We start from the raw sequence: 51,766 nt of genomic DNA, 5'->3' as shown, positions 1-51,766 counted from the left end.
CCCCCCCGCCGTTTGCTCAATACGGCGATCATATTTGTCTTTACAAGTCGAACACCTCTTTTGATGAGAAGCCACAAAATCACTTCCCTCTTGCCATTTGGTTCATTTTTTTGTATGATCAATCTTGTTAAATCGTAATGATTACTATTTTCAAGGAGGAGGCTGGACAGATGAACAAAATTCCTGTCACGGTAGTAAGCGGTTATTTAGGAGCTGGAAAAACAACCTTGCTTCATCATATCTTGCACAATCGCGAAGGAAAAAAAATCGCCGTCATTGTCAACGATATGAGCGAAATCAATATTGATGCCGAGCTGATTCGGCAAAACGGCTTTTTCCGCACCGAGGAAAAGCTGGTGCAAATCCAAAACGGCTGTATTTGCTGCACTTTGAGAGAGGATTTAATCAAAGCCGTCGACCAGCTCGTTGAAAATGGGGGGATCGACTATATTGTCATTGAATCTTCCGGAATTAGTGAACCGATTCCCGTCGCTCAAACCTTTACCTATTTAGACGAAGAGCTGGGAATCGACTTGTCGAAAAAATGCCGTTTAGACACGATGGTGACGGTGGTCGATGCCAATCGTTTTTGGGCGGACTTTTCCTCAGGCGAAACCTTGCTTGACCGTCAACAGGCCGTCGCTGAAACGGACAGCCGGGAAATCGCGGATTTGCTCATTGAACAAATCGAATTCGCCAATGTCATCATTGTCAATAAAATCGATCTTGTCTCGCCAGAGGAAGCGCAAAAATTACAAACCGTGCTTCACAAGCTCAATCCAGAAGCCGTCATCATCCCGGCAACCTTCGGCCAAGTGCCGCTTGATTCCATTTTAAACACTCACTTATTTGATTTTGAAAAAGCGAGCCAATCAGCCGGTTGGATCAAAGAGCTGAATGAAGAGCACACCCCCGAGACCGAGCAATACGGCATCTCTTCTTTTGTGTATCGAAGAAGGCGGCCGTTTCATCCGGAACGGTTGATGAATTGGTTTGAAAACTGGCCAACAGAGGTCGTTCGCGCGAAAGGCTTTCTTTGGCTTGCACCTTGGAATGACGTATGCGTTCTCCTATCCCAAGCGGGAACATCCGTCTCCATCCAAGCAGCAGGACGATGGATCGCCTCCTATCCAGAGGAAGATAGACAACTGTTCTTGCAAGAAGAGGGGACATGGCGGGAAAAATGGGATGAGACCTACGGCGATCGCATGACCGAACTCGTGTTCATCGGTATTGACATGAATGCGGATGACATCGCACGCTCGTTGGATCAATGTTTGCTGACCGATGACGAGATGAAGGAAGATTGGACTTTGTTTCCGAATCCGTTCCCTTCATTCGTTCCTTCCGATGACTTCGCGCCGCCTGCTGCTTTAGATATTTCGTAATAACGCAAAACTTGGCGGAAACCGTTTGCGTTTTTGCCGCAATCGATGAGACAGAACCGGGTCGCCAAACTCCCGTAAAAATCACCTAGCAGGCTGGTCATTGAATCGTGGATAGTCCTTGACAATGTCATCGCTGTTGTATCGGTCCTGCTTTCCGCTCATTCTCCGATTGGTTAAGCGATTCAGCTGTTTTTCACCAGCCTTCTAGGGGCAAAGAGCAGTTTTTTGGCGAAATACCGCTGATGGGCTGGCAACGGCAGTATTTGCCGTCTTGATCAATGACAATTGATCATTTTCAAATCGTAATCATTACGATAAAATAACACACACACATCTGTCAGTATAAGAAAGGAGTTCCCTATGAGAACAACGTCCATCCTTTTGTCTCTCCTTTTGACGCTGAGCGCTTGGCTGTACGGCTGTCAATCGAATCCGGAGACAAACGAAGCGCAACCATCGAAAGACCGACTGACGATTTACACGACGGTGTATCCGCTCGAAGACTTTGCGAAAAAGATCGGCGGCGACGCGGTAATCGTAAAAAGCGTATATCCGCCGGGGGCGGAAGCTCATACGTTCGAACCGACGACGAAAACGGTGCAGCAAATTGCCGAGGCGGACGCTTTCATTTACATCGGCCAAGGAATGGAACCGTTCGCCGAAAAGCTGAAAGAAACGTTGCAACATGAGCATGTCCGATTTTTCGTGGCCACCGAAGGCATTGAATGGCTTGAAGCCAACGATGAACACGAACATGAGCATGACGAAGCGCACAAAGACGAACAAAGCGAAAACGATCAGGCAGACCATAACCACGGACACAGCGAAGGCGATGAGGCAGACCATGGCCACGGACACGGTGACCGAGACCCCCACGTGTGGCTTGATCCGATCCGCTCGATCGTGATCGCCGAGAACATTCGCGATCTGCTGACGGAACTGAAGCCGGAAAAAAAAGCGCAGTTTCAGAAAAACTTCGAAACCGTAAAAACAAAGCTCGAGCGTCTTGACGCCCAGTTCCGATCGGTCATCGAAAAAGCGCCGAAAAAAGAAATTCTTGTCTCCCACCAAGCGTATGGATATTGGGAAGACCGCTACGGCATCAAGCAGCTGAGCGTTTCCGGGCTGTCGCCAAGCAACGAACCGTCGCAAAAAGCGCTGGCGCAGCTGATCGAAACGGCGAAACAACATCAGATCCGCTATATGATTTTTGAGCAAAACGTTCATCCGAAAACAGCGGAAGTGATTCAAAACGAACTCGGCGCCCAACCGCTCCGTCTTCATAACTTAGAATCGCTGACCACTGAAGATCGAAAAGCGGGGAGCGATTATTTTTCCATCATGGAGGAAAATATTCGCACATTGCAAACAGCGCTTCAATAACCACATCCCGAGGGCGTCTCAACCAGCGATGAGACGCCTTTTTTTGTCGCCGCATGGCCTCGCGCTTGCCCCAACAGTCCGGTGAAAAACCGCTAATTCCCTTCAGCAATGAGGGCAGGACCGATGCAACAAGGTTTTTCTCGTTGAAAAATGAGATGGCAAAGCCTTATCCACGAGTAAATCACCACCCCTCCAAGCCAGCGCGGTTAAGAACGAACGCTTGACGCCCCGCTCAACATCACGCCTATTTCAAGCCCCAAGCTAGCGCATTAAGAACGTCCCGCTTTTTGCACCTTTGACCGGCGAGAACTTCCTTCTTCTTGCTCTTTTCTCTTGCGGCAACAGAAAAGCCGACATTCGGAATAACTTACGAAACATTGGCAAACCATAAAGAAAAAAAAGAAAGGAATGGCTGAACGTGGATGATTTGGTGATTGCCCGCAGCTTATTCGGGACGACGATGGCTTTTCATATCATTTTTGCCACGCTAGGCGTCGGAATTCCGCTGTTGATTTTATTGGCGGAGCTTCTGTACCAGAAGACGAAAGACCGCGATTACGCCGTCATGGCGAAACGGTGGACGAAAGGATTGGCGGTTTTGCTTGGGGTCGCCATTCCGTCCGGCACTATCGCCGGGGTGCAGCTGTCGCTCTTATGGCCGGGGTTTATGGAAGTGATCGGAAAGGTGATGTCGCTTCCGTTTCAAATTGAGATTTACGCCTTTTTTATTGAAGCGCTGTTCATGTCGATTTATGTGTACGCCGCTGACCGCATCTCTCCATGGATGCGGATTGTCAGCGTCTGTTTTGTCGCTCTCGGCGCCAGCGCTTCTGCCATTTTGATTACGAATGTCCATGCGTTTGAAGGCACACCGGCGGGATTTCGGATCGAAAACGGTGAAATCGTCGATGTCGACCCGTGGGCGGCCTTTTTCAACCCAAGCTTTTTCGTCACGGCCGGACACGTCGTTTTGTCCGCTTATATGACCGGGGCGTTCGTGTTGGCTTCCATCGCCGCTTATCAGTTATTGCGCGCCCGACAGGACAAACGAGTGCGCCGGTTTCACCAAAAGGCGCTCAAGCTCTCGTTGACCATCGGCGGCGTCTTCTCGCTGCTGACCGCGATCAACGGCCATGAATCCGCCCAGCTTCTGCATGAATACCAGCCGGAAAAACTGGCCGCCGCTGAAGGGCTGTTTGACACCCAATCCCATGCCCCGCTGGCCATCGGCGGATGGACCGATCCGAAAACGCAATCGGTCAAATGGGCGATCGAAATTCCATGGGCGCTCAGCTTTTTAGCCGGCAACCGTTTCGACACGGTCGTCAAAGGGCTGAACGACTTTCCAAAAGAATGGTGGCCGCCGCTGTTTGTCCATACGCTGTTCAACGCCATGGTAGGGATCGGCATGTTTCTTTTGGTTTTATCCATCGCGGCTTGGATTTGGCAAAAGCGGCGAGCTTCTCTCGATTTTCCGCGCTCGTTTCTCTACAGTTTCGTCGCCGCTGGGCCGCTGGCAGTAATCGGCATTGAATGCGGCTGGATTTTCGCCTGCACCGGAAGACAGCCATGGGTCATTTACCGGATGATGAAAACAGAAGACGCCGTCACGCAAACGGAAAATTTAGCGCTCCTGTTCGCGTTGTTCGTGGCCATTTACGTTTTGTTGAGCATCGCTGTCGTGCTCGTGCTTCGCTACTATTTCCGCCGCCATCCGGTGGCGGATGACCTGCGACCATCGCCTGGCGAGGACACGTTGTCCGTCTAGAAGGCTGGTGAAAAACGGCTGAGCCCCTTCATCAATGGGAGAATGTGCCGAAAGAAGGACCGATACAACAAGGTTTTTCTCATTGTAAAGGCATATCCACGATGACATCACCAGCCTCCTAGAAGGCTGGTGAAAAAACGCTGTTTGCCTTGATCGATGATGGAACGCTTGAACATAGAAGCTGATGCAACCGGTTTTTCTATTTGAGAAACGATTGCGAGAAGCGGTTGCGTGAGTAAATCACCGCCCCCCTAGAAAGGAGAACGTTGATGACAAACGAGTTGATCGCTGTTTCAGTGCTGTGGGGATTTATTTTCATCTATGCGGTCATGGCGACGATGGATTTTGGCGCCGGGTTTTGGTCGATGATCTACATCCATCGCGCCAGAGCGAACGCCACGAAAATTGCCAACCGCTATTTATCGCCCACTTGGGAGGTGACCAATGTCTTTATCGTCGCGATTGTCGTCGCCTTGTTCAGCTTTTTTCCCGGCGCCGCTTTTCTGCTTGGGACGGTGCTGCTTGTCCCCGGCAGCATCATTTTGATCTTGCTCGCCATCCGCAGCGCTTTCTTGGTCTTTGCCCACGTGGCGAAAGAATATGAAAAAGCGCTCACTTATATTTCCGGCCTCACCGGCATTATCATCCCGGCTCTGCTTATCAGCGTGCTGCCGATCACGCATGGAACGTTCATCGAGGTCGATGCGGGCGTTCCGACGCTCGATTTGAAACGCTTTTTTACGAGCGCCCATGCCTATTCCTTTATGGGCTTTGCGATTTCGAGCACGCTGTTTCTCTCCTCTCTTTTATTGGCGGATTATTCGCTTGAAGCCGGAGATCGGGAAGCCTACCGCCTGTATCGGCGCAACGCTTGGATCACGGGGCCGATTTCGCTGCTGATGGCCGGAGGCATCATGTTGACGATGCGCAACGAAGCGGCATGGCTGTATGACAACATGATGGAGTATTGGCCTTGGCTCGCCGGCTCGGTAGCGATGTTCGCCGCCGCGGGCATGGCGTTGCTGCTGCCGTCGGCGAAGCATCCGGGCGTGCAGGGGCGGCCGCGGTTGGCGGTCATTGCGATTGTTATTCAGTATTTTCTCGCCAGTTACGCCTATGGAAAAGCCCATCTGCCCTATATGGTGTATCCAGATGTGACGATCGAGTCGGCCTTTACCCATCCCGACACGTTCCGGGCGCTGTTTGTCTCCTACATCGTCGGTTTCCTGATTTTGTTTCCGGGCTTTGTCTATTTCTGGCGGCTGTTTATGCACGACAAACGCTATGTGCGGCCAAAATAAACAGACAGAAAAATTCCATGGGCAGCACGATTTTCCATTCACCTAGGGATGAAAATCCGCGCCAGTTCGGCATTTTCACGGAAAGATCCATGGGCAATGGTTTGCCCTCCACCCGGGGATGAAAATCACCGCTCGCCGGCGTGGGATTTTCACAGAAAACGCGCGGCCAAAATAAATGGGAAAAGGCGCTCCACACAGCTAGAGGCGCCTTTCCCCAGACCGCCGCGCGACGGGAACCCCGCCAGGCCGTCTTCTCTCGCTATTGCAACGAGCGGACGTAGGCGGCGATCGCCGCGATTTCCCCCGGCGTCAACGTCGACACTTCTTTCGTCCGATGGCGGCGGATCGCTTCCTCGATCGTTTTCGCGCTGCCGTCATGCAAATACGGAGCGGTCGCCCAGACGCCGCGCAGCGTCGGCGTATCCCACTGCTTCGGCGTCCGCGGGTTTGTGAACCGGGCGCGGGCGTCGCCTTGGGAGGCGCGGTCCTTCGGGTTGGCCGTACCGATATCATGCAAATAGGCGGTATTGGCAGTCGTCAATTTGCCGTCCGGCCCGACCGCTTTGCCGCTGTCGGTGAAATATTCGCCCCCATGGCAGCGTAAGCAATTCCCTTTCCCGTTAAAGAGCCGCTCCCCTTCCTGCGCTTCCTCCGTCAAACGGCCGTCCGCCTTTCGATACGGGCTTTTCGGCACCGGGAAGGAGCGGGGGTCATTCAAGTAGGCGAGCATGGCGTCAAACATATGCTGGACGTTCGGCGGCAGCGGCTTGGACGGGTCGATCGCCATCATGCCGCCCATCTCGCCTTGCACCGTATGAATATAGTCGGTAAAATCGTCGCGCGAGCCGTCCCACATAAACAGCCCCGTTTTCGTCGCCAAAATGTTGCTCGGCACGTTGCGCGGCCCTTTCGCGGTCATAAGCGTCAAGCCGTTGATGTCGCCGTCGCTATGGCACGACGCGCAGCTCATCCAGTTATTCCCCGTTATATTGATGGCGAATTCGTCGCTGTTTGCGCTGTAAAAGATCGTTTTCCCTTCGCGCACGAGCGGAGAGAGCGAATCTTTGGCAATGAGGCGGATCGGGCCGTCTTCCTGCTTCGCTTTCGCATACGGGCTTTTCCCGCCGGTGTTGATCACCGCGACATCATGGCTCATGGCGTTGTGGACGTACAAGACGTTTCCCGCGGGCGAAATCGCCACCCCGCGCGGATTGTTGCCGTGGATGCGGCGCAAAATTTGCGTCGCCTTGCCGCCGCGGCGCAAGTCGAAGACGACGAGATCCTCGCTGCCGGACATGATCGCGTACGCTTTGCCGCCGTCCGGCGAAAACGCCACATCGTACGGATTGGAGACGATGATCGTCTCGTTATGGACATCGGTGACATTGATGGCGGCAAACAGCTCTTTCCGCTCGTTCGTCAACTCAACGTCGTTCGTCACATCAATGACCGAAATGGCTGGAAACACCGTTTCCTCAAATTGAATCGGCGTGTCGACGTTCGTCAATAAATGCGGAACGTACGCCTTCTTCCCGTCCGGCGCGATGACGATTTGCTCGAGTGTGTTCGGGAGGCCTTGGCTTTTTTTCCGGTCGACTTGATCCGGCGACGGGGCGAGGGCGATTTCCTTGATGACCTTCCGTTTTTTCGCGTCAATCACGGTGATTTTCGCGGCCAAATATTGTGTCACGTACAGCTTCCTTCCGTCCGCTGTCAGCGCCAGTGCCCGCGGACGGTCCCCTGCTCGGATGTCTTTGATTCGCTTCCCGTTCTCGGCGTCAAACACCGAGACCGTGCCTGAGCGGTAGTTGGCTACGTAGACTTCCGTCCCGTCGGGGCTCGTGACGATGCCGAACGGCTCGATGCCCGTTTTCCAACGATCGATGACTTTCCGCTTGGCAAGCGACACCACGTCCACTTCATCATCATACATGCAGGAAACGTACAGCGTCCGGCCATCCGGGCTGAGTGCGAGCTGGCGCGGTTCGCGGCCGACGGGAATCTCCGCCTCCTTTTTCTTCGTTTTCGTATTGACGATCGTTACCGTATCAACGTCAATGTTGGCGGTATAGACATAGCGTCCGTCGCTGCTGATGGCGATATTGTCGCCGTGCGCCGGGGCGTGCCTTGTCGTTTTCGGCTTTTCTTGCCACGCTTTCTCAGCTTGGCAGCCGGCCAACAAGACGGCCACCGCCACGGCGAACCACCATGTGCGCATTTCCATTCCCCCGTCTTTTTACGAAAATGATAACCATCCTCAATTTTACAAAGAAAAGCGGCGAATCTCAATCCCATCCGCCGCTTTTCATTCCTGTTAATTGCTGTCGGAGCCGGTTTTGATTTTGACCGTCCGCAGCACCGGCGCGATGCCGTATTTGCCGCCGGCTGACTGCACTTGCGGCACATGATCGCGGTCGGTGTTGCCCAATGTTTTTCCTTTGATGTACACATCCCCCGTATCCCAAAACTCGCTCGCCTGCATCCCTTCTGCAAGCGTCGGCCCGTCGACGATCCGGTCGTAAAAGTCGACGTAGCGGGAGATGATCGTTTCGCGTTCCAATGCTTTCGCCGTCTCACCGGCTTGGTCGTTGTTCAAGTTTTGCAGCGCGACGCGGAACACGCCCGACAACGCGCCGGCGAGCCATGGGGTGTACTCGTCCTCTTTTTCGCCGGTATGGTACACATGCCATGTTTTATCCCAAAAATGGCGGTCCATCGCTTCGTAAACACGGCGCGCCGCATCGCGGTATGCTTCGTTTTTTGTCGCCAAAAACGCCGCCGTCAGCCCGCGGATGGCGCCAAGCTGAGCAAGCAGCGTCGGCTCCTCTTGATCCGGCCCTTGGCCGATCGTATAGCCGTTAGCCACCAACCCGTCTTTTCGCATCAACTGTTTCAAAATAAAGTCCGCTTGCCGGCGGATCATCTGAAGCGCCCGCTTTCCTTCCGGCGTGCCGAGCCCTTTGGCGCTCTCGCCGCTCGCATAGCCGACCGGCATCCCATCAATGGCGCGCTCAAAAATGCGGAGCGCTTCCATCGTATAACCAGCGTGGAACGTATCGACCCGCTTTCCTTGCGCATGGCCGTCATGTTCGGTCACAAACGCGCCCGCTTGTTCGTTGAAATGCATGGCATCGATGTTGCGAAAGACTTGCAGCAGCACGTCGCGGTTGACGGAATACGGATCGTCGGCCGTGCGGTCGTTGGCTCGATCGGCATCGACATTTTCCTTCGCCGCTTTCGGGAACGGGCTTCCATCAAACACGGCCAAAAACGCCGGATTTTGGTTTTGGTTTTCCGGGCGCTGATCCGTCATGCCGAAAAACTCCGCCGCCGGCCAAAGCATCAGCCATTGATCGGCAAGCAAGCTGCGGGGATCTTTGACGACCAGCTTCGCCGCATCCGGCGCTCGCTCGCTTCCCCCTTCGGCCACTTCCACGGCGTGCGGCAAATAGACCAATCCGCCGCTTGGATTGTAGCGGCTGCCCGCTGCATTCGTCAACATTTGTCGCTTCGCATCATAAAACAAATGATCGCGGATAAAAGCGAGCTTGTTCCATATTTGTTCCGTCAAAATCATCCCTTGCAGCCCGTCGGCGGAGCTGACACCAAGAGCGACGTTCCCGCTTCGATCATCATTTGGCGTTTTCGCTTCCACTTCTTCGTCGCTGTCTTTTTGGTGGAAATTGCCCAAAAAGTCACCAGCCCAAAGCGCCTGCTTCAAAAAGACGCCGCCGTAAGCTGCCGGCGTGAGCACTTTCTCCATTTTTCCGCGATCCCAACGAAGCGATTGAAAATCGACTTGATAGACAGGAACGTATGTGCCGTCATCATTTTCCGCGTACACGTCCGTGTCGACCTTCTGCGCATAATGCGGGTCGCCGCCGGCATATTCAATGAACGTCGGAAACATGTTGCGGAAAATTTCCTCGCGCGGATAGCCGACGCTGTCAGCAAGTTCATAAAAACGGTCGGCAAGCGCCTGATCGGCAGGCTTTTGCTGTTGTTCCGCGCGCTTTTTGGCGATCGGACCGTGAATGAGATGAAGTCCGAGCCCGGACTTTTCCACGACTTCGTACATCGCCTCTTCCGAATACTCGTACGACTCGATGCCGGCCGTATAGTCAAATTTCGTCGGCTTGTCAAGTTTCCTAGCATCGAGCGTATCCAAGTCCAGTCCGAGCCCTTCCGCCAGCGGTTCGCCGGAAAGCTCAAACTCCGAGTAGGCAAACATATTGCCGGCCGTATCAAACCGATCGTCCGCTACCGGCACGTGCAGACGCGGCGCTTCCGCTGAACGTTTGTCCTCTTTTTCCCCGACGCCGGAACAGCCGGACGCCAACAGCAGCGACACCGCCGCCGAGGTCGCCATCACTTTCCAAGGCATGCGTTTCATCGTTCGTTCCCCCAAACATCATTGATGATCGTTTAGCAGATCCCAGCACGGTTGCTGTTGCGAAAGAAAAACCGCCGTTCCCGCCATGCCGGTCTGCCGCGATGGATCTGGATGGTCTTCCCCTTTTCCGTACCGCTTGAAAACCATGGCTGAACACCGTCGCTTTTTGCGGGAGACGCTAATGATTGAATCACGCAGACCGCTTTCCAGCCTAGTTTCTCAAACGGAAATCGCTTCTTCCCCTCCTCATCGGTCAGAGAGAAGGATCTTTTTTCAAGGCGGCTGATGATGTAATCGCGCAAACGGCTTTACCATGTCATTTCTCAATTCGAAAAACCTTGTTGCATCGGTCCTGCTTTCCGCTCATTCTCTCATTGGTTAAGGGAATGGGCGGCTTTTCACCAGCCTTCAAGATCGTCCAAAGAAAAGGGGGGCTTTATTAAATAACGATTTTCATTCTCATCAATGTCCATTATACGTCGTCATCTCGTCGCATTCAAGCGGAAATCCATTCGATGCGCCGACCCCCTGTCCATAAAAAGCAGCATTCCAGCTCGCATGGGCAAAATCCAGCCGCTTTTTGACATACAGCTGGAGCCGTTTCTTTGCAGCGGCGAATCGCTTCCTCTTCTTCCTGCCATAACAGCACGCGGACGCGGTCGCGGTAAATGATGTACACTCGTTCCTCAGCTTCAGCAGCCATTCCGATCGGCCGGTACACCGCTTCCTCGGCCGCGCCAAAAAACTGCAGCAAATGATCGGTCACTTTCGCCAACACAAGCCCGTAGTGCAGCGGGGTTGGAAACGCCGACAACGACAGGAGCGGGCGATACATCTCGATCAGCTTGAGCAACTCTAGCGGCGATCGCAAGGAAGGGGCGGTTTCGCAATACGCCTTGACGACGCAGCGGAGAAAACGGTGAACAGCGCCAATCCCAGCGCTTGGCAACTCCTGATGTCCCGTTGGCATCGCTGCCACCTCCTCGTATCTTTTATCACCGGCAAAAAGCAGCTTATCCACCTTCGACGCATTAGTGTAAATATGGCGCAGTACGTATTCACTGTGAAAAGCAGCTTATCCATCTTTGCCTCCGTTCGCAGAAAGGGCTTCTCATCGTTGACCGAAGGAACAGAAAACGACACCTGATGCGATGCAGCCACGTCGTTTGCCAGCGATTCAGCCGCTCCTACAAGGGCGGTAAAAAAGGCTGTTTCGTTGCCCAATGAGAGCAGATGAAAAAAGAACTTGTGTTTTCAAGTGTGCCGATGCTTCGATCACCCTTTTTCCCGCTTGCCCGGAAAAAACATTTATCGGTGCGCTTCCAACTGTTGAATGACTGAGTGAATCGAGCTCCATGACCGTCTGGCAAAATAAATGGGCTTGTCTTTGCTTTTCGCTTTTTCTTTCACTTTTTTCGCCAAATTGTGGTTCACGTAATCGATCATCACTAAAATGGCATCAACGTGCTCAGGAATGTCCTGTCTTACCATATTCACTTTTCGACCGCTAATATGAATGATCTCGCGAAATCCAGAATCGGCCAATTTATCGGAAATGTTGCCCAAATGATCAGCTCCAACGACAAGCAACGACGCCATAAACGCCATTCTCCTTTCCCAATCGTTTTGTTTTTATTTTAATTGAGAATGATTATCTATGTCAATAAAAACCTTCGTTTTAGCCAACGATTGCATTCATAAATTCGCCGGGAAGCGCCATACTATGGATGCAGGCGATTTCATGACAACAAGGGGGATGACTGATGGCGAAGGATGTTCTTTGTGAAGTGCGCAACTGCCACTATTGGGCGGAAGGAAATCGCTGCAGCGCTGAGGCCATTTATGTCGTCAGCCATACGGGAAAGATGGCATCGGATTCATCGGAAACAGACTGCAAAACCTTCATTCCTGCGGATGAAGCGTAACGTCCAACCCATCGAGCGCTGCCTGTTTCAGCGGGCAGCGCTTACCTCATGTAAGGGGGATTGACGATGAATAAGCGCCTAAGCCTCATTCAAGCGTTTCGATCGGAAATGAAGCGGGCTGCCCGCGGAACCACTTTGCTCCACATCAACTCGTTCACTAATTTATGGGAATATGAAATCGGGGCATTTGATGGGTTGCCGCCGGATATCGAACGGCTTGTCGCCGACCGCGCCGCCGAGCTCGGGCTGATGGACGAGTAGGCCTGAATCCTTGCACCATCGGTTCTTCTTTTTCACCCGTTCGCTCATGGATGAGGACAACCCCTGTTGTTCACCCACTTTCTAGAAGTCCGGTGAAAAACCGCGGTCACACACCAATCGATGGCATTTTCATTCAGAAGAGAAAACTGGTTCTGCAGGGTTTTTCTAATTGAGAAATGAGTGGCATCAGTCGTTTTCGCACGAAATCACCAGCCTCCTAGAAAAAAAGCCGGCGCCCGCTACGGATGGGACGCTGGCTTTTCCTCGGCCGGAATGAGCGTTTTCAGTTCACGGCGCAGCAATTTTTGCGCGGCGTTGCGCGGCAGCCGGTTGACGAAGTAAATGCGGGCCGGCACTTTGTATTTTGCCAACCGCGCGCGACAGAACGCGCGCAGCGCTTCTTCATCCGCTGCGGCGCCCGGTTTGAGGCGGACGAAGGCACACGGCACTTGCCCCCATGTTTCATCCTCGATACCGGTCACCCCCGCTTCCTCAACGTCCGGATGCGAAAGCAGGACGGCCTCGATTTCAGCCGGGTAGACGTTTTCTCCTCCGGAAATGATCAAATCGGAACGGCGGTCGAGAACGTACAAAAATCCCTCTTCATCCAAGTAACCGATATCGCCAGTGTACAGCCAGCCGTCGCGAATCGCGGCCGCTGTTGCCTCAGGGCGGCGCCAGTAACCTTTCGTCACGTTCGGCCCTTTGACGACAATTTCCCCCGCTTCGTACGGAGCGGCCGTCTTTCCGTCGTTCTCGATGCGAAGCTGAGCGGGAAAGAGCGGCTTGCCGGCCGAACCGAGCTTCGTCAAGCTGTATTCCGGGGCAAGAGTTACTATTTGCGATGCCGTTTCCGTCATGCCGTACGTTTGATACACCGGTATGCCCTTGTCTTTGCACGCCTCCAAAAGCGGCCGCGGCGCCGGCCCGCCCCCTAGCAGCATACAGCGGAACGTATCCGGATAACGCGCATCCCCAAGCACCGCAAGCAACCGCTGCAACATCGCCGCCACGACCGACATGACTGTCACCTCGCCACGCATGATCCAGTCGTTCGCCTCTTCCGGATCAAACGATGGCTGCAAGCGCATCGGCATGCCATAGATGACGCTGCGCATCACGATCGACAAACCGCTGATGTGAAAGAGCGGCACGGCGGCAAGCCAACAATCGTTCTCCTGCACGCCCAAATTAAGCGCTGATCCGACCGCGCTCCACCAATGGTTGCCGTACGTTTGCATTACTCCTTTCGGCGCTCCAGTGGTGCCGGATGTATACATGATCGTCGCCACATCGTCAAGATCACACGTCTCTTTCTCATCGACCTCCGCTTCCGGAAGCGCCGCCAGTTCTTCGACCGATAGAACGCGGCCGTCGCCGCCCAATCGCCCCGCCAAATCATTATCGGCGATGACGAGCCGGGCGCCGCTGTCGTCAAGTTGCCAACCGAGTTCGTAAGCCGTCAGGCGCACGTTCAGCAGCAACACCCGAGCCCCAAGGAAAAACAAGGCGTGAACGAGCTCCACCATTTCGATGCGATTTTTCATCAACAGCGCGACGATCTCGCCCTCTTTGACACCGACCCGAGCGAGACGGCGCGCCCAAACGGCCGCCGCTTCATGAAGCGCCGCAAACGTTTTTGACCGCTTTCCGTCGCTAACCGCGACTCGCTCCGGCGTCAAAAACGCCCGTTGCTTCAGCCAATTCGGCATCATCGTCATCGGCTTCCCTCCGTTTCTTCGTTTGTCAACTGTTTTTCACCGTCCTAATAGGGAAAAAGCAGCTCGACGTACGAGGTCAAGCTGCTTGGCAGCGCTCACGGGAAGCGCGGGAATTGGCCGAAATCCGGTTTCCGTTTTTCCTTGAACGCCCGCATTCCTTCCTTCGCCTCTTCGGTCGTGTAGAAAAGAAGGGTGGCGTCGCCAGCGAGCTGTTGGATGCCAGCCAACCCATCGGAATCGGCGTTGAACGCCGCCTTTAAGAAGCGAATGGCGGTCGGGCTTTTTTCCAAAATTTCCTTCGCCCATTTGACGGTCTCTTCCTCAAGCTGATCAAGCGGGACGACTTTGTTGACGAGCCCCATCTCGAGCGCCTCTTGAGCGTTGTACTGGCGGCACAAATACCAAATTTCGCGCGCTTTTTTATGGCCGACGATGCGCGCTAAATAGCCGGCGCCATAACCGCCGTCAAAGCTGCCGACTTTCGGGCCGGTTTGTCCGAAGATGGCGTTGTCAGCCGCAATCGTCAAATCGCAGACGACATGAAGCACGTGGCCGCCGCCGATCGCATAGCCAGCGACCATCGCGATGACCGGTTTCGGAATGACGCGGATGAGCCGCTGCAAATCGAGCACGTTCAAGCGCGGAATTTCGTCCTCGCCAACGTATCCGCCATGGCCGCGCACTTTTTGATCGCCGCCTGAACAAAACGCTTTGCCGCCGGCGCCGGTCAAAATGATGACACCGATGTCCGCATCATCGCGCGCCTTCGTGAACGCATCAATCATTTCGTTCACCGTTTTCGGCCGAAACGCGTTATGTACTTCCGGACGATTGATCGTAATTTTGGCGATGCCGTCGTACGTTTCATAAATAATGTCTTCATACTCATACTGCTTCACCCATGGAAACGGCATTCACAATTCCCCCTTTGTCATGAATTCACTTACTATTTTAGCAAAAATCTCGGGCTGTTCCACGTGAATTGCATGTCCGGTTTGACTCACGGACATCCGTTCACTATTTGGCAACCGCTCTTGCATTTGGGTCGCTAGGCGACAAAACTTCTCATCTTCTTCCCCACATAGGAGAAGAACGGGCTGCTGCACCCCGCCAAGCTGCTCCCAAAACGACGGCTGCACGCCGGTGCCCATTCCGCGCAAGCTGTTGGCCAGCCCCACCGCCGTATGGCGAAGCCGCTCACGGCGAAGCGCCGCCCGCACCGGCGCCGGCAACCGCCGTTGTGTCGCAAACAATGGAAGCTGCTCCCAATAGTCGACGAACGCGCGCACGCCCTCCTGTTCAATCCGGCGCGCCAACGCCTCGTCCGCTTCTCGCCGCGCGCGCCGCTCCGCTTCTGTTTTCAGCCCCGGTGAACTGCTTTCAAGAATGAGACGGCGGACGCGGTGCGGATAAAAAATAGTAAACGCCAAAGCTAGACGTCCCCCCATTGAATACCCGAGCACGTTCACCTGTTCGAGGCCGAGCTGATCAAGAAGCGCCGCCAAATCAGCCGCGGCCCGCTCGATTCGATAGCGCATAGCAGCGGCCGGCGCTTCGGTCCGCCCATGCCCCAACAGATCGACGGTGATACAGTGCCAACTCGACCAATGCGACAGTAGCGGACGCCATGTGTCAGCGCTGCCGGTAAACCCGTGAAGCAACAACAGCGGTTCCCCTTCCCCATATTGTTCCACATGGTAATCAATCCCATTCAGTTTCATATCGATTCCGTTCCTCTTTGTTCGAGAAATTTCGCAATTTCCTGGGAAACCTCATCCCATAGCTGTCGATGCATACGGACGTTTTCCGCCCGCGACGTCCGCACTTCGACAACATTCAGGCCGCCGCTGTGGAGCGCTGCTGAGACATGGCGGCGAAATTCCTCCCATGTATGAGGCTGGGCATAGCGGCCTCCGTATAGATGAACGGCATGGTGAAACGATAGACCGGTCGGCGTGCCAAACAGCGTTTCGAACGCTCCTTCATAGCGAGCCTGCGGCAAAAAGGAGAAAATGCCCCCACCGTTGTTGTTCAACAAAATGATCGTTGCCGACAGCCGATGCATGGCGGCGGCCAACAGCCCATTGACATCATGGTAAAACGACAGATCGCCGATCACGAGCACAAGCGGATCCGTGACCACACTGGCGCCTAGCGCGCTCGAGACGACACCGTCGATACCGTTGGCGCCGCGATTGGCCAACAGGCGAATCGGTTTGTCGTTGGTCCAAAAAAACGTATCGGCATCGCGAATTGGCATGCTGTTGCCGACAAAGAGCGCCGCACCGGGCGGCAGCAGCTCAGCGAGTTCCGCGAACACTTTTCCTTCAAACCATTCGTCAGACGGCAGACGCTCCCGCAGCACGGTGCGGGCGAGAGCGTTGATCTCCCTCCAAACGGTCGACCAAGCGCCAGCGCGCGGCTTCGGTTCAGCCAGGCCAAGCAGCTGGCGACAAAACGCCGCAGCATCGCTATGGACGAAGCACGAAGCCGCTAACGTCGGATCGCGAAAGCCACCGTCATCGACGACGATTTGCCGGATAGTGCGATGTTGTTTCAGCCATAAAAAGAGCGGTTTCGACACCGGCATGGCGCCAAAGCGAAGCACCACGTCCGGGACAAGGCGGGAAGCGGCCGCTTCCTGCCGCAATATGGCGTCGTAGCTGTCAATCACATACGTTTTGTCATGCGAGCCGGCGCGTAGCTGGGAAAGCGGATCGGCGAGAATCGGGAAATCCAGCGCGCGCGCAAGCTCCGTCACCGCTTCAGCAAAGCCGGGCTGATCAAGCGGCCCGCAAACAATCAGCCCACGCTCGGCCGCCGCTAACTGCTCGTAAACCATCGCCGCACTGTCGCCGGCCAGCATCGAACGACCGCTCAGAACTTGCGGCGCTTTGGAAACGGACCGCACGCTCTCCCAAACGCCATCATCGATCTCGGGAACAAGCGGCTCGCGAAACGGGGCGTTGACATGGACGGGACCAGCTGGGGCGCTTGCCGCCATCGCCGCGGCCCGCGCCGCCATCGTCCGCGCGTAGCCGATCATCGCATCGGTCTCTTCCGGCAGCGCCAAGTCGACAAACCATTTTGCATATCGTCCGTATAAATGCAGTTGGTCAATGGCTTGCGGCGCTCCGACATCGCGCAGTTCGTGCGGGCGATCGGCCGTCAGCACGACCAGCGGCACCCGCGAATAGTGCGCCTCCACGATGGCCGGCCAATAGTTGGCCGCCGCCGTCCCGGATGTGCATACGAGCACGATCGGCCGCTGCTTCGCTTTCGCCATGCCGAGGGCAAAAAACGCGGCGGACCGCTCATCAATGTGCATCCAAAAGCGAAACTTAGGATGAGCCGCGATCGCCATCGCCAACGGCGTCGAGCGCGACCCCGGACTGATGACCGCTTCGGTCACCCCAGCCTGCGCCAAGCCGTCGACCAACGCAGCCACGTACAACGATAACGCCTTAGTCATTATCCATCACCCCTAAAGCGGATCGCATCGGTCTCATTTTCACCGCTGTTTCCTCATACTCACTGTCCGGGTCCGAATCAGCGACAATGCCGCAGCCGGCAAACAGAACAGCATCGTTACCAACGAGCAGCGCAGAGCGAATGGCGACCGCCCATTCCCCGTCACCTTCGCTGTTCACCCAACCGATCGGAGCAGCGTACCACCCGCGATCTAGCGGCTCAAGGGAGCGAATCGCCGCCAACGCCCGTTCGCGCGGCGATCCACCAAGCGCTGGTGTCGGGTGAAGCAACTCCACCAATCTGAGCACAGACGGCTCGCGGCAACCACGGCCGACGACCGGAGTGCACAAATGCTGAATGTGCGGCAGCTTCAGGAGCTGCGGCCGTGCGGGCATTTCCACCGCCTCACAGACCGAGGAAAAAAGGCGGTGAATCATACGCACGACGAATTGATGCTCCTCACGATTTTTCACATCCGCCTGCAACCACGCGCCAAGCCGCTCGTCCTCATTCGGAGTGGCGCCGCGGCGCACCGATCCGGCCAAGCATACAGAGCCGCATGTCAGCCCAGCCTTTTCGACAAGCTGTTCGGGAGAAGCGCCGATCAAACAGCGGCCATCTTGTTCAAAAGCAAACAAATAGGCAAACGGCTGCTGCTCGCGCAGGCGGAGAAGCACGGCGGCCGGATCAGGCGGTTCTGTGAACCGCAAGCGGCGGGCGCGGGCCAGCACCACCTTGTCCAATGAACCGGCGCGAATTTGCCCGATGGCCTCACGCACCGCGGCAAGCCAACGATCACTCGCTTCCTCAACATCGGAAACAAGCGTGGGCAGCGCCGCCGGAGCATCCGCGCGCAGTGAAGCGCGATCCAACAGCCGTCCGACCCGCTCCATCTCCCGCTCCCCTTTTCCGCCGACAGGCACCGTCACCGTCAGCTGTGCCCGCCCGTTGCGGACGGTAAGAAGCACCGCCGGAGCGATGAGCTTAGCGGCCGGAAAACGACTCCATAAACCGGTTCGCTCCCGATGCGGATCAAACGAAAACCCGCCGAACAAGAGCGGCGGCTGATGGACTTCGCCATAGCTGACAACGCGCTCGCTCCATTCTTGACGCTTCGCCTCCATCTCGGCAAACCGGTCATCGCCGTTATCCGTCTCCAATGTGCATACCGAGCCGAGACCGACTAGAACTGTAGTCCCGCTTGGATTCGACCAAAAAAACCGTTCGCGAAATCCGCACGCCGGCCCTTGCATAAAAAAAGAAACCGGATCGATGTGTTCCCACGGTTCCGTCCAGCTGACAAACGGCCTCGCTGCACGCGCCGCCCATTTATGCAATTGTTGCTGAAGCTGATGTCGAAATCCAATGGCCATTCATCCTCACGCTTTCTTTCGCAAAGTTCCTTCCCCATCCCACTTCCCATTATATATAGTAGGAAATAATTTATCTATCGGAAAGGGTTGACACGCTTTCACCGTTTTCCTACACTTATTTTGAACGTAAACGAACCGTACTTTCACGGAATATAAGGGGAATGGGGACATGCAACTGTTAACGATGGACCAACGCCCGCCAGCCCGCCGCGACTGGCGCGTCTTTTGGCGGCTGACGCGTCCGCACACGCTGACAGCGGCGTTTGTGCCCGTCTGCGTCGGCACGGTGCTGGCGCTTGGCGACACATCAGTCGACTGGCTGCTGTTTGCTGCGATGCTTTTGGCTTCGCTGCTCATCCAAGCGGCGACCAACATGTTCAACGAATATTATGACTACAAACGCGGTCTCGATTCACCTGAATCCGTCGGCATTGGCGGCGCCATCGTCCGCGATGGCCTCAAGCCCAAAACCGTGCTCGCCTTGGCGTTTGGCTGCCTAGGGGTGGCGATGCTGATCGGCGTCTATATCTGCATGGAAAGCAGCTGGTGGCTCGCCGCTGTCGGCACGATTTGCATGGCGGCCGGCTACTTTTACACTGGCGGACCGTTTCCGATCGCCTACACTCCGTTTGGCGAGCTGGCAGCTGGGTTTTTTATGGGGTGTTTAATCATCTTGATTTCGTATTTCATCCAAACCGGCGCCATTCACGCCGATGTCGTTTATGTCTCGATCCCGCTGGCGATTTTCGTCGGTGCCATTTTGCTGGCCAACAACATCCGTGACTTAGAGGGCGACCGCGAAAAAGGGAGAAAGACGCTCGCCATTCTGGTCGGGCGCGTTTGGGCGGTACGCTTGCTCGCCCTCATGTTTGTCGCCGCCTTTCTTTGGACGGTCGGACTTGTGATCATTGGCACCGTTCCTCCTTGGGCGCTGCTCGCCTTAGTCAGCGTTCGAAAGGCGGTGGCGGCGACGCGGGGATTTATCGGCAAAGTCAAACCGCTGGAAATGATGCCGGCCATGAAAGCGACAGCGGAGACGAATACGCAATTCGGCTTTTTGCTCGCCATCGGCTTGTTGATCAGCCATTGGCTGTAACACGCGGTCACCATGTGGCCGTGTTTTTTATGCTGACAAACATAAACCGGCTGGCTGTCGGCTTCATCCTCTGACCGTGTTTTTTTTTCGTTTTCGCCCATACTAACCTTATAAAGGGCTGACGGAACGCCGCGGGCGCCCCGCCGGTAAGTGTTTCTCCCACGGAAGCGCCTTGATTCCAATGGGCTCCGTTTCTCGCAAGCGGTTGAGAAAACGCGGCCGGATGCCACGTCAGCCTGAACAACGCGAATGGCGAAGGAAGGAGTTGCAACCGATGTTGACGAACGAACAGCTGGCCGCCCTCCGCTCCACCTTGCTCGCGATGAAACAGGACATCGAAGAGCGGCTGAAACAAAACGACCATTTCGGCCTCATGCGCAGCCATGCCCACGATGCCACCGGCGAGCTGGCCAGTTATGACAATCATCCGGCCGACGAGGCGACCGAGCTGTATGAGCGGGAAAAAGATTTGGCGTTGGATGAACATACCGAGCGCGAATGGCGCAGCATCGAGCGGGCGCTCCAAGCCATGGACGAGGAAACATATGGAACGTGCCGCGTCTGCGGTCAGCCGATCCCGTACGAACGACTGGAAGCGCTGCCGACCACCCTTTATTGCCGGGAGCACAGCCCGGACCAAACCGTCTCACAAAAACGGCCGCTGGAGGAAGGAGTGCTCATGCCGCCGTTTGGCAAATTTGATTTTGACGGCCGCGATGAGTCGGTCGCTTACGATGCCGAGGATGCGTGGCAGGAGGTCGCCCGTTACGGCACGTCCGATACCCCGTCCGACCTTGGCAAAAACGTTGACTACTACGGCGAAGTGTACGCCGAGTCGGAAGAGAACGTCGGCTATGTCGAGGACTTGGAAAACTTCGCAGCTGTCGATTTGTACGGAAAAAACGTTCACGTGTACCCGACAAGAGAACACGAACAGCTCGAACAGCAATTGGATGATGAAGGCATCATGTCCAATCTCGGCGATTTGCCGGCGTACGAAAAAGACCCGTATACGTCCACAGGCAGTTACCGCCGTTATGACGAAAGGCCATCCGAACAACGTTTTGATGAACCCACTCCTTAAACGATCCGGGAACAATGAACTTCACACAAAGGATCATCAGCACTTTGGTCTTTTTTGAAACGGAGAAAGTGCGTGTTCCGTACTACATACTGCAACGGAACGAAACGATAAACCTACACGAAATTGAGTACCAGCTGGACGGTGATGATTGACCTAAACAAGGGTGTCTTGAGCTAAGCAGGACACCCACCTTCAACCTTTTCAGGTGGGGCCGGACCATCGGTGAATGTCGACCGTTTTCACCTTCCGTTTTGACCTAACGTTCTGCGCGAGAAGGGGAACGCGACATCTTTCTCGATTGAGAACCCTTAACTAAACGTACTTTTCTCTCAGCATCCCGCGGGAGCGAATTACCGCCTTGACCGACGAGTCAAACGCGTTTTTCCGGTCGGTCAGTTCGGCCAACGGGGTCGTTTGATCCATGAACCGACGGGTTAAACTCGTTTTTCCCGGTCGCCCAGCCCGTCGATTTCCCCATTTGTCTCGTTGACCCCCGCCCCTTTAGAAGGCTGGTGAAACGCCGCTGTCACACACCAATCGGCGGCATTTTCATTCAGAAAAGAAAGCGGATTTTGCAAGGTTTCTCTAAATGAGAAATGGGTGAGATCAGTAACAGTTTCCCCGAAATCGCCAGTCTTTTAGAAGGTTGGTGAAACGCCGCTGTTTGCCTTGATTGACGGTTGAACGGTGAACATAGCAGCTGCTGCCACAAGTTTTTCTACTTGAGAAACGATTCGGAAAAGCGGTTGTGTGAGCAACTCACCGGCCTTTTCCACAAATATCCCCATCACCACCCGGATGTCGATAAATTTTGGTTGCACATCGCTTCTTACTATATTATAATATATATAAACTAATAATTATTATAAAAAAGGAGGCTGCCTATGGCTTCTGCATCGTACGACTTTCACCATCTTCCTCATGTCAAAACGCAGAGTGAATCGAAGAAAGCGCTCTGGGTGACGCTGGCGCTGACCATATTGTTTACCGCTGTGGAGATCGCCGGGGGGATTCTTTCAAACTCGCTTGCCTTACTGTCCGATTCTGCTCATATGGCTTCCGACGTATTGGCGCTCGGACTGAGCATGATCGCTCTTTACTTGGCGACACGTCCGCCTAATCCTCGTTTTACATTTGGGTTTTTGCGGTTTGAAATCATCACCTCGCTTTTGAACGGTCTAACGTTGGCCGTCATTGCGCTCTGGATCTTATGGGAAGGCATTCAGCGCTTTCTCCATCCGCAGCCGATCCAGTTTCGCCTCATGCTCGGGATTGCCGCCGTCGGCCTCATCGTCAACGCGACGCTGACGATCGTCTTAAGCCGAAGCACAAAAGCGGAAGACAACTTGAACGTTCAGAGCGCCCTTTGGCATTTCATCGGCGACTTAATCAGCTCGATCGGTGTCATCGTTTCCGCGCTTCTTATTTATTGGACCGGCTGGACAGTATTCGACCCGATCATCAGCTTGGTGATCGCCGCCATCATTTTCACGGGCGGGGCGAAAATTATGCGCGAATCGTATCTCATCTTAATGGAAGCCGTGCCCGAACGATTTGACCTCGAACAAATCCGCGCCGACATCCGAACGATCGAAGGGGTCGAAGACGTGCATGATATGCATTTATGGGCCATCTCGACCGACCATTACTCGCTGTCGGCTCACGTGTTTGTCAACGAACACATCCAACCGCTTTGCGTCATCTTAGCCGTGAATGAACTGCTCCAAAAGAAATATGGCATTGCACACGCAACCATTCAGGTCGAACATGCAATGCTCCATGACCACGGAACCTATGGTAAAGCATTTTTAGAGAAAAAAAGAATAGGAAGATGATAAAGCTCCTTACCAAATGAATGGAGGCTGTTCCTAAGAGGTGTACCCAACCATTTGGGAACAGCCGCTTGAGAAGTGAGATGAGGAGGCGATATGTTCTCTTCAATCCCGTCTTCTACCTATCCCCCAAATGTGAGCGCCACTTCATAGGCATACATTTGATTCCCAAGAACGTAATCAAGCGGTGCTTTTCCCCGCTGATCATGCGCTTTGCGAAATGCTTCGCTTTTTGTCCAGCCAATAAACGCATCTTTTGTCTCCCACATGGTGCAAACACGCACTTCATCATAATTGTTTGGTTGTTCATTTACCAAAATATCCAAACGCACAAATCCAGGTGCTTTTTCAATTCCTTTTCTTTCTTCAAATCTTTTCACCAGCTGTGATGCGAACCCTTTCTTTACGCGAATCTCATTAGCCACTAAATACATTGCAGTCATTCTTTCGTGCCCTCCTAATACTTTCCTTTCACATCGAAAAATTACGATCTACCTTCCCTACTTACTCACATGGCTCCATGAATCACCGAGCCAACAGTGGAACTGTGCGACTGCTTAGCGGCAGCAGCATCTCTTCTTCTTTTTGGAAAGAAAAACGGTTGATGATCCTCATCATACACAATGTGTACATCTATTCCGAAAACTTCTCGGAACATTTCCTCGCACATCACCTGCTGCGGCGCTCCCTCATAAACAATACGCCCCTGTTTGACAACAATCATTCGGTCGCTGTATTGAGCTGCTTGATTGATGTCATGCAACACCATGACAACTGTAACTCCCCATTGTTTATTGAGTTGCCGAACGAGCTCCATAACTTCCAGCTGATGAACGATATCCAAATGATTCGTTGGTTCATCCAACAGCAGCAGTTTGGGGCATTGAGCAATAGCCATCGCAATCCAAGCTCTTTGCCGCTCCCCACCCGACAACGAGGGAAGAAAACGATTGGCATATGATGTAAGATTCGTTACATTCAACGCCCATTCAATAACCCGTTGGTCTTCTTGACTGAGATTCGCTGCCCATCGTTGATAAGGATATCTTCCTAACTCTACTAATTCCGATACCGTTATGTCTAACAAATGATTTGTCAACTGTGGCAGCATCGTCATCGTTTGTGCTAATTCTTTCTGCCCCCACGACTTCAGCTGTCGTCCATCCAAAATAACCATTCCTTCCAAAGGCTGAAGAAGGCGGGCTACAATGCGGAGCAATGTCGACTTCCCCGAACCATTCGGACCAATAATACTAGTGATTTCACCTTCTCGAATCTCCAAATTAATATGTTCAAGAGCAAACGAATCCGAGTGGCGATAGACTACATCACGAACGAAAAGCACCGAGCCCACCTCTTTTATAAAGGATATATAGAAAGAACGGGCCACCTAAAAATGAGAGGACCAACCCAACCGGAAGTTCGACTGGATCAAACCAACTGCGCGCCAATGTATCTGCCAAGACAAGAAACCCTCCTCCAGCTAGTGCCGAAAAAGGCAAAACCACTCGTTCATCATCGCCAACAATCATTCGGACAATATGTGGAATGACCAAACCGATAAATCCGACCATTCCCGATACGCTGACAGCAATTCCAGTGAGCAATGCGCTGACAACAATTAAGAAGAACCGAGACCATTCGACATGATGACCTAACAGCTTCGCCATATCGTCTCCCAATCGCAGTAAGCGAATGGGTTTGATAGCCAGTAAAGAAAGAAGCAAGCCCGGAACTCCATACATCAACAACAATTTCGCTTGCTCCATGGTAGCGCCGCTGATGACCCCAGTCATCCATGGCAGTACTGCTTCAACCCGATCGCTGTATAACAGCATAATGGCGCTCATCGTCGCTCCTACCACCGCGTTGATCGCCACGCCTACTAGCACGATCCGTCCAATCGATGTTCCCTTCGCTTGCCACGATAAAGCGTACACTATCATGGCTGTGATAAACCCGCCTACAAATGCCGCAATCGGCAGCACAGCTAAATGTTCAGGAAATACAATTGTAATCGTTACAGCCATCAACGCAGCACCTGATGACACACCGATAATCCCCGGATCAGCCAGCGGATTTCTCATCACCCCTTGCATAATCGTCCCTGCGACAGCCAAACACATTCCGACAATCATGCCGACAATTGTCCGTGGCAAACGCAAGTCCCAAACGATCGTTTCGTTAGGAGTGTGTTTTCGTTCAATTAAGCAATCCCATACTTGCACTAAGCTGAGTTTGACACTTCCTGTAATAATTGAATAAACAAATACAGAAAAAAGGAACACAAGTAAGACCATCAATGTTAAAACTCTGCGCCGATAGTATGGATGCCGCTTTGCTCCCACAGCCATGACTTGCCTATCCATTGTTAAATCACCGCCTTTTTCCCTTTCAGCTAGGGAAACAAGCTGAAACCAATCCCTCCGCCTCTTCTTCTTTTACTAGCTGTTGTGGTAATGGAAGAAACGATTCAAAAAGACCATTACTTCACTTTTACTTTTCGTAATTCTTTATTCATGTACTCTAACGCTTTTCCGACGTTCACTCCAGGATTGGCAGCAAACAATGAATTAGGGAGGAAAACCACTCTGTTATTTTTGACTGCCCGCAAGTTTTTCCATGCACTTGTTGATAATAACTTCATGAATTCTTTTTTCACTTGCGCCTGATTGCCATGAGCAATTATAAAAATCACGTCCGGATCACTCTGGATAATGCGCTCGCTGCTCAGGGAAGCGTAACCGGGATACTCTTTGATTTTTGGAAACTGAGCAGCAACGTTTTCACCGCCAGCCTTTTTCAACACATCGCCAGCATAAGAGTTCGGTAATGCTGCCAAAGAAGTGACTCCTGCTCCAAAAACAATCAATGCCCGAACTTTTGTTTTGGACTTGCTGTATGTCTTGATTTTTTTATCAATTCCACTGACAAGCGCTTTTGCCTTAGACGATTTTCCAAACAGATTTCCTAATAAAATAATGGATTGTCGAATATCATCGACCGAATCGCCTGATGTCAGCACCACTTTCAATTTGAGAGATTCAGTCTTTTTCAAATAGCTTTGAAATGATTTGGAAGCGATGATTACATCGGGCTTGAGACTCACAATCTTCTCGAAATTTGGCTGGTGGATATTTCCAACTTCAGGAATTCTTTTCAGTGAGCGTGCAACCGGGACGTTGGTTGTCGGCCTTCCTACGACAGAAATCCCTAAGGCTTGAAGAGTGTTTAAATCACCGCTTCCTAATACTACCACTCGTTTTGGCACGCTCTTGAATTTCACGATTCTCCCTGCCAAGTCTTTGACCTTGACACTTTTGTCTGCTGCATGGACACTTCCTGAATAGGCTGCCAATCCTCCTAGCAACAAGCAAAATACGAGAAGCAACGATACGAATCGTCTCATGATGAGCACCCCCTATTAATGATTTTGATTATTATTATCATTAACACTTACATAAATGATATTAATTGATAATGATTATTCTTGTCAATAAAAATTTGCAAAACAAAAAATTTTTGGTTCAACACCAGAACGCGACTTAATAGACGGTCCATTCCGCTGAGCAAGTGTAGGCGTTTCCTGTCCCTTCTTGGACGCATACGCCAAGAATGCAATAAAAAATCAAGAACAACTTTTGATGAATAGCCAATTTTTTATCTGCCCACTTTCATTCCCGTCAAATCAAGGTCTCTAAAAGGAAGAAAGGAAAGCAAGAGCGAATACAACGATACAGATATCAACTGAGAAAGGAAGGGAAAACTTATGGAAATCGGAACAATCTTCTCGTTTTTCAGCGTCGCTGTTTTGCTTACGTTAGCCCCAGGCCCGGACATTTTGTTCGTCATCGCCCAAAGCCTGTCCCAGGGCAAACAGGCGGGCATCGCCACCGCACTCGGGCTGTGCACCGGCCTGCTTGTCCATATCAGTGCCGCCACGTTTGGCGTCTCAGCCATCATTTATCAGTCGGCCTTGGCCTTTGCCGTCGTCAAATACGCAGGGGCCGGGTATTTGCTGTACTTGGCATGGCAGGCGTTCCACGAAAAAGACGCTGGCCTAGCACTCGGGCGTCAAGAGCAGCTCGCCTTGAGATCGCTGTACAAAAAAGGCATCTTGATGAACGTGCTCAATCCGAAAGTGTCGCTCTTCTTTTTGGCGCTCCTGCCGCAGTTCGTTGATCCATCAGCGGGCCGCGTGCCGCAACAGATGTTGCTTCTTGGCGCCGTCTTCCTCATTCAGGCGCTCGCCGTGTTCACCTTGGTGAGCATCGGCGCGGAAAAACTCCGCCACTGGCTGCTGTCGAACGAACGAATCGCTCGGCAAATCCAGTGGCTTAAAGGCATCCTGTTCGCCGCCATCGGCATCCAAATCGCCTTCAGCGAGCGACCGTAGCGGCCGAAAACGAAACGAGCGGGCTGTTTTTTCAGCCTGCTTAAGATTTTTTAGCAGCTGCACACCTAGTTGACAAAGCGGGCCATCAAAAGCAAATCCCAATACGTCTTGTCATCGATTTTCGCCGCGTTTTTCTTCACCCCTTCTTCCACAAATCCAAACTTTTGATACAATCGAATCGCGTTCGTGTTGTCAGCGACGACTTCGAGGCAAACTTTTTCAATAAACGGATGTTCCGTTGCCCACTCAAGAAGCGTCGCAAGCAGCGCCTTGCCGACCCCTTGGCCCCGAAAGCTGTTTTTCACGCTCATACCAAAAGCCCCTTGGTGCTTCGTCCGTTGCTTATTACCGTTATGAAAATCCAAAAACCCGATGATATCCCCTTCCTGCTCGGCGACAATCGCCAGCTTTCCGGGATCATCCATCATTTGTTGCAACCATTGTTTTTGCTGCTCGCTCGTGATTGTTACTTCCGATGCCGTCGTCAGCAAATACGACGCTTCCGCCGCCACCGCCTTCACAAACGCAACGATCCGCTCGGCATCCTCGGGCCATGCCGTCCGTATAACAATCGGTTGGCCGCTTGCCGTCACCAACCGCCTTGGCTGGATGTTTCCCATAACGATCCCTCCTTGCATTGTTCTGGTTGCTCACTTGTGAGTGAACGACCCCCACTTAATTTTCTAGCGAAAATTTGAAGTGGAGGCTTCCAAAGAAGTTTGACTGCTTCAAGCAATCCTTATTCTTTGAGGCGTGTCCACTTCGCCGCTAGAGCATAAGACACTCAGGTCTACAGCTTTACTTTTCTTTAAGATGTTTAATGCGCCATTGACATCAGCATTAATTAGTTTGCCAGACTTTGTTCGATACAAGCCGCGCTTAATACGTTTGCCGCTGAACTTATATTCTTTTGGATTGTCGGCATTATATTCAGGAATCTCATCGCCGTCAAAAAAGCTGGCTTGAGACGTATATGATTCTTCCTGTTTAAAGAATTCAATGCCGTAAAATTCACAAAGATATTCTAGTTTTTCTTTTATGTTACCGAGAGGAATATTGACAAAGTTTTGATTTGTCTTTTTTCCTAGATTAATATTGCGTTGCAATGTCTCAGCATAGCCAATGACAAGTTTGCCAATTTGATTTTCAATACAGTAGTTAATGATGTAACGGCAAGTCTTGTTGATATAATCATTCACTTTATTATTGCGATTCATAGCAAGCAACGCCTGTTTACGAGTCGTGCCTTTGATTTTTTGCTTATCTTTCATGCTTTGAAGTCTGGCATTTTCTTTGTTAAACCATTGATTTATACTTTTTAATCTCCGCCCATCAATGATGAATGATCTGCCGTCTGATGTGACACAAGTGGCAAGATTGTTTAATCCTAAATCAATGGCCAGTGCTTTTTGGTCATTTAATTCTCTTTGATCTTCAGGCATTTCATATTTGTACTGAATCTCAAAGAACCTGGCATGATGCTTAGGAATGATTTCAATCTGCTTAATCTTTTTGTCCAGCAACACAGGCGGAATCGTTATCGTGATAGGCTTGTGAGTCTTTTTAAATAGGCGAGAATACGGTATCGTGAATTTGTTGCCGTCTATACGAATCTGGCCAATGATCAGTGAATGAAAGCCATCTTTTTTAAGATATTTTGGAATACTGATAGCCTTGTAGTCATATTTTCCTCGTTTGGCAAGACTGATCAAACCAAAGAAAGATTTAAAGGCTTCATTGACCTTTTTTAAAATTTGCTGTGCCATGTTGCTGTTTAACAGCTTATAGTTTTCGTTAGTTTTTGCAAGATGATCGTTTTTCTCATAATTAAGAAATTCCTTGTGTTCAAAATAGTATTGTCTGACATTGTACAATCCGACGTTGTACATGTTCTTGGCAATATGGCACAGTTCTCGAAGAGTCAAGTATTCTTCTTTGGTCAAACCATTTAGCTGTTGCTTGATACAAAAATACATGTTTTCACCTCCCATCTAACTATATGATACTATAATTTTACTGAATCTATACTATTTTCAGTAAAATATAGTTAAGGCGATTCATCTCCCACTTACTCCGCTTCGCTTCGTTGAAGTGGGAGTCTCTTCTCGCCTAATTAAGATAAAAAATCTGCTTGACGACCAGAAAAACAAAGAGTATACTCGTAGTATACTTTTGATACTAGGGGTATCCACCATGAAAGAACATATCGCTGCTGTGCACAAACAAACGATTGCTCAAGCGGCTGAGCAGCTGTTTCTCGAACGTGGGTTTAACGGCACGTCGATCAGCGATATTTGTGCGGCATCGGGATACAGCCGCCGCACGGTGTACCGCTACTTTGCCACGAAGGAGGAGATTTTGTACTACATTGTCGTGAATGGTCTCGAACAGTTGCGTGATCGTCTCACCGACATCGTGCAAGCCGAGCAGCCGTTTTTGGCCAAGTACGAGCACATTTGTGCGGCGATGCGCGCTTACTACGAACACTGTCCCATTTCGGCGCGCGCCGTCCGCGAGTTTCGCCCGCCATCGTTGGGCGCAGTGACACCCACCATGGAAGCTATTTTCTCTTTAGGAACGGACATCAATGACGCCCTCGCGCGCTGGATCGAGCAAGGCATCGCAGAAGGCGTTGTCCGTGAAACCGCAGACGTCATGATGGCCGTGTACGTGTTTTCTGCACAACTGCATGCGTTGTTTGACCTTGTCGAAACAAAAGGATCGTTTTTGCTGCCGACACTCGGCAAGACGAAAGAGCAGTTTTTTGCCTACGGCCAGAAGATGATTTTCAATAGCCTCGCAAAGGAGTCGTTGCTATGAAACCAAATGAACCGAGCATGACCGCATTGATGTCCTGTTTCGTCCGCGCTTATCATACGGAACATGACACGCCTGTCATTTTTCGTGACGATATGGCCAGACAGCTGATCACGGATGAAGAATACAAACAAATCCAAACCTTTCTCGCCAACGGCTTGGGATTTTTTCCCCCCGAGCGGCTTGATGCATTCTCATCGGACGAAGAGAAAGTGAAATGGATCGTCCAAACGCAGCTCGCTCCGACTCCGCTCGCTCGCGCTGCCTATACCGAACGGATCGTCCAACACGAAAAACGGCTCGGCGCGACGCAATATGTCATGTTAGGAGCAGGGCTGGATACGTTCGCCTTCCGCCATCCACACAGGGGCCTGACGATATTCGAAGTCGACCATCCCAACACGCAGCAATTCAAGCGCGAACGCCTCCACATGGCCAGCTGGAATATGCCGAGCGGCTTGCAACTGGTCGCCGCCGATTTTATCAAGGATGACGTGGCTCCTCGATTGCTCGCAGCCGGCTTTCGCCCAAGTGAAAAAACGGTGTTCAGCCTGCTTGGCGTCTCATATTATCTGGAAAAAGAGCACTTCTATCGTCTTTTGCACCAACTCGCTCCATTGATGACAGAGGGCAGCTCCATCGTGTTTGATTTTGCTGATGAGCAGCTGTTTGCCTCCCCCGTCAAGCGGGTGCAAAACACGCTCGCCCTCGCCCGGCAAAGCGGTGAGCCGATGAAAGCGGCATATTCGCTGGAGGAACTTGAGAAACAGCTGCAACATCACCGTCTCTTCATTTTCGAACACGTATCGCCGGAACAAATCCAAGCGGAATTTTTCTCGAACCGAAACGACGATCTGACAGCGTTTGAACATGTCCATTATGTCCATGCGGTGCGCAAATAACATCCGGGAGAGGCCAGAGGCCTTCCCGGTCTTGTCTGACCCAAAAATTCATGGCTTCGGCTACCATATCATCATCCATCAACGTTCACTTTTAGCATTTTTTCAGCGGAACGGTTGAACCGGATAGCAAATCATTTCTTGAATGCGTCCCTCTCCTTCATTTCATGGGATCATCTGATCGATTGGCTGATTGACAACCGTTGCCCACTTCATTCCAATCCAAGGCAGCCGGTGGAAAAACAAACCCTCCTTCCGCTCATGCTTCCAAGCCCGCGATCTCTTTTTTCATCGCAACGATCCTCATCTGCATTCTAGCAGCGCTTCCCTACCATCGCCGTCCAACTGGAATTTTACTTGGGCGCCTACTACGCCGGCACGCACGACGGCCTGCCGATCATCGGTGTGTATGACGAATACCCAAATTGCTATTTCGTCTATGCCTATGGAGACAACGAAGCCGTTTACAGCATGGTGCTCGCCAAATGCTTGCGCGATTGGATCGCACTGCCTCTTTACGTTCTCCCTGAACCAAAAAGTTTAGTAAAGCAATCAAATCTTTGATGAACGGGGGAGCGCATGTGGAATTTCCTTACTATAGTTGATAGCTTGGACACCTTTAACTATACAGGAAATTCCGCATTTTTTGGGCACTTGATCAAAAAACGAATTGTTTGTCAGGTGTATTTTATGGATAATACCCCTCATTTTGGTAACAACCCTTTTAAAGCAAACGAAACAGCTTCAAGTGTCTGAATGTTGTACTGCGTTGCCTCTAATGCTTCTTCTCGATTTGAAACAAACTCCCCTAAATGATCTAGTGTACAGACAAGCCCTCTTTCGTTCAATTCTTTTACTTTTACAATGGTGCTTTCTATTGTTTCACCAGCGACGACTTGCGAAGCGCCGAATCGAAGTCCCCATCTTTTAGCCGCTTTGTTTAATGTTTTGTTCTGCGAAGCGTATAGGAAAATATTTTTCGATATTTCTGCTAACATCCTCTACCCTCCTTAAATTTAAAACGCTTCGCTTACCGTCTTGGCTTGCATATGAAGGAGCAAATAGTCAGGGCCGCCAGCTTTTGAATCGGTGCCGGACATATTGAACCCTCCGAACGGCTGATAGCCGACGATGGCGCCGGTGCAACCGCGGTTGAAGTAAAGATTGCCAACATGAAACTCCTCCCGCGCTTTTTCAAGGTTGGACCGATTTCGTGAGATAACTGCACCTGTTAAACCGTATTCCGTGTTATTCGCAATATCCAGCGCATGATCGAAGTCTTTTGCCTTCGTAAACGCCACGACCGGACCGAAAATTTCCTCTTGCATGATGCGTGCATTCGGATCAACATTGGCAAACACCGTCGGCTGAATGAAAAACCCCTTTGAACTATCGCCCTCACCGCCTGTCATCAGTTTCCCTTCTTGTTTGCCGATATCAATGTAATGCATCACTTTGTTATATGCAGTCTCATCAATAACTGGTCCCATGAAAGTACTTGGTTTTTCCGGGTCTCCGACAATGAGTTGTTTTGTCAATTCCACAACGCGGTTTAGTACTTGCTCGTACACATCTTCCAATACGATGACACGAGAACACGCCGAACATTTTTGACCGGAAAATCCAAATGCCGAAACGACAATCGATTGTGCGGCTAATTCTAAGTCTGCATCTTTATCAACAATAATTGCATCTTTTCCTCCCATTTCAGCGATGACTCGTTTTAGCCATTTTTGTCCAGACTGAACAATCGCCGCTCGTTCGTAAATGCGGCAACCAACGGCGCGAGAACCGGTGAACGAAATAAATCTCGTTTTTGGATGCTCGACAAGGTACTCTCCAACCTCCGCCTCGCCGCCCGACAAATAATTCAATACACCTGGAGGAAGTCCGGCCTCCTCCATTACTTCAACAAATTTGCCGCTACGATCGGGGCTCGATCGGATGGACGGAGAATAACGGTGTTTCCTGTCACGATGGCAGCAACCGTGGTGCCTGCCATAATGGCGAGCGGAAAATTAAACGGAGAAATGACTAAACCGACGCCCAATGGAATATAGTGAAATGTATTCCGTTCGCTTGGACGGCTCAATACAGGGACGCCATGTTGCAAAGTAATCATTTGCCGCCCGTAATATTCGAGAAAATCAATTGCTTCGGCTGTATCGGCATCTGCCTCTTTCCACGGTTTCCCCACTTCTTTCACTAAGTAAGCGGAAAATTCATGCCTCCTTCTACGAAGAATCGCAGCTGCTCGGAATAAAATATGGGCACGCGCTTCCGGTTTTTCTTTTCTCCACGTTTCAAACGCCTTGAGAGCGGCCTCCATCGCCTGATCGGCCAGTCGTTTGTCCGCTTTGGAAACAATCCCCACGATTTCTTCTTTATTTGCCGGATTGATGGAAACGACTTTCTCCGTTGTCGTAATCCGCTTCCCTCCAATGACAAGCGAATACTCTTTCCCCAAATGATTGCTGACTTCCTCCAATGCCATTTGGAAAGCCTGTTGGTTCTTCTCTACAGTAAAATCTGTTAACGGCTCGTGTTGATAAGGTGTAAACATGTGAATCTGTCCTTTCTTTAAAGTGATTTACGCTCCAAAACGTTTGGCAAACTACTTCTCCATCAGTCAATCAATGATGTCTAGCATTTTATTTTGATCAAATCCCTTGAAAAGTGGTTGAGCCTTTCCGCGCCATTGGACGTTACAACAACAATGTCTTCAATTCTTACACCAAACTTTCCCGTCAAATAGATACCGGGCTCTACACTTGCAACCATTCCTTCTTCCAAAGGTCGTTCATTACTTGACATCAAATACGGTTCCTCATGAACTTCAATACCTAATCCATGACCGGTTCGATGCGTAAACATTTCCCCATACCCTGCCTCTGAGATGATGCTACAAGCCACTTGGTCAATCAGCTTCATTGGAACTCCAGGTTTGATCGCTTTAACAGCTTCATCCTGGGCTTTACACACAATCTCATATACTTTTGCCATTTCCTCTGTTGGTTCCCCAATTACAACGGTTCGTGTTATACCGGAACGATAGCTTGAAGACGTTCATGGGAATCAAGCCAGCTCCCTGTAAAATAGAAAAAATTAGATGGGGAGGAAGCAACCAACGCCTCCCAACCGTTATTTTCCAAAATAGTTTGCGTTTTTTGATTCGTTGAATATGTACATCCATATATATCACTCCTGCCCCAAAAGAGTTAAAAGGGGCTGTCTACGAAGACGACAACCCCTAAACAGCGTCTACCGTTTGACAAGAACCCAGACAATCTGGCATTCTTCATCCCCGTCGTTATAAGCCCAGTGTTCCTCTCCCGCGGGAATCAACGATGCATCCCCAACATTCATTCGATACTCTTGATGATTGCTTCCCGCAATGATCGATCCTTTGATAACAATGGAGTATTCGTCCTCTTCATGAGAACCCATCCCGTGCAACGGAACTCTCGTTTTCGGCGGGATAGTGATCACACCGAATTTAGCTCTGCCACCATCCAAATCCTTTTCTGAAAATAACGTCTTCAGCAATACAGCTGGCCGGTTGTCAGATTGGACTAAATCTGCGTTCACTATAATCATCGTTCGAAAGTCTCTCCCTTTATTTTCTACGCGCTGGTGTCAATCCCTCAACTTCAAACGTTTCCGGATTTAAAATGACACCGTAGATGTCTTTGGCTTGTTCAATGGAAATATATCCATTCTTTGCATCCCAAGCGACCTTCTCCGCTGGCCGTTGGAGAGGATCTCCGTATCCGCCTCCGGTAGCTGTAATCAATCGGACGACATCCCCCTTATTGAGCGGGAAACGCGCACATTTTCCAAATGGTCCGACTACCTCTCCATTTGCTTTTACAATGACCACCTCATTGCGCGATCCATCGTGTCCACCATTGAATCCCCAAGGCAGAAACTTGTGGCGCCCAAACGTGGCTGTAATCGTTTGGCCGTCGGTCATGGCTCTATATGCACGAATGACGCCGCATCCTCCTCGGAATTCCCCAGCTCCGGCTCCGTCCGTTCTCAAACTATATTCGTCAATCATTACTCCATACCGCGTTTCCGCTACCTCGACTGGCACGTTGTACGTCTCACCGTCGCCAATGCAAAATTGCCCCGACGCTCCATCCAATCCTTCTCCTGCTCCCCAGCCGCCGGCAGAAGGCTCGACAATTAAGAATGGCTCGTTCGTGTCATGATGTACACCGGACAGAACGATGCCGCATACAGACAGCAAATGCCCAGCGTTCAAGCGATGGGGAACAACAGGAGCCAGAGCCTTCCATACTAGATCAGCTCCATAAAGCATCGTTTCCCAATATGTCGATACAGCAGCCGGCCTCTCTGCTGAGAAAATCGAGCGGTCATCCGCGATGACTTTCAGGGGACGAAAAACCCCATCATTGACGTCTTGAGACGGATTGGTAACAGCCAAGAAAATCGTCCGAACGGCAGAAACAAGCGCCGTATATGAGCAGTTCACCGGACCAAGCACTTGCGGATGGCTTCCGCGGAAATCGCAAATGAACTCATCATCGGTGATCGTCACCTTTACTTGAACTTTAAACGGCCCATTTCCGAGACCATCATCATCGATAAAGTCCACCGCCTCGAATGTCCCTTTGGGCAGTTTCGCAATTTCTTTCAGGGCAAGTTGCTCCCCATGTTTTAGCAGATGATCGATGGAATCCATGACCACCTCTTTGCCATACTTGTCGCACAGCTCACGGAATCGTTTTTCCCCCGTGCGCAACGCCGCAACTTGAGCCCACATATCCCCAAGGGATAAGTCTGGAAAGCGCACGTTGGCAGCAATCATATCCACGAGAGGCTGATTCAGTTTCCCTTCATCGAACAATTTGATGCATGGGAATTGAAGCCCCTCTTGGAAAATCTCCGTCGAATCTGTTGTCCACGAACCTGGATCTTTGCCGCCGACCTCGGTCCAGTGCGCTTTATTGGCTGAGAACGCCACCAGCTCTCCATCGTAGAAGATCGGCATGACCAACCCTACGTCAGACAAATGAGAGCCTCCGCCGCCGTATGGATCGTTGATAATGATGATATCCCCGGGCTTTAAGTCTCCCTCTTTGCCAAACTTCTCTAACGTTTGTTTAACCATAAACGTTAACATTCCGATAAACCCGGTGACCCCATTCCCTTGCGTCAATAGTTGTCCTTTGGCATCAGTCAACCCACTGGCGAAGTCGAGAACTTCATAAATAATCGGGCTCATCGATGTCCTCGCCAACGTATGGAACATCTCTTCACCGATGGCAATCAACGAATCTTTGACGATCTCAAGTGTAAATTGATCGTATTTCACTTTTGTTTCCATTATGCCATTACACCCCCGTATGGATAATCAAATTCCCGTACTCATCGACTTCGAGTGTTTGATCTGGATACACGACTGTGGAAGTGGAAGATTCCTCGACGATCGCAGGCCCGTGAATGACACTGCCAGCGTTTAAGATGTCTCGATCATAAACATTCGTATCAATCCACCTGTGATCTTCAAACAGCACAGGTCGTACTTCTTTCAATGCTTCCTCCGCATTGTCTCCGATCTTTTCGAGACGGGCAATTTCCGGCTTTTGTACAACACCGAATGCAGTTAAGTGTAAGTTCACAATTTCCGTCGGCGCCCCATCAAGTTTAAAAGTGTAATGTTTTTCGTGAATGTGATGGAAACGAGAAACCATTTCCTTGACGGCTTCCTCGTCCATGACACCGTTTGGTACAGGGACTTTCACCGCATGCTCTTGACCGACATAACGCATATCAGCGTAACGGGCAAACAACACTTTATCCTCGCTGATCCCTTCTTGAGAATATTGTTGCAAAGCCGCCGTTTCTAATTGATCCCACTCCCTATTTAGTTCATCCAAATTCAACTCGCTCACCCGGCGAATGTACGTTTGGATATAGTCGTGCCGGAGATCAGTCATCAGCATTCCCCAAGCCGAGAATACCGAAGCTGCAACCGGAACAATCACCTTTTTAACCCCGAGCTCTTTCGCCAATGCCATAGCGTGCATCGGACCGCCGCCTCCAAATGCCACGAGGGAAAACTCCCGAGGATCATAGCCTTTACGGACGGAAATCAACTTTAATGCATTCAACATGTTGGAGTTGGCAATGCGAATGATGCCCAGCGCCGCTTCCTCGACAGAGATGCCAAAATATTTCGCCACTTTTTCATAAATAGCTTGCTTCACCGCATTCATATCGACTTCATTTTGGAAGTTTTTCGGCGATAAACGCCCTGTGACAAGATTGGCGTCGGTTGTCGTTGGGTTTTCGCCGCCGCGGCCATAAGCTACCGGCCCCGGCATAGCCCCAGCCGATTGCGGCCCTACCTTCAGTGAACCGGCATCATCAATCCACGCGATCGATCCGCCCCCGTTTCCGATCTCGACAATGTCGACGACAGGCACTTTTATCGGATACCCAGCATGCCGATCCTCTCTCTCGATTCGGTATTCTGTCGTGACCTTGACTTCCCCGTTATCGATCAACGAGCATTTCGCTGTTGTTCCGCCGATGTCGAAGGCGATAATGTTTTCTTCTCCGAGGATTTTCCCGAGGATAGCCGCCCCAAAAATACCCGCCACCGGACCGGACTCAACCATGTTGATCGGAGTTTCTTTGGACTGTTCAAAGGTGGTTGTCCCCGAGTTGGACTGCATGATGTATTTATTTCCGTTCACTCCGATTTCCCGAAGCCGTTTGTCCAGCTTATCAATGTAAGAAGACGCAATCGGTTTCACATAAGAATTTAACACCGCCGTACTCGTGCGCTCATATTCGCGCCACTCTCTAGTAACCTCATAGGAAGCGGTTACAGAGACCTCCGGCCATAATTCCTTAATGATTTCTACCGCTAATTTTTCATGCACCGGGTTCGCATACGCATGCAGGAACGAAACAGCGATCGCCTCGACTCCCTCTTTTCGCAATTGTTCAACGGCAGCTCTCACTTCGTCTGTAGCCAATTCGGTAATGACTTCCCCTTTGTAGTTCAAGCGTTCGCTCACTTCAAGACGCAAATAGCGCGGAACAAATGGAGCCGGTTTTCGATAGCGGACGTTGAATAAATCCGGCCGGTTCCCACGAGCGATTTCAAGAACATCGCGAAATCCTTTGGTTGTAATCAACCCGGTTTTCGCTCCCTTTCTTTCGGTCAATGCGTTAATGATGACCGTTGTGCCGTGGATGAAAGTTGTAATGGCTTCAGGGGAAATGCCGCTTTTCTTGATAACATCAATAACTCCCTGCTCGAAGTTTGGGGGAGTCGTATCGCTTTTTGCGATCCCAATTCGTCCATTTTCATCCAAATATACAATATCTGTGAATGTTCCGCCGATATCAGTTGCTACGCGCATAAAAACCACCTTTCGTTTTTGTGAGTTTTATAGGTTAAGTTAGAAAATAACCGGTGTCAGTACACAAAGAATTTTTGCTTCTTGGGACAGCGGGTTCGACCAAAAATGCGGCAAACTGGACGGAAAGTGAATGGAATCCCCCGCTTTCACCAAATATTCCTTTCCATCCACGTTAAAAATAACTGCTCCTTCTAAAACATAGTAGAACTCCTCACCAGGATGGCTGAAAACGTTATCTTGCACCAACCCAGGCGCCAAAGTGACGATCAACGGCTCAAGCGATCTGCCGTTAAAGTTCCCCGCGAGACGGGTATACTCGGCACTCGAGCCTTCAATTCTGAACGTTTTTCTCTTCTCTACCTTGACGACAAAATTCTGGTTTACTTCATTCTCAAAAAAGTCAGTGATTGGCACTTCCAAAGCGTCAGCGATTTTTTTTAGAGAAGTGATGGCAAGTGATGTTGTTCCTCGTTCCACTTGGGAGAGAAAACTAACGGAAAGCCCTGTCTTCTCACTTAACTCTCTTAGTGTCAAATCACGTTGTTTTCTTATATCCCTGATTTTTCTGTATATTTCCTCCATGTTCGATCTCCTGCTTCTAAAATTAGTGTCCTGATTTTATTTTATACAAAAAAATATAATATCAATTCAAAAAATATGTTTTTATCGAAATTATTAATAAAAATTACTGTATAACAGTAATTGGATAAAAACGGTTTGATGGATAGATAAAAGAACAAGTAGACAATCAGGAGATTATCCACTTGCTCCCCTTATTTTTCAGTTTAGTGCAAGATCTGTCCTTCCATTTCTTTCAAGAACAATGTAGCAATAAACGTAATCACTAAAAAGCAGGAGATGAATGAGACCGTTGTCAAAAAGCTCGTGTTCGATGCCAACATAGCACCGATCACGCTTGGAGCAATGGCGTTAGCCACGCGTTGGGCGGTAGCTCCAAGTGAATAGCTGACTCCACGAACTTCTGTCGGATAAAGCTCCGCCATCCACGTATCCCATACCCCCCAAGCCCCTAAGCTGAAGAAGGACAATACAAAATTCCATACATACATTTCCGACATGCTGTTTGATGAGGCAAACCCGAATCCCCCAATAGCGGCGAGAAAAACGAAGGTAAACATGATTTTTTTACGACCGAATTTACCTGTTAGATATGAGGCCGCCATGTAACCCGGAAACATGAACAATGCCGACAATGCCATAAAACCTAGTCCTTGTGGAGCACTCAAGCCTTTTTTGGCGAGAAGCGCCGGCATCCACGAGGACAGCGCCCAATATCCCCAAGAGAAACAAAAGTTAATAATCAATTGCAGGACGGTCGGTCGTAAAAACTTACCCCTAAAAACCTCAATAAACGACCCTTTTTTCACCTTTTCTACAATGAGTTCCACATCGTTAAGTTCATGATCCATTCTGTTTGCAGAAAGGCGTCGAATGACTTCCTTAGCTTCCTTTTGTCGATCTCTGCCAGCGAGCCAATACGGGGACTCCGGAACGAAGGTTGCTACAACGAGAAACCACAAACCAGCGATAGAACTGATTCCAATAACCCAGCGCCATCCCATATCACCGAGAAGATATGTGATACCAATCGCCAGTAAATACCCTACAGGCCAGCCGGATGCTAAATAAACCGTTGCTTTTCCTCTGACTCTAACCGGAAGAAGTTCTTCAAAGTACGGAAACGTAGCCACCATTAATCCAGCCAAACCTATCCCGGAGAGAAACCGCATCCACCAAAGCATTCCATAATCCGTTGCAAATGCACTGATCATCGAAATGATTCCATAGGAAATCAAGCTATAAATCATAGCTTTTTTTCGTCCAAACTTATCAATCAACTTGCCCCAAATAAGGCATCCTGGAATCATCCCAAGAAAGATAGAACCCATTAAAGATCCAATTTGTGTTCCACTTAATTTGAATTCAGTACCAATCGAAGCACTGCAAAGAATAATAATCATCATTTCCCATGCTTCAATAACAAAGGAAAAAAACAGCGCCAGCCCTGCTTTCCAGTGTTCTCTCGTCACAGGCATATTTTCAAACAACTGTCCAACTTGTACATACTTTTTGCTTGTTGTCTGTTCTTGCGATAAATTGATACTCATCGTTAGATTCCCCCTTGGTTCACTACATCAAAATAGATTCCAAGCTTCTATTTCTTCATTTGGCGGTGACTGATAACCATAGAGCTTGCTATGTCCCCATCCAAATTTTCGATTTATTTCCACTAAAAATTCAGCATATTTCAAGGGAGCAATGCTTGCGTCGATAACAGGTATTCCTATCTCTGCTTGAACTTCATGATAAAATCCGAATTCGATCGTGCAACCTAAGATAATAACATCTGCTCCATCCTTTTCTTTTTTCAAACTCCTTTTTGAAAATTTCATCAAACAGGTCTGTAGTCACAGGATTGATCCATAAAATCTTTTTACCCAATTATCATCCCTCCCTCTTATAATTTTTATATTATTAAAATTTTTCCGACTTTATAAAACATTATAAAACGTATATTTATTTTTTGCAATATTTATGTAATAGATACTGTCATACTATAAAAAATTTGATAAAAAAGAATTGAGTTTTTGTTCCCCTGAATATTAAGAAGATCCATGTTCCAGCACATAGTCCAATACATGAAGCAAAATAATCTGTCTCAAAGTTGTACAAATGTGAAGTTTATAGACTTATAAACCGATGATAACGGGTAGACATCCCCATTTGGCTTGCCAATCGCATTACTCATAAAAACATTCATGAGCAAGCCCTGTTCCCCCACTCTGGCATGAAAATCACTTATCAAGGCAGCGCATTTTCACTGAAAAGTTCCATGGGCAGTGTGATCTGCCCTCCACCCGGGGATGAAAATCACGACTCACCAATGTGTGATTTTCACGAAAAAATCGACCGAGTCCTCTTTTAAGCATTCCGCTTCAAAGAAAGACTCGGCCGACAGGTTCCTTCTTATTGCCCTTTCGTCACCGTCGCTGTGGTCGCCTCACTATGGTTTTGTGCTGCGTCTTCCTGCATCACAATGACCGTCAGCTGACCATGGTTCAATGCGGACAGATCGAGCGTCTTGGAAAAACTCCCATTCGAGTCCGCCGATGTCCATGCAACAAGCGATTTTTGCCCATCCGTAATGATGATTTGCACCAATGCGTTGCTTTCTGCCGTTCCTGCGATCGTATAGGCCGCTTGATTTTGGTTCGTAACGGCTGGCAGGGCGTTCAACGATGGAGCGTCAACAGTGGTATCCTTCCAAACCGTCGTGGTTGCCTCTAGGCTTACATTGCCTGTAACGCTCGTTTGAACGGCTGTAATGGTAATCAGTCCATCGCTTAACGGCGAAATATCCGCTTCTACGCGGTATCTCCCGTTTTCGTCCACCGTACCGACTGTGCTGATTTCATTCGTGCCATCGGACAACGTGACCTCCACTTCCGCTCCTGGTTCTCCCTTGCCCGTGACTTCATAAGCGGTTGCATCTGTGCTGGCATTCACATATCCTTTATTGTCAATAGACGGCTTGGCCGGAGAAGCCAACGATTTGATGAGGACGACGCTTGCCATCCGGCTTTCATTCCCCGCCTGATCGATCGTTTTCACACGGATGATGACCTTCCCATCTTTCAGCGAAGACGTATTGATCTCTACTTCATAGTTTCCATCTTCATCTACCAGCCCGCTTGCCAAGACGGATTTTTTTCCATCGGCAGCCTCCACCACCACTTTCTCTCCAGGCGTGCCTGTCCCTGTGACTGGATACGCTTCATAGTTGAAAGCGTTAATATATCCTTCATTCAACAGTTCAGGAGCCTCTATGCTCACATCTTTCCGAAGCACGTTCTTCGATTGGCCGCTTTGGTTTCCTGCCGAATCCACGCTAACCGCGGAGACCGTCATCTCTCCTTCCGCCAGTTTTCTTGCATCGATCACCGCCCGGAATCTCCCTTTGCCGTCTGCATGCACCGTTTTGGTAATGCGCTGCTTTCCATCGCTCAACGAAACCTTCACAACGCTATGGGGTTCTGCTGTTCCTTGAACAGCATAAGCGTTCTGCTGCTTGGCATTGATCCATCCTTTGTTCGTGATCACCGGAACGGAAGGAGCCTTCGTATCCTTGATCATCTTTTTCTTTACACTGCTGTACTTCTGACCCTTGACGATTTGGATGACAGATAGGGTTAGCGTCCCGTCCCGTAACGTCGATACGTTGACCGGCGCCTCAAACGCTCCGCTCTTTTGAACAACAGTGTAACGAGTGACAGATGCTTTTCCATCGGTGATGACAATTTTGATCTTCGCTCCCTTGAGCCCTTTTCCTTTTACGATATACTCTTTTACAGTCGAAGCATTCACCGGCTGTGCACTTTCAATGGCAAGCTTGGCCGGTTTCGCCGCATATGCTTCAGACTCCGCCGCCCCCACTATGGCTAAACTGACGGCTGCGAAACTAGAAACCACCCATTTTTTCCAACCCATACCGATCCCCTTTTCATGATAATTTTGCTCGTCGAAGCAGAAAGAGAAAATACGGCGCACCGATGAAGGCCGTTAAGATGCCGACCGGAATTTCGATTGGCGCCGCGATGGTTCTTCCCACCGTATCCGCGCCGATCATCAACATCGCTCCTAATAAGGCGCTGACCGGAATGAGCCGCTGATAATCCGCCCTTGTCAACAAACGGGCGAGATGGGGGATGACGAGTCCCACAAATCCGATCGGACCCGATACGGCCACGGCGCTTCCGCACAAACCGACCGCGATGAGGAAGATCAGGAAGCGCGCCGCCTGAACACGCATTCCCAAGCTTGCGGCGACATCATCGTGCAACTGCAAGACATTCAGGCGGCGATAACAAAGGTAAGCCAACGCGAGCCCCATCACCGACCAAGGAACAATGAGAGCAACATGTTCCCATGTCCGTCCCCATAAACTCCCCGCCAACCAAATGACCGCAGCATCAATCCCTTTGGTCGCAAAAACCAAAATCCCCGTAACAGCCGCCTGAAACAAGGCGTCAAAAGCAATCCCTGATAGAGCAAACCGCCCTTTATCCATCCCTTTCTTCCAGGCAAACGCATACACGCAAAGGCCGGCGAAGAGAGCCCCGAAAAAGGTGGCAAACGGCAGGCCGCTGGCAGGAAAGTGCGGAATGATCAGCAATGCCAGCACGGCAAACAAGCTGGCGCCAGCCGTCATTCCAATGACATTCGGAGCGGCAAGCGGGTTTTGCGTCACGGCTTGCAACAGCGCCCCCGATACGGCGAGGTTGGCACCGACAAACATCCCAACCAATATTCTTGGCAAGCGATATTCCCACACGATTTCCCCGTTGAGGGAAGACGTTCGGTTGAACAATGCCTGCCATACTTGCGAAACAGGGATTTTCACATCCCCGAAACAAGCGGCGAGAGGCACGATGATGACAAGAAGCAACGCCAAACCGGCCACAAGTCCCAAATCACGCTTACGCATTCCATTCTCCCTGCTTCCTAATCAAATACAAAAAGTATGGGCAACCAATGGCGGCGGTAAACACCCCGACGGGAAGTTCAATCGGCTGCGCCACTAAGCGTGCAAGCAAGTCCGCCATCAAAAGCAACATTCCCCCGCACAAGGCGCTGACTGGAATGATATGCCGATAATTCACACCGACCATTTTTCGGACGATGTGCGGGATCATCAAGCCTATAAACCCGATCACCCCGGATACGGACACCGCACTTCCAGCCAAAATAATAATGATGACTGCCATCACTGTTTTGAGAATTCCCACGTGAATACCAAGCCCTTTCGCTGTATCATCGCCCAGCTCCAACAGATCCAGTTTCGAAGCGATCATGATGGAGACAAGCAAGCCGGCGAGAGACCATGGCGCGATCATCGAAAAATGACGCCATGTCAATCCATTTAACCCGCCGGCCAACCAGGCATATACGGCGGCCGCATCTTGACCAAGCAAGACCAAAATTCCAACCGTGATCGCATGCAAAAATGCGCTGACAGCCACTCCGGCAAGGGTCAAACGAACCGGGGAAAGAGCGCCTCTCTTCAAGGACAAACTGTATACGAGAGCCCCTCCAACCGCCGCCCCCAAAAAGACAAGGGGAGAAAAGAAAAACAGGGGAAGGCCGGCAAAAAAATATTCGATAAGGACAACCACCACAGCAGCGCCGCCCGACACCCCCATGATTTTCGGCTCAGCCATCGGATTCTTGGTTAAGCACTGCATCATCGCGCCAGCGACCGCCAGATTCGCCCCAATCAAAACCGCTAGAAGGGCGCGGGGAAAGCGCAGATCCCAAACCACCGTTCGTGCTTTGGATCCATCGTCATGAAAAAGAACATCGATCACCTTTTGAACCGGCACGAAAAACGGACCAGAGACCAACGAAACGATCATCAACAAAACGATGCCCAATCCTGCTATGGAGCTGATCCATATGGCTTTTTTTCCGTATGTCAAAGATGACATCCTCTCGCTAGCCCCATCCCATCACTGATAGCGTTTTAAAATGGATGCTGCTTCTTTTACAATCAATTTCGCTGCCAACGGTCCCCGACTGCGAGACCAAAGATCGCGATTGACTTCCACCACCCGCTTCTTTTTCACCGCTTTTAATTGGGACCAAATCGGGTTGGCTTTCACTTTTTTCAGATCATTCTTCCCAGGATCTGTATAGGCAAACAGCACATCTGGGTCGATTTCTAAAATTCGTTCTAAACTTACCGTTTTAAAGTCGGAGTATTCATCCCCTTTTTCCTTAAAGGCATAATCCGCCTTAAGGGCAGTAAAAATCGATCCAGAGAATGAGTTGTCCTGCCATACGTTAATGCCATCTTTATTGACGAAAAAGCCCAATACACGAAGATTTTTATCTTTTAATTTTGCTTGTTGCGATTTCAATTCTTTATAAAACTGGTTCACGAACGATTTTGCCTTCGCCTTCCGGCCTAAGATGTCTCCCAATACAAGGAGCTGGTTCATCGCTTCTTTGTAGCTGTTTGCGCGGAATCCCGCCACGGGTGCAATCTTTTTCAACTGAGGAATCATCGCTTTATGAAACTCAAATTCATGGTCGATAATGATCAAATCCGGTTTGAGCGCTGCGATTCTCTCCAAACTCGGGGCGCTAAGAGCCCCAACGCTCGGTACACCTTTTAATTTATTGCGCAAGTATGTAGGCACCGTTCCCGAATTCGAAATCGTATAGCCCACCGGCTTTAATCCTAACGTAACCACGGCATCGGTCCCCGCCATGCTTAACGTGACAATCCGCTTCGGGGTTCCCTTAATCACCAGCTTGCCAAGCTCTGTTTTAAACACCCTTGTCTTGGCTGCAGCCTGCACCGATGCGGCCGGTTGAGCCAATGGCACAAGCAGCACGAGCAGCGCCATCAGCACAGCAAGAAGAGAAGTCCATTTTTTCTGTACCACGTTACATATTCCCCCTTCAACTTCTATTTAATAATGATAATCCTTATCAATTGAGATCATAATTGATATTGAATATCTTTGTCAATAAAATGATAAAAAATCCTTTGTCTTTCCCCCATCAACATGCCGCTTCATCCATGATGCCGCGTTTCTTCATCAATAAGCTAGTGGAGGTTGACTTGGTCGCAACGAATAAACCAAATGATTCCGGTCATGCTAAAAGCGAACCTTGGTGTGGAAGGAGACGAACAAACATGAACTTACAATCCGGCAAATTGTACTGGCCCACCACCTTGTCAGCCCCGCCGAGCTACCCGGTCTTGGAGGAAGATATTGACTGCGATGTACTCATTATTGGCGCAGGCACCTCGGGCGCTCAATGCGCCTACTTCCTGAGCGACACCGACCTTGACATCGTCGTCGTCGACAAGCGAAAAGCGGGACATGGGAGCACGGCCGTCAACACCGCCCTCATTCAATACTTGGGGGAAAAAATGTTTTTCGAGCTGATCAACAGTTTTGGCGAAGCATACGCAGCCCGGCATCTCCAGCTTTGCGAACAGGCCATCCGCGATCTCGCTCAGGCTGCCGGAAAGCTGCCACTCGATTGCGAATATGTCACCCGCGACAGTTTGTATTACGCCAGCTCTTCTGAAGATGTAAGCAAGTTGGAAAACGAATACGCCGCTCTCCAGAAACACGGCTTTGCCGTCGAATGGTGGACGGAAGAGCAAATCGCCCGCCACTACCCGTTCCGCAGGCCCGCGGCGATGCTGACGAAAAACGATGGCGAAGTCAATCCATACAAACTGACGATCGGCTTGCTTGAATACGCCAAAAACCGCGGTGTCCGCCTGTTCGAACAAACCGAAATCAACGGAAAAAAACTAGAAAAAGACAAAGCGATATTTTATACGAAAACAGGAGCGGTCATCCAAGCAAAATCCGTCATCATCGCCGCGGGATATGAAACGTTGGATTTCAAAAAGGACCGGAACGCTGTGTTGACAAGCACGTACGCGGTAGTCACCAATCCGGTCGATGATTTCTCGAGCTGGTACAACCGAACGCTCATCTGGGAAACCGCCCGTCCCTACATTTACATGCGGACGACCGCTGACAACCGCGTGATCATTGGCGGGTTGGATGAAGATACGACCTACGCCGATGAACGCGACGCGAAACTCATCCATAAGCGCGACCAGTTGATCGCCGAATTCAATCAGCGCTTCCCCACCATCAACGTGCAGCCGGAATTTTACCTCGGCGCCTACTACGCGGGCACGCATGACGGCTTGCCGATCATCGGGGTGTATGACGAATATCCGAACTGCTATTTCGTCTATGCTTACGGGGACAACGGGGCCGTCTACAGCATGGTGCTTGCCAAATGCCTGCGCGACTGGATCGCAGCCGGCCGAAGCGATAACGCCCAACTCTATCTGCCCGAGCGCCCCTTGACCTCCACGCTGCGGACGTGATCATGCCTTTTCGCGCACAGGGACGGTCACAAAACGATCATTCCTCATTGGCTGGGGCAAAAACCAAAGGCTGGCAACAGAGATGTGAATCGAAAAGGGCCCTTGGCTTCAATGCGAGCACAAGATGTCCAACCAATGTTTCAGCGCATCGGCAGGGAGAAAAGGGGGCAACACACGCGGAGCCCCCTCCCTCTCCCCAGCCAAATTCGCCGACTTCACTCCACTTGTCCTTTGAGACCAACTTTTGCGCCTAATTCCGCAAGCCGCATACCAATCTATGGTGAATAGCGACTCTGCTAACATCATCTTTTTCTATCAGCCGTCTTCAATACGAAGGCTCTTTTTAAGCCATTGAGTATACATTGAGATGATAAAAAGGAACCCCAGCATAAATACCTTGTCGCGGATCAATATACGAATCAAGCTACTTCCCCCCCTTTCCACATCTGTGGAAGAAATAAACCAAATCATTGTTTTTCGAATAATAAAGCAATCCTAGCGCTACGTTCCGCAGCACATGCTTATTCAAAATATAGAAAAAAGACAGCCCTTTCGAAAACGCGTATTCTACATATGGTTTGCGAAGTTCGTTTTCATATTGCTGCAAAAGCAGCTTTGCAAACAACAAAGAAATCGGAATACTCAGACAAGCAATGGGCAAAAAAAGGCTTCTTTCCTCTCCTATGGAAGCAGGCTGAAAGATGAGCCAGCCGGTCTTTTTAAATATTGCAATTACGATTAACTGAAAGGTCACGATAATCAGCAGATCGGGCAAGGATTCAAAAAAAGCCAATATCATTTTGATTCGCTCCATATGGCTCCGAAAGAAAAGAAGCGTGATATACGTTATCACCCATGCTACTATATAGTGCTACCACGATTGCCAATCCGCATAATAGAAGCGACTCCCGATAATGAATAAGAATTTGCGGGAATACTTTTCTATTCATTCCATATTCGATACTCAGTGGATGAATAAGCTTCATAATGATGTACCCTAATGTTTTTTTACATATTCCGTTACATTGATCGAAATATTATGAAATAAGCTAGGGAAACCGCTGATCATCACGATTCCCGCGATGGCAAACAAGCATTCCAATATTATTCCGGCCACAAATTTCATCGTTCTTATCAATAGCGCTCCTCCTTATTGTTAGCATCCATCAGCTCCATAACTGATTCAACACCTTAGCGAACAGGCTAAATCGAATGTAATACTGCATGTCTAACTTTCTTACTAATTCCCCCTTCCATAAATAAGCCAACTGCTTAGGCAGCAAAGCAATCCGCTGCGGCTGCCACATTGCCTTCAACCACGAATGACTCTGCATCAGCGCGAACATGAAACTTTTCGAATTCCTTTTTTTGCTGTTGGATAAGTGGTTGCCGTCTTGTCTTCTAATAAACTAAGAGCTGCTACGACGAGAGCTCCTGAACACATAGAACCTATTCATTGCTGCGAACGACTTAATTCTTTTGAGGCAATTTTCATCATAAAGCTTCCTTTTGCGCCCGAACCACTCGCAAACGTACAAACCGATCTTTCGAGTTCGTATAGAGGCTCTGCTTTTCGCATTCATGTGACATACTCCCACCACCTACGCTAACGCTTCGAGGTGGGGGCTTCTCAGGTCATCCCGTCTAACGCAGGAAGTTGACCGAGCGATCCCCGTGTGCCCCACGGTTCAAGATCCAGTTAGGCCATACCTAACTGTTTCAGGTCTTCCTTTTTGAGATTGATGGCAGCATTGGCATCTCGATCAGCCTCAAAACCGCTAGAAGTGGGAGACTTCTTTCGGACAGAGGTTAAAATATTCATAATATGAAGAAGCAATGGTTCCCCCCTCTTATCACGTACAAAAAATTAGTGCACAACCTCCAATAATAAGCAGGAGCGAGATAAAAATGAACCACATCGATAGGGAAGGGGATAATGAGAATACGTCTAACATTTCAAGAAAAATAGCTACTTTCTTTCTGTTTGACGGCAAGTTTCTATATTCCTTCCAACTTGCCTTGAAATATAGTACTCCAAAGGGAAAAAGTCCTAAGCCTACTGCTAGCATCACCATCCCCATCCCGAAAGTGCTCATCGTTAGTTCCCCTCCTTGTATTTCATATTGTCCATACTTCATCGTTTCCCATAAAGTTGGAATATGATCGGCTTTTACCGCCCTTTCCTTGTCGAATGAATCTACGGCGCAAAATAAAATATTCCCATTGATATCGTAACAAACAGCTCCACGTGGCATAAGGGGTCGATTGTTTCTTTTCCCATGATCATGATGACTATAAAAATTGCTCATCTATTTAAATAAAGTACGTTGTCAATCCCAGTATCGTTCCATTAATGATACCGACCAAGCAGGCTGCCTTACTTCGCCTTTGGGTAAGAACTCCTTCATAACCGGTTTAATATCAATAATCGGAGTACCATCTATGGCATCTAATCCTCTTACTTTCAATGTTCGCCCTTTATGTTCTAACAATTCAACGGTTGTTAAACCTAATTTATTCGGTCGATTTTTGCCTCTTTGGGCGAAAATTCCGACCTTTGGATATTCTTTATTATTTCTTGGATGCCTTGCTCCATATTGAATTTTGTCATCTGTAACTCGGTCAAAATAAAAAATAATATCTAAATGCGAAAACTCACTGATCCCTTGTAAAGCTGAATCATCGATTTCATCTGATAATTCAATGATTGAAATCACACTACCCCACTTATCATCTTCCACATCTTTGCGGTTGTTTTTCACAAATGCGATTGGTGTAATGGTATATTGCATCATTTTCCCTCCTCGTTTCACTATTAACCTACTTGTATCCAACCATAAATCGCAGAGTGAGCGTCCGCAACGATCATTCTCCCACGTAAAGGCCAAGATATGAAAAGATTGATTTTCCAGATCGTTTGATAGAAAGTACTATTTAACTCCCTGTTTTCGGCGGGTACCGTCAAGAATTTTGTGTAATGTAATGGGGTAGGGTTTCTCTGAAATGGATTTGGAATGAATAGGGAACTAGTTTCCTCCACACAGGAGACTGAATATTCAGTCTCCTGTGGGGAAAGGGAGAATCCCCCTATTTTGTTTATTTACAGTATTTGGTTAATGATAACGTTCTTCAAACATTCGCTCGAGGGCTTCATGCGCTTCGGTAAATCCTCGTAACTTTCGCCCTGCCCATTTCTCATTAAAATCTTGAATGGTCAAATACACGACTTTTTCCGCGGCTTCTAAACTGCTCAAACTGTTCATCGGCTTTAGACGTTTCCGAATCTCCTTGATCGTTCGTTCGATGGCATTGGTCGTGTAAATCACACTTCGAATACTGCTTGGATCGTCCATAAAGGCGAGGAGGACATCCAACTCATTGGCCCAAGATTGCACTTCTCTCGGATACTTGCTCGACCATTTCGATTCAAACTGTCGAAACATCTGTAATGCCATCTCCTTATTCGGCGCGCGATAAATCAGCTTGAGGTTCTCTGCCATTTCGAATTGGTCTTTTTTCCGAACACGGCTGAGGGTGTTACGGACTTTGTGAACGACACAACGCTGTACATCGGCTTTCGGATACACCGCCTGACAGGCTTCTTCTAGACCCGGTGTAGTCCATCGAATACCCCTAAAAGCACTTCCTTGACGCCTCTTTTGTAAAGGTTTTGGAGAATTTCCTGCCATCCATAGGTACTTTCTTATCCTCCCACAAAGAAATCAAGAATTTCGCGATATCCTTCTTCATTGACTTCTAACACCACATAAATGACTTCTTTCTCTACCGTATCGCGGCGAAGTTTTACGTATAAACCATCCAAATATAAGACCGAATAACCCTTTTGTAGAGGACGAGTGTGCCATTTCTCAATGTCTTCCTTTACGACATCCGTGATATGACTGATCGTCGTGGGAGAATACGTATTTCCTAAAATTCGTTCAATAAACTTGCCAATTTCCCGTGTACTCATGCCGCTTTGATACATCTTGATGATGGCTTCCTCAAGCCAGCCGGTGTGTCGTTGGTAAGGGGCAAACAGCTGTGTTTGAAATTCTCCATTTCCGTCTCTTGGGACCAAAAGACCCTCAATTCGGCCCTATTGCGTATCTAGATTTCGTTGGTAATAGCCGTTTCTCATGTTTGATGTTCCGGCTTGTTCGATTTCGAGGAAATGTTTGATTTCTTCCCGCATGATCAGTTCTCATTTTTCCTTTACAAACTGACGAATGGCGTTTTCCAGTTGATTTGCCCAGTCGATATTCGATATACTTTTAGACATAGGTAGGGTTCTCCTTTCTCTAC

At 50.0% G+C, this 51,766-nt stretch carries 44 protein-coding genes and 5 pseudogenes; 14 read left to right on the top strand and 35 right to left on the bottom strand.

The window, feature by feature from the left end; genetic code table 11:
• Nucleotides 1–170 precede the first annotated feature (170 nt).
• The 4 genes from B4113_RS08705 (at nucleotide 171) to B4113_RS08690 (ending at nucleotide 5,840) form a co-directional block, all read left to right on the top strand.
• Nucleotides 171–1,388 (top strand): GTP-binding protein, encoded by a 1,218-nt coding sequence (locus tag B4113_RS08705; RefSeq protein ID WP_033844397.1) that lies wholly within the window; start codon nucleotides 171–173, stop codon nucleotides 1,386–1,388.
• Between the two features lie 360 nt (nucleotides 1,389–1,748).
• Nucleotides 1,749–2,771: a metal ABC transporter substrate-binding protein gene (locus tag B4113_RS08700; protein ID WP_033844398.1), complete on the top strand. Its 1,023-nt coding sequence runs from the start codon at nucleotides 1,749–1,751 to the stop codon at nucleotides 2,769–2,771.
• Nucleotides 2,772–3,189: 418 nt separating this feature from the next.
• Nucleotides 3,190–4,539 (top strand): cytochrome ubiquinol oxidase subunit I, encoded by a 1,350-nt coding sequence (locus tag B4113_RS08695; protein WP_061912408.1) that lies wholly within the window; start codon nucleotides 3,190–3,192, stop codon nucleotides 4,537–4,539.
• A gap of 269 nt (nucleotides 4,540–4,808) precedes the next feature.
• Complete coding sequence (locus B4113_RS08690; RefSeq protein WP_061912407.1) at nucleotides 4,809–5,840, top strand: cytochrome d ubiquinol oxidase subunit II; 1,032 nt, start codon at nucleotides 4,809–4,811, stop codon at nucleotides 5,838–5,840.
• A gap of 259 nt (nucleotides 5,841–6,099) precedes the next feature.
• Here the strand turns inward: B4113_RS08690 and B4113_RS08685 are convergent, their stop codons facing one another.
• From B4113_RS08685 to B4113_RS08670, 5 genes are all read right to left on the bottom strand, one after another.
• On the bottom strand, nucleotides 6,100–8,058 hold the full coding sequence (locus tag B4113_RS08685; RefSeq protein ID WP_081897245.1) for a beta-propeller fold lactonase family protein: 1,959 nt from the start codon (nucleotides 8,056–8,058) through the stop codon (nucleotides 6,100–6,102).
• Nucleotides 8,059–8,154: 96 nt separating this feature from the next.
• Nucleotides 8,155–10,233 carry a hypothetical protein gene (locus B4113_RS08680; RefSeq protein WP_061912406.1) on the bottom strand — a complete coding sequence of 693 codons (2,079 nt, stop codon included), beginning with the start codon at nucleotides 10,231–10,233 and terminating at the stop codon, nucleotides 8,155–8,157.
• Nucleotides 10,234–10,265: 32 nt separating this feature from the next.
• Complete coding sequence (locus B4113_RS19525; RefSeq protein WP_153017144.1) at nucleotides 10,266–10,535, bottom strand: hypothetical protein; 270 nt, start codon at nucleotides 10,533–10,535, stop codon at nucleotides 10,266–10,268.
• A 194-nt stretch (nucleotides 10,536–10,729) separates the two neighbouring features.
• Nucleotides 10,730–11,203 carry a hypothetical protein gene (locus B4113_RS08675; RefSeq protein ID WP_033844406.1) on the bottom strand — a complete coding sequence of 158 codons (474 nt, stop codon included), beginning with the start codon at nucleotides 11,201–11,203 and terminating at the stop codon, nucleotides 10,730–10,732.
• Between the two features lie 338 nt (nucleotides 11,204–11,541).
• Nucleotides 11,542–11,832: a DUF2325 domain-containing protein gene (locus tag B4113_RS08670; protein ID WP_033018307.1), complete on the bottom strand. Its 291-nt coding sequence runs from the start codon at nucleotides 11,830–11,832 to the stop codon at nucleotides 11,542–11,544.
• Between the two features lie 164 nt (nucleotides 11,833–11,996).
• On the opposite strand from B4113_RS08670, the gene B4113_RS18770 reads away from it, so the two are divergent.
• Both B4113_RS18770 and B4113_RS08665 read left to right on the top strand, forming a co-directional pair.
• Complete coding sequence (locus B4113_RS18770; protein ID WP_081897246.1) at nucleotides 11,997–12,158, top strand: DUF1540 domain-containing protein; 162 nt, start codon at nucleotides 11,997–11,999, stop codon at nucleotides 12,156–12,158.
• A gap of 66 nt (nucleotides 12,159–12,224) precedes the next feature.
• Complete coding sequence (locus tag B4113_RS08665; protein WP_033844407.1) at nucleotides 12,225–12,419, top strand: hypothetical protein; 195 nt, start codon at nucleotides 12,225–12,227, stop codon at nucleotides 12,417–12,419.
• A 239-nt stretch (nucleotides 12,420–12,658) separates the two neighbouring features.
• On the opposite strand, the gene B4113_RS08660 is transcribed toward B4113_RS08665, so the two are convergent.
• From B4113_RS08660 to B4113_RS08640, 5 genes are all read right to left on the bottom strand, one after another.
• Nucleotides 12,659–14,140 carry an o-succinylbenzoate--CoA ligase gene (locus B4113_RS08660; protein WP_033844408.1) on the bottom strand — a complete coding sequence of 494 codons (1,482 nt, stop codon included), beginning with the start codon at nucleotides 14,138–14,140 and terminating at the stop codon, nucleotides 12,659–12,661.
• A gap of 95 nt (nucleotides 14,141–14,235) precedes the next feature.
• Nucleotides 14,236–15,054, bottom strand: a complete 819-nt coding sequence (menB, locus tag B4113_RS08655; protein ID WP_033018311.1) for a 1,4-dihydroxy-2-naphthoyl-CoA synthase — start codon at nucleotides 15,052–15,054, stop codon at nucleotides 14,236–14,238.
• Nucleotides 15,055–15,867, bottom strand: coding sequence for a 2-succinyl-6-hydroxy-2,4-cyclohexadiene-1-carboxylate synthase (menH, locus tag B4113_RS08650; protein ID WP_369802244.1), 813 nt, complete (start codon nucleotides 15,865–15,867; stop codon nucleotides 15,055–15,057).
• Nucleotides 15,858–17,612 (bottom strand): 2-succinyl-5-enolpyruvyl-6-hydroxy-3-cyclohexene-1-carboxylic-acid synthase, encoded by a 1,755-nt coding sequence (gene menD, locus B4113_RS08645; protein WP_033844410.1) that lies wholly within the window; start codon nucleotides 17,610–17,612, stop codon nucleotides 15,858–15,860. The genes menH and menD overlap by 10 nt, the downstream gene beginning before the upstream one ends.
• Nucleotides 17,605–18,984, bottom strand: coding sequence for an isochorismate synthase MenF (locus B4113_RS08640; RefSeq protein WP_033844411.1), 1,380 nt, complete (start codon nucleotides 18,982–18,984; stop codon nucleotides 17,605–17,607). The genes menD and B4113_RS08640 overlap by 8 nt, the downstream gene beginning before the upstream one ends.
• Nucleotides 18,985–19,153: 169 nt before the next feature.
• Here B4113_RS08640 and B4113_RS08635 point away from each other — a divergent pair, with 169 nt between their 5' ends.
• Both B4113_RS08635 and B4113_RS08630 read left to right on the top strand, forming a co-directional pair.
• On the top strand, nucleotides 19,154–20,080 hold the full coding sequence (locus tag B4113_RS08635) for a 1,4-dihydroxy-2-naphthoate polyprenyltransferase (RefSeq protein WP_051962738.1): 927 nt from the start codon (nucleotides 19,154–19,156) through the stop codon (nucleotides 20,078–20,080).
• Between the two features lie 274 nt (nucleotides 20,081–20,354).
• Entirely contained in the window at nucleotides 20,355–21,164 is an 810-nt protein-coding gene (locus tag B4113_RS08630; RefSeq protein ID WP_033844413.1) for a yteA family sporulation protein, read from the top strand.
• A 638-nt stretch (nucleotides 21,165–21,802) separates the two neighbouring features.
• Here the strand turns inward: B4113_RS08630 and B4113_RS19520 are convergent.
• A complete protein-coding gene (locus B4113_RS19520; RefSeq protein ID WP_033844415.1) occupies nucleotides 21,803–21,985 on the bottom strand; it encodes a hypothetical protein in 183 nt (60 codons plus the stop codon).
• A gap of 63 nt (nucleotides 21,986–22,048) precedes the next feature.
• Between B4113_RS19520 and B4113_RS08625 the strand changes: the two genes are divergently transcribed.
• On the top strand, nucleotides 22,049–22,999 hold the full coding sequence (locus B4113_RS08625) for a cation diffusion facilitator family transporter (protein WP_033844416.1): 951 nt from the start codon (nucleotides 22,049–22,051) through the stop codon (nucleotides 22,997–22,999).
• A 119-nt stretch (nucleotides 23,000–23,118) separates the two neighbouring features.
• Here the strand turns inward: B4113_RS08625 and B4113_RS08620 are convergent, their stop codons facing one another.
• From B4113_RS08620 to B4113_RS08605, 4 genes are all read right to left on the bottom strand, one after another.
• Complete coding sequence (locus B4113_RS08620) at nucleotides 23,119–23,439, bottom strand: antibiotic biosynthesis monooxygenase (protein ID WP_231559855.1); 321 nt, start codon at nucleotides 23,437–23,439, stop codon at nucleotides 23,119–23,121.
• Nucleotides 23,440–23,504: 65 nt separating this feature from the next.
• Entirely contained in the window at nucleotides 23,505–24,341 is an 837-nt protein-coding gene (locus tag B4113_RS08615) for an ABC transporter ATP-binding protein (protein ID WP_051962740.1), read from the bottom strand.
• The gene (locus B4113_RS08610) at nucleotides 24,325–25,365 is read right to left on the bottom strand and encodes an iron ABC transporter permease (RefSeq protein ID WP_033844417.1); all 1,041 of its coding nucleotides are present in this window, start codon (nucleotides 25,363–25,365) and stop codon (nucleotides 24,325–24,327) included. The genes B4113_RS08615 and B4113_RS08610 overlap by 17 nt, the downstream gene beginning before the upstream one ends.
• Before the next feature lie 116 nt (nucleotides 25,366–25,481).
• A complete protein-coding gene (locus B4113_RS08605; RefSeq protein WP_033017915.1) occupies nucleotides 25,482–26,405 on the bottom strand; it encodes an ABC transporter substrate-binding protein in 924 nt (307 codons plus the stop codon).
• Nucleotides 26,406–26,765: 360 nt separating this feature from the next.
• Between B4113_RS08605 and B4113_RS08600 the strand changes: the two genes are divergently transcribed.
• A complete protein-coding gene (locus B4113_RS08600) occupies nucleotides 26,766–27,392 on the top strand; it encodes a LysE family translocator (RefSeq protein WP_033844422.1) in 627 nt (208 codons plus the stop codon).
• Nucleotides 27,393–27,457: 65 nt separating this feature from the next.
• Here the strand turns inward: B4113_RS08600 and B4113_RS08595 are convergent, their stop codons facing one another.
• Both B4113_RS08595 and B4113_RS08590 read right to left on the bottom strand, forming a co-directional pair.
• Nucleotides 27,458–28,012 (bottom strand): GNAT family N-acetyltransferase, encoded by a 555-nt coding sequence (locus B4113_RS08595; protein ID WP_031407497.1) that lies wholly within the window; start codon nucleotides 28,010–28,012, stop codon nucleotides 27,458–27,460.
• A 108-nt stretch (nucleotides 28,013–28,120) separates the two neighbouring features.
• Entirely contained in the window at nucleotides 28,121–29,368 is a 1,248-nt protein-coding gene (locus B4113_RS08590; protein WP_033844426.1) for an RNA-guided endonuclease TnpB family protein, read from the bottom strand.
• A gap of 217 nt (nucleotides 29,369–29,585) precedes the next feature.
• Here B4113_RS08590 and B4113_RS08585 point away from each other — a divergent pair, with 217 nt between their 5' ends.
• From B4113_RS08585 to B4113_RS19515, 3 genes and pseudogenes are all read left to right on the top strand, one after another.
• Entirely contained in the window at nucleotides 29,586–30,212 is a 627-nt protein-coding gene (locus B4113_RS08585; RefSeq protein ID WP_033844427.1) for a TetR/AcrR family transcriptional regulator, read from the top strand.
• A complete protein-coding gene (locus B4113_RS08580) occupies nucleotides 30,209–31,111 on the top strand; it encodes a class I SAM-dependent methyltransferase (RefSeq protein WP_033844428.1) in 903 nt (300 codons plus the stop codon). The genes B4113_RS08585 and B4113_RS08580 overlap by 4 nt, the downstream gene beginning before the upstream one ends.
• Before the next feature lie 321 nt (nucleotides 31,112–31,432).
• Nucleotides 31,433–31,672: pseudogene (locus B4113_RS19515) on the top strand (hypothetical protein); the annotation flags it as partial.
• Between the two features lie 164 nt (nucleotides 31,673–31,836).
• On the opposite strand, the pseudogene B4113_RS08575 reads toward B4113_RS19515, so the two are convergent.
• The 14 genes and pseudogenes from B4113_RS08575 to B4113_RS08515 form a co-directional block, all read right to left on the bottom strand.
• Nucleotides 31,837–32,106 (bottom strand): annotated as a pseudogene (locus tag B4113_RS08575) (proline dehydrogenase); the annotation flags it as partial.
• Between the two features lie 18 nt (nucleotides 32,107–32,124).
• A pseudogene (gene pruA, locus B4113_RS08570) lies at nucleotides 32,125–33,671 on the bottom strand (L-glutamate gamma-semialdehyde dehydrogenase).
• An 80-nt stretch (nucleotides 33,672–33,751) separates the two neighbouring features.
• A pseudogene (locus tag B4113_RS08565) lies at nucleotides 33,752–34,153 on the bottom strand (M24 family metallopeptidase); the annotation flags it as partial.
• Nucleotides 34,147–34,236: a hypothetical protein gene (locus B4113_RS21180; protein ID WP_369802242.1), complete on the bottom strand. Its 90-nt coding sequence runs from the start codon at nucleotides 34,234–34,236 to the stop codon at nucleotides 34,147–34,149. The gene B4113_RS21180 and the pseudogene B4113_RS08565, both read right to left, overlap by 7 nt.
• Before the next feature lie 133 nt (nucleotides 34,237–34,369).
• Entirely contained in the window at nucleotides 34,370–34,705 is a 336-nt protein-coding gene (locus tag B4113_RS08560) for a cupin domain-containing protein (protein WP_033844431.1), read from the bottom strand.
• A 19-nt stretch (nucleotides 34,706–34,724) separates the two neighbouring features.
• Entirely contained in the window at nucleotides 34,725–36,461 is a 1,737-nt protein-coding gene (locus B4113_RS08555; RefSeq protein ID WP_033844432.1) for a hydantoinase B/oxoprolinase family protein, read from the bottom strand.
• A 7-nt stretch (nucleotides 36,462–36,468) separates the two neighbouring features.
• Nucleotides 36,469–38,511 (bottom strand): hydantoinase/oxoprolinase family protein, encoded by a 2,043-nt coding sequence (locus tag B4113_RS08550; RefSeq protein WP_033844433.1) that lies wholly within the window; start codon nucleotides 38,509–38,511, stop codon nucleotides 36,469–36,471.
• A gap of 39 nt (nucleotides 38,512–38,550) precedes the next feature.
• A complete protein-coding gene (locus tag B4113_RS08545) occupies nucleotides 38,551–39,093 on the bottom strand; it encodes a helix-turn-helix domain-containing protein (RefSeq protein WP_033844435.1) in 543 nt (180 codons plus the stop codon).
• Nucleotides 39,094–39,296: 203 nt separating this feature from the next.
• On the bottom strand, nucleotides 39,297–40,640 hold the full coding sequence (locus tag B4113_RS08540; RefSeq protein WP_033844437.1) for an MFS transporter: 1,344 nt from the start codon (nucleotides 40,638–40,640) through the stop codon (nucleotides 39,297–39,299).
• Between the two features lie 27 nt (nucleotides 40,641–40,667).
• Nucleotides 40,668–40,904 carry a hypothetical protein gene (locus B4113_RS08535; protein ID WP_033844438.1) on the bottom strand — a complete coding sequence of 79 codons (237 nt, stop codon included), beginning with the start codon at nucleotides 40,902–40,904 and terminating at the stop codon, nucleotides 40,668–40,670.
• A 595-nt stretch (nucleotides 40,905–41,499) separates the two neighbouring features.
• Nucleotides 41,500–43,020 carry an Ig-like domain-containing protein gene (locus tag B4113_RS08530; protein WP_061912405.1) on the bottom strand — a complete coding sequence of 507 codons (1,521 nt, stop codon included), beginning with the start codon at nucleotides 43,018–43,020 and terminating at the stop codon, nucleotides 41,500–41,502.
• 13 nt (nucleotides 43,021–43,033) lie between these two features.
• On the bottom strand, nucleotides 43,034–44,017 hold the full coding sequence (locus B4113_RS08525; protein ID WP_033017922.1) for an iron ABC transporter permease: 984 nt from the start codon (nucleotides 44,015–44,017) through the stop codon (nucleotides 43,034–43,036).
• Nucleotides 44,010–45,017, bottom strand: a complete 1,008-nt coding sequence (locus B4113_RS08520) for an iron ABC transporter permease (protein WP_235207570.1) — start codon at nucleotides 45,015–45,017, stop codon at nucleotides 44,010–44,012. Before B4113_RS08520 ends, B4113_RS08525 begins: the two co-directional genes overlap by 8 nt.
• Nucleotides 45,018–45,038: 21 nt before the next feature.
• A complete protein-coding gene (locus tag B4113_RS08515) occupies nucleotides 45,039–45,980 on the bottom strand; it encodes an ABC transporter substrate-binding protein (RefSeq protein ID WP_033017925.1) in 942 nt (313 codons plus the stop codon).
• A gap of 254 nt (nucleotides 45,981–46,234) precedes the next feature.
• Here B4113_RS08515 and B4113_RS08510 point away from each other — a divergent pair, with 254 nt between their 5' ends.
• Nucleotides 46,235–47,461 carry an FAD-binding oxidoreductase gene (locus B4113_RS08510; protein ID WP_033844441.1) on the top strand — a complete coding sequence of 409 codons (1,227 nt, stop codon included), beginning with the start codon at nucleotides 46,235–46,237 and terminating at the stop codon, nucleotides 47,459–47,461.
• A gap of 424 nt (nucleotides 47,462–47,885) precedes the next feature.
• Here B4113_RS08510 and B4113_RS20485 read toward each other — a convergent pair whose 3' ends face one another.
• From B4113_RS20485 to B4113_RS08485, 4 genes and pseudogenes are all read right to left on the bottom strand, one after another.
• The gene (locus B4113_RS20485; protein ID WP_231559857.1) at nucleotides 47,886–48,275 is read right to left on the bottom strand and encodes an ABC transporter permease subunit; all 390 of its coding nucleotides are present in this window, start codon (nucleotides 48,273–48,275) and stop codon (nucleotides 47,886–47,888) included.
• Nucleotides 48,276–49,160: 885 nt separating this feature from the next.
• On the bottom strand, nucleotides 49,161–49,298 hold the full coding sequence (locus tag B4113_RS20105; protein WP_197055032.1) for a hypothetical protein: 138 nt from the start codon (nucleotides 49,296–49,298) through the stop codon (nucleotides 49,161–49,163).
• Nucleotides 49,299–49,791: 493 nt separating this feature from the next.
• Nucleotides 49,792–50,253, bottom strand: coding sequence for a tRNA (N6-threonylcarbamoyladenosine(37)-N6)-methyltransferase TrmO (tsaA, locus tag B4113_RS08490; protein ID WP_031407475.1), 462 nt, complete (start codon nucleotides 50,251–50,253; stop codon nucleotides 49,792–49,794).
• Between the two features lie 321 nt (nucleotides 50,254–50,574).
• A pseudogene (locus B4113_RS08485) lies at nucleotides 50,575–51,743 on the bottom strand (IS256 family transposase).
• Nucleotides 51,744–51,766 lie beyond the last annotated feature (23 nt).

This window comes from Geobacillus sp. B4113_201601 (assembly GCF_001587475.1).
Lineage (GTDB): Bacteria > Bacillota > Bacilli > Bacillales > Anoxybacillaceae > Geobacillus > Geobacillus icigianus.
Note: the sequence above shows the minus strand (reverse complement) of the source record. Positions and strands in the feature narration are given on the sequence as shown.

Bases quoted from the DNA above. Each gene is read 5' to 3' on its own strand.
- B4113_RS08705 (WP_033844397.1), top strand. From the start codon at position 171: ATGAACAAAATTCCTGTCACGGTAGTAAGCGGTTATTTAGGAGCTGGA.
- B4113_RS08700 (WP_033844398.1), top strand. From the start codon at position 1,749: ATGAGAACAACGTCCATCCTTTTGTCTCTCCTTTTGACGCTGAGCGCT.
- B4113_RS08690 (WP_061912407.1), top strand. From the start codon at position 4,809: ATGACAAACGAGTTGATCGCTGTTTCAGTGCTGTGGGGATTTATTTTC.
- B4113_RS08685 (WP_081897245.1), bottom strand. From the start codon at position 8,058: ATGCGCACATGGTGGTTCGCCGTGGCGGTGGCCGTCTTGTTGGCCGGC.
- B4113_RS08680 (WP_061912406.1), bottom strand. From the start codon at position 10,233: ATGAAACGCATGCCTTGGAAAGTGATGGCGACCTCGGCGGCGGTGTCG.
- B4113_RS08675 (WP_033844406.1), bottom strand. From the start codon at position 11,203: ATGCCAACGGGACATCAGGAGTTGCCAAGCGCTGGGATTGGCGCTGTT.
- B4113_RS08670 (WP_033018307.1), bottom strand. From the start codon at position 11,832: ATGGCGTCGTTGCTTGTCGTTGGAGCTGATCATTTGGGCAACATTTCC.
- B4113_RS18770 (WP_081897246.1), top strand. From the start codon at position 11,997: ATGGCGAAGGATGTTCTTTGTGAAGTGCGCAACTGCCACTATTGGGCG.
- B4113_RS08665 (WP_033844407.1), top strand. From the start codon at position 12,225: ATGAATAAGCGCCTAAGCCTCATTCAAGCGTTTCGATCGGAAATGAAG.
- B4113_RS08660 (WP_033844408.1), bottom strand. From the start codon at position 14,140: ATGACGATGATGCCGAATTGGCTGAAGCAACGGGCGTTTTTGACGCCG.
- menB (WP_033018311.1), bottom strand. From the start codon at position 15,054: ATGCCGTTTCCATGGGTGAAGCAGTATGAGTATGAAGACATTATTTAT.
- menD (WP_033844410.1), bottom strand. From the start codon at position 17,612: ATGACTAAGGCGTTATCGTTGTACGTGGCTGCGTTGGTCGACGGCTTG.
- B4113_RS08640 (WP_033844411.1), bottom strand. From the start codon at position 18,984: ATGGCCATTGGATTTCGACATCAGCTTCAGCAACAATTGCATAAATGG.
- B4113_RS08635 (WP_051962738.1), top strand. From the start codon at position 19,154: ATGCAACTGTTAACGATGGACCAACGCCCGCCAGCCCGCCGCGACTGG.
- B4113_RS08630 (WP_033844413.1), top strand. From the start codon at position 20,355: ATGTTGACGAACGAACAGCTGGCCGCCCTCCGCTCCACCTTGCTCGCG.
- B4113_RS08625 (WP_033844416.1), top strand. From the start codon at position 22,049: ATGGCTTCTGCATCGTACGACTTTCACCATCTTCCTCATGTCAAAACG.
- B4113_RS08620 (WP_231559855.1), bottom strand. From the start codon at position 23,439: ATGACTGCAATGTATTTAGTGGCTAATGAGATTCGCGTAAAGAAAGGG.
- B4113_RS08610 (WP_033844417.1), bottom strand. From the start codon at position 25,365: ATGGATAGGCAAGTCATGGCTGTGGGAGCAAAGCGGCATCCATACTAT.
- B4113_RS08605 (WP_033017915.1), bottom strand. From the start codon at position 26,405: ATGAGACGATTCGTATCGTTGCTTCTCGTATTTTGCTTGTTGCTAGGA.
- B4113_RS08600 (WP_033844422.1), top strand. From the start codon at position 26,766: ATGGAAATCGGAACAATCTTCTCGTTTTTCAGCGTCGCTGTTTTGCTT.
- B4113_RS08595 (WP_031407497.1), bottom strand. From the start codon at position 28,012: ATGGGAAACATCCAGCCAAGGCGGTTGGTGACGGCAAGCGGCCAACCG.
- B4113_RS08590 (WP_033844426.1), bottom strand. From the start codon at position 29,368: ATGTATTTTTGTATCAAGCAACAGCTAAATGGTTTGACCAAAGAAGAA.
- B4113_RS08585 (WP_033844427.1), top strand. From the start codon at position 29,586: ATGAAAGAACATATCGCTGCTGTGCACAAACAAACGATTGCTCAAGCG.
- B4113_RS08580 (WP_033844428.1), top strand. From the start codon at position 30,209: ATGAAACCAAATGAACCGAGCATGACCGCATTGATGTCCTGTTTCGTC.
- B4113_RS08560 (WP_033844431.1), bottom strand. From the start codon at position 34,705: ATGATTATAGTGAACGCAGATTTAGTCCAATCTGACAACCGGCCAGCT.
- B4113_RS08555 (WP_033844432.1), bottom strand. From the start codon at position 36,461: ATGGAAACAAAAGTGAAATACGATCAATTTACACTTGAGATCGTCAAA.
- B4113_RS08550 (WP_033844433.1), bottom strand. From the start codon at position 38,511: ATGCGCGTAGCAACTGATATCGGCGGAACATTCACAGATATTGTATAT.
- B4113_RS08545 (WP_033844435.1), bottom strand. From the start codon at position 39,093: ATGGAGGAAATATACAGAAAAATCAGGGATATAAGAAAACAACGTGAT.
- B4113_RS08540 (WP_033844437.1), bottom strand. From the start codon at position 40,640: ATGAGTATCAATTTATCGCAAGAACAGACAACAAGCAAAAAGTATGTA.
- B4113_RS08530 (WP_061912405.1), bottom strand. From the start codon at position 43,020: ATGGGTTGGAAAAAATGGGTGGTTTCTAGTTTCGCAGCCGTCAGTTTA.
- B4113_RS08525 (WP_033017922.1), bottom strand. From the start codon at position 44,017: ATGCGTAAGCGTGATTTGGGACTTGTGGCCGGTTTGGCGTTGCTTCTT.
- B4113_RS08520 (WP_235207570.1), bottom strand. From the start codon at position 45,017: ATGTCATCTTTGACATACGGAAAAAAAGCCATATGGATCAGCTCCATA.
- B4113_RS08510 (WP_033844441.1), top strand. From the start codon at position 46,235: ATGAACTTACAATCCGGCAAATTGTACTGGCCCACCACCTTGTCAGCC.
- B4113_RS20485 (WP_231559857.1), bottom strand. From the start codon at position 48,275: ATGGAGCGAATCAAAATGATATTGGCTTTTTTTGAATCCTTGCCCGAT.
- tsaA (WP_031407475.1), bottom strand. From the start codon at position 50,253: ATGCAATATACCATTACACCAATCGCATTTGTGAAAAACAACCGCAAA.